A 57,168-nucleotide genomic window follows, 5' to 3' on the forward strand; every position below is an offset into this window, starting at 1 on the left:
GCTGCGGAGGGTTGGGCCCTCCACGGGCCATCCCCCCCCGGTTTCCCGCTTTTCCGACCTCTCTTTGGGACGGGGAGGCGGGGGGGGCCGCCCCCCCCCCCCCCCCCCCCCCCGCCCCCCCACCTCCATCTCTGCTCCGAAGAAGGCGGGCGATGACTTCCTCCCGGCACGACGGTGACTCCTGGGACCTGGCGTCCAGCGTGGGAGCGACGGCCACGATGGCCGCGGCGGCCCGGGCGATCGCGACCCGCGTGGACCGGTCGCTGCTCGCCGACCCGTTCGCCGAGTCGCTCGTCCGCGCGGTCGGCATCGACCTCCTCACCCGGCTCGCGACCGGCGAAGAGGCGCCCGGCGACCTGGTCGGGACGGCGTTCGTGGACGTGGCCCAGATCCGCGGCAAGTTCTACGACGACTTCTTCCTCGAGGCGGCGGGCGCGGGCATCACCCAGGCCGTGATCCTGGCTTCGGGGCTGGACTCCCGCGCGTACCGGCTGCCCTGGCCGGCCGGGACGGTGGTGTACGAGCTCGACCAGCCACCGGTGGTCGAGTTCAAGACCCGCGCGCTGGCCGAGCTCGGCGCCGAGCCCACGGCCGACCGGCGGGTGGCCCCGGCCGACCTGCGCGAAGACTGGCCCGCCGCGCTGCGCACCGCCGGGTTCGACCCGGCCCGCCCGACCGCCTGGAGCGCCGAGGGCCTGCTGGGGTACCTGCCGCCCGAGGCGCAGGACCGGCTGCTGGAGACGATCACCGAGCTCAGCGCGCCGGGCAGCCGGGTGGCCACCGAAAGCCGGCCCAACCCGGAACCGGGCGACGAGGAGAAGACGAAGGAACGCCTGGACCGCATCTCCGCACGCTTCCGCGGCCACAGCTTCGACTCCGACATGACCAAGCTGCGCTACTTCGGCAAGCGCAACGAAGCGGCGCCGTACCTGGCCGGCCTCGGCTGGACGCTGGGCGGATCCACGGTCGCCGAGCTCCTGGCGGCGAACGGCCTGCCACCGCTGACGGAAGACGACCTGCGCATGGGCGACCTGCGGTACGTCAGCGGGGTTCTGGCCGAGAAGTAGCGTCCGTAGGTCCTTTCGCGAGGCCGGCCTCGATGCCGTCGAGCAGGAAGCCGAGGCCGGCGCGGAAGGTCTCGTCGGCGTCGAGGTGGGCGCCGTCGCGGACGTAGGTCTCCAGCGCCGGGAAGCGGCCCGTCGCGAACGTGCGCTCCAGGTACGGCCCGAACGTCGACTGCCACTGCTTCTTGTCCATCCCGGACATCCGCTCGGCACGTCGCTCGGCGACCTCCCGGCGCACCGCGCCGATCACGTAAGCGTCGACCGCGGAGACCACCGGGGCGATCGCCACCACGTCGAGGTCGTGCAACGCGGTCAGCACCGCCTCGCGCCTGGCCAGCGTGTGCGGCCCCAGCTGGGGCCGGCCGCCGATCAGGTCGGCGAGCCATTCGTGCCGGTGGACGGTCCGCCGGGTGGCCTCGGCGAGCGAGCGCAGCACCTCCCGCCAGCCGTCGCCGGCCGGGCGGATCTCGGCCTGGACCGCGTCGAGCATCAGGTCGAACAGCTCCTCCTTGGTCGCGAGGTAGCCGTAGAGCCGCATCGGCCCGGCGTCCAGCTCGGCGGCGACCTTGCGCAGCGACACCGCCTCCAGCCCACCCGCGTCGGCCAGCCGGATCGCCGCCGCGACGATCCGCTCGCGGCTCAGCGGGGCCAGTGTCGGCCGCTCCGGCGGCTCCGGCCGTTCCCAAACCACCATGCAGCGACGATACTGCGCCTGGTGCGATACGCTGTATTTGCCAATACAGCGTATCGAGGGGGAAGCCATGACCATCACGATCGTCGGAGCCGGCATGGGCGGCCTGGCCCTGGCCCGGGTGCTGCACGTGCACGGCATCGAGTCCGTCGTCTACGAACGGGAGTCGTCGCGCGAAGCCCGTGGCCAGGGCGGCATGCTCGACATCCACTCCGGCCAGCGGGCGCTGCGCGAGGCCGGCCTGATCGAGCAGTTCCACACCATCGCCCGGGGTGAAGGCCAGGACATGCGGCTGCTCGAGCCGGACGGCACCCTGCTGCTGCAGGAGGACACGCCCGACGACGCCCCGCTCGTCCGCCCCGAGGTCGACCGCGCCGACCTGCGCGCCCTGCTGCTGGACTCCCTTCCCGAGGGCACGGTCCGGTGGGGGCACGCCTTCGAGTCCGCGCAGAACGGCGTGGTGCACTTCGCCGGCGGGCGCAGCACGACGTACGACCTGCTGGTCGGCGCGGACGGCGCGCAGTCCCGGGTCCGCAAGCTGCTCACCGACGCGCGGCCGGCGCACCTCGGCCAGAACACCGTCGAGCTCGGCATTCCCGACGTCGACCGCACCCACCCCGACCTCGCGGCCATGGTGGGGCGCGGCAACTACTGGGTGTTCGGCGACGGGAAGTCCCTGGCGGCGCAGCGCAACGGCGACGGCCGCGTCCGCATCGGCCTCAACTTCTACAACACCGGCGAGGACTGGCTCACCACGAGCGGGATCCCGTTCGACGACCCGGCCGCGACCCGAGCCTGGGTGATCGGGCAGCTCGCCGGCTGGGACGCGCGGTTCCTCGCCCTGATCGCCGCCTGCGACGACGAGGTCATGCCGCGGGCGCTCACCAGTCTCCCGATCGGTCTGACCTGGCCTTCGGCGCCGGACGCCACGCTGGTCGGCGACGCCGCGCACTTGATGCCGGCGGTCGGGGAAGGCGCGAACATGGCCCTGCTCGACGGCGCCCTGCTCGGCCTCGCGCTGGCCGCGCACCCGGACGACCACCCGGCCGCCGTCCGGGAGTACGAGGCGGAGATGTTCGACCGCACCGGCGCCGCCGCACGGATGTCGGCGGACATGCACGAGCTGCTGATGTCCCCGGACGCCGCCCGCCGGCTGCTCGCCTTCTTCCAGCCCGGCTGACGGAGTGTCGAACCGGTCGAACGGCTGCCGGACCGCGTCAACCCCATCCACGAGAACACGGCACTGCGGGCTCGGTAAGAACTGGCGGCCATTCAGCAAACATCGCAACTCCGCAACGACGGCAGCTCGAACCTTCGGCCTCCATCGGGTGAGAGCCAGATGAATCTCTGGTGAAGCTGTTTCAGCGCGACGAAACGGGCACACGCGGTGACCTCGGACTTCGGCGGCGATCCGGCCGGTCGGCGCAATGTGCGCGTACCACCGGGGGTATGCGCGTGCGGACGGAAGCTCCTACGGTTTCCCGGTCCTGGGGGCCTCGACCGCAGGGAGCCGTCATGCCCACCCTCACCACCGTGTCCACGTGGACCGTCATCGCGTCCGGCGACACCGCCCGCTTCACCCACGCCTACGCCGGCGACTTCTGGGCGCCGCGTGTCTGGAGCGGCCACGGGCTCGCCGTCGCCGAAACCGATCTCGCCGGCCTCGACGAGACGCTCAAGGAAATGATGAAGCTGCCGATCTACTGGCTGGCCCGGGGGCGCCACCAGGATTCCCGGGCCGGCGACGCCGCCGTGTGGTCGGAGCCGTGGTTCGACTCGGACGACGAGTTCGTGTACATCGGGGGCCCCTGCCGGACCGACGAGCCGACGGTGGGCTACCGGCCCGCCCTGGACTTCGCCGTCGACCTGGTCCACCTCCGCGGCCTGCGCATCAGGGTCGCCAAGTACCGGACGGCCCCGCTGCGCGGCTCGGGAGTGCCGGTCCCCACGGCGGCCCGGGTCCGGCCGCGGGTGGCGGCGGGGCGGTTGCCTCGCTGAATGCCGGTTTTGCGCTGCTGTCGCCTGGGGGTCGGGCGGCAGCAGCGTCGCGTGAGGGGTGGTTCGCGGCACGCGTTTGGCAACTGAACATTCATTAGGGATAGTGGGGCCATGCGCACACGGGATCCCGAGGCCAAACGGCGGCAGCTCCTGGACGGCGCGCTCGCGGAGTTCGCCGAGCACGGCATCGGGGGTGCCCGGGTCGACCGCATCGCCACGCGGGCCGGGGTCAGCGCCGGGCTCGTCTACTCCTTCTACGACGGCAAGGAAGGCCTCTTCGAAGCGGTCTACGACGCCGTCGTCGAGCAGGTCGTAGCCGGGATCCCCCTCGATGCCGACGACCTTCCCGGGTACGCCGGGCTGCTCTACGACGCCGGAGTCGAGAACCCGGCCGTCATGCGGTTCGTCACCTGGTACCAGCTCGAACGCGGGCACGCCCGGACCGGCGTCCGGCCGATCGTCGCCCAGTCGATGGCCGATAAGACCGCCGCCGTCGCGGACGCCCAGCGGCGCGGGGTCGTGACGGACCGGCGGAGCGCCGGTGAGCTGCTCGCCCTGGTCCTGTCCCTCGCGAACATGTGGCAGAACCAGGGTGAGGACGTCCGCGGGCTCGTCCCCGAAGCCGACCGCCGGCGCGTTGTCGTCGAGGCCGTCCGGGAGCTGGTCACCCCGCCCCGGTGACGTATGTCCGAGGTGGACGTCACGCGCCCACCTCGGGGAGGTCCTGGCGCAGCGGCACTTCGGGGAGGGCGCGCTGGGGCCGGAGCGTGAACCGGCGCGGGAACGGGATCACCGTCGCCCGCTGGAACACCGCGATGTGCCCGCTGACCATCTGGCCGAGCAGGATCACCAGGACCAGCAGCAGCGGTGTCCACCAGCCGCCGGTGTGGGTGTGCAGCCAGCCGCACGCCAGCACGCCGAACCCGGCGATCACGTAGCCCACACCTTGGACCACCGCGGACAGCGAGAGTGAACTGTCCTTGCTGCGCAACGAGATCGTCGTCAGGACGAACGCCAGCGAGCCCATGCCCAGGCCGGTCGCCGCAGCCCACACCCAGGGCGCGGCCGCCGGGGCGAGGAGCAGCCCGGTCACGCCGACGACGTTGGGCAGGGCCAGCAGGACCACGAGCACCGTCTGGTTCCGCCACCGGCGCGTCCAGCCCGGGACCAGCCACATCATCGGCAGCCCCATGGCCATCGACACCGCGAGGCACGCGCCCGCGGTCGCCGGTGAGACGCCCGCGTCGCGCAGGATCCCGGGGAGCCAGCCCATGACGAGGAAGGTCACCGTCGAGATGAGTCCGAAGTGGAGGGTCAGGGCGGTGGCCCGCACCGGCCCGGAAGTCCGCTGTGGCGCCACGAACTCGCCGGGGGTGCGCAGCCACAGCCGATGGGCCAGCAGGGCCGAGAACGCCCACAGCCCCAGGCCGATCCGCCACGACGACGACAGCACCGCCGCCGGGGTGATCAGTGCCCCGGCCGTGCTGCCCAGCCCGAGCCCGAGCGGGTAGGCGGCGGATCCCTGGGCCAGCAACGGAAGCATGGTGCCGAGCACGGCGATGGACAGGCACGCGAGCGCCGTCCCGACCAGCAGCGGCACCGGTCCACCGAGGACCCGCCCGGCCAGTGACGCCGCCAGGCCGATGAGGGACACGGTGACCGTCCGGCGGGTGCCGACGCGGTCGCTCAGCCACGGGGTCGCCCAGCCGCCGAGGCCGATCGCCCACAGGGGCAGCGCGACGAGGACGGCGGCGACCAGGGAGCCGGCCACGGAGATGTCGGGAAGGGCCGCGCCCAGGCTGGTCACGGCCGGCCGCAGGTTGAGGGCCAGTACGAAGATCACGGCGGTGGAAACGGTGGTGGCACGGGACATCGCCCCTCCTCGGCCTCGCGGTCCGGAGCGGCAAGCTCCGTCGACCCATGCTTCACGGCACGAGGAAGTCAGACATCCGTCACCTGACGTATGAATGAAGTTCTCCTGCCGTTCAACTCGCGTTAGCGTCGCGGTTCCCTCGCGAATGACCGTGCATCGGCACGGCCGAATGGCTCGGCCGGACCGCGGTCTTCTCCGTCAGGGCCCGGAAAACCAGGGGCCGACCATTCCCCGATGCTTGCTTTCCGGCCGGCGCCCGGACCGGCCGGAGGGTCGATTCGAGGAGGCGGGAATTCCGCCTTGACAACAGGAGTGGTGGTTTTCGGAACGATTAATCGAAAAATCGTCCGAGACGTTTTCGCCCGGTCCGCACGCGTTCTGGACGGGTCGGACGACAACGCGGCGTTTTCGCCACGCGAAACAATAATCATAGAACTGGTCGCCGATGGTTAGAACACCACCGTAGGTTCCTCCGGAAACAATTTAACCGGAGCGGGCCACCCAGGACCAGAGCCAGAGCGTGTCGCGTAGGTTGCGATTGAGTAACCGCTCTCGCCCGATCGCGTACGGAGGGTGAACAGCACCTGTTCGACGTGGGCGATCGTTACCTCGAAAGGACTTGACCGACGGCTTCGCGGTTACCGGAACCGGCGCTTCGGGCCCACTACTCCCGTTCGTCGTCACCATCGGGCTGCTCCGGATTCCGTGTCCACACTGTTCGCCGACGGAGCCCGGAAACGGACGGCACCTTTGTGGACATCGGATTCCGGCGCCGGGCGCCCGTTCCACCGTGGACCGTCCCCGGCGGATCCGCCACGGTCACCGGCGGCCATCGACGAATTCGATTCGCGGGACGGCGGAATCCGGCGAACGACCCGAACCGCCCTACGGCACCGGCCCGTCTTCGAGCTCGACGCGGATCCGCCACCCGCGCAGGCCGCGGATCGGCTCGTCGGTCTCGGTCGCCGGGCCCGCGCGCTCCGCGGCGAACCGGGCGTCGTCCGGCCGCCCGGTGGCGACGCAGAGGCGTTCCACTTCCCGCCACGCCCGGACTTCGGCTCGCCGGTCACCGATCTTCGCGGAGGTCATGGCGGCCGCGGCAAACGCTTTCACGGTGTCGGCGAACCAGCCCGCCTCGCGGTACACCACTCCGAGGTTGCGCCAGGTCCGCGCCGCACTGCGGAGGTCGCCGACCTCCTCGAAGATGGCGGCGGCGGCCCGGAAGAGGTGGATCGCGTCACCTCGCTGACCAAGCCGGTGAAAGACGATGGCCACGTTGCCTGCCGCCATCGCCTCGGCGGGCCGGTCACCGAGATCGCGGAAGATCGTCATCGCGGCCGTGTGCGCGTCGAAAGCCCCCGGCTGATCCCCCAGGTGCGCCAGCGCGGTGCCCGTGTTGCTCCGGGCCGAGGCTTCGCTGCGCCGGTCGCCGAGCTCCTGGAAGAGGTCGGCCGCGTAGTGGTGGTAGCCCGCCGCCCGCACGGAGTCACCCAGGCCCTGCAACGCCAGGCCCGTGTCGTCCCACATCCGCCCGTCGAGCGCCAGGTCGTCGAAGAGGATCCGGCCGGCCAGCATGGCGGTATTCAGGATGTCGAGAGCCTCTTCGAACTCGCCAGCCTCGATCAGGGCGGCCGCCAGGTTGTCCATGGCCCGCAGCGCCGCGACGGGGTCCCGCAACCGGCGGGCCGACCGGTCGGCGATCCGCGCGACGGCGACCCAGTCGGTCACCTGACGCCGCCAGGACAGGAACCCCGTCAGGCCGGAGACCAGCTCCACGACCTGCTGGTGCCGCTCGGTTTCCCCGGCCGCGGCCACCGCGGCGACCAGGCACGCCTGCTCGGCGTCCAGCCAGGCCAGCGCGGTGTCCCAGCCGGTGAACGGCCCGTCCGGCGGACCCGCGGCGCGGGACCGCACCGTCGCCCGCCAGACGAGCGCGGCCCGCGTCGCAACGACGTAGTGGTCGAGCACGCGGCCGGTCGCGGCGGCCAGCTGCGCCTCGGTGAGGCCCAGATCGGCGACGGCGTGCCCGGTGACGTCGAGGCGCAGCAGGTCGTGGAACCGCCAGCGCCGCGGGCCGCCCAGCAGCAGGTGGGTGCGGGTCAGCACCCGCAGCCGCGTGCGCGCGACCGCCTCGGCCGTCCCCAGCACCGCCGCGGCGGCCGGCAGCCCGACGTCGGGACCGGGCGCGACGGTCAGCAGGCAGAGCAGCCGGGCGGCCTCCGGGTCCCGGCCGCGCAACCGCTGCCAGGACGCCACGAACGCGGCGTGCACCCCGCCCGCGCCGTCGTCCAGCACGGCCAGCCGGGTCCGCGTGTCGGCCAGGTCGGCCGCGACCTCGCCGACGGTGAGCTCCGGCTCCTCGGCCAGCACACCCGCGGCGATCACCACGGCCTGGGGCAGCCGGCCGCACCACCGCAGCACTTCCGCCACCGCGTCGGCCTCGGCGGCGGCCCGGGGATCGGCTGCGAGGCCACGGCTCCGGGCCCGCTCGTCCAGCACGGCGCGCAGCAGCTGCGTGGCCTCATCCGGCGGCAGCACGTCCAGCGCCACGCGGTCGGCGCCGGGCAGCGGCAGGGTGTCGCGCGAAGTGACCAGCACCCGGTGGGTGCGCGCGGCCGAGGGCGTGGGCAGCAGATCGCGGACCTGGCCGGGGTCCGCGGCGTCGTCCAGCACCAGCAGCACCGGCCGGCCCCGCGCGGCCAGGAGGTCGAGGTGGCGGTGGTAGGCGGTCGGCTGCTGCGCGGCGTCGGCCGGGATCCCGGCGGCCGGCACACCCAGCGCCCGCAACACCGACGCGAACACCCGGCCCGGCGGGATCCGGTTCTCCGCGACGGGGTCGTACCCGCGCAGGGTCACGAAGACCGCGCCGCCGGGGAACCAGCCCCGGGCCACCGCGGCCGCCGCGGCCCGCCGGACCAGCGCGGTCTTGCCGATCCCGCCCATGCCCTGCACCACGCCGGTGGCGCCGGACGCGGCCGGGGCCAGGACCGCCGCCAGCCGCTCGAGGTCCGGCGCCCGGCCGACGAAGACCTCGGCGCCGTGGTCGGCGTGGATCGTGGTCACGGCCGCGCCGCTGCCGTCGGCCGGGAGGTGGATGTGCTGCGTGTTGTGGTCCCCGACCTGCACGCCCTGCCCGTACCGCGCGTCGACCGGCGGCGGGCCCGGCTCGGTCACCGCGGCGGTCGCGGGCCGAGGTTCAGCGTCATCGAGTTGTGGTCGCCGATCTGCACACCCTGCGACTCACGGACGTCGACGGTGTACTTGCCCCCGGCCCGGTCGAGCAGCGTGCGGGCGGCGGTGACCAGCTCGTCCTCGGGCGCGAACGCCGTCCCGTCGAGCGCGCGGGCCAGCTCGGCGCGGATCCGCTGTTCGCGGTCCGGCGTGGAGTCGTCCTTCGCCGCCTCTTCGAGCTCTTCGGCCACCTTCGCCCCGAACCGCCGGCGCAGCCCGCCGAGCAGGCCCGCGTAGGCGTCCTTCACCGCCAGCGACGCGGTGTCCTTCGCCCCGGCCGCCGCTCCCGCGGCCAGGCCGGCGGCCACCACGTCCAGCAACTCCCCCACCATCACGCCTCCCTGCGCTCGGACGAAGCCGGAGCACCAGTGTGCCCGAGCGGGCCGGCCGGCGGCTCGGCCACCGCGTTTTCGACACACTGACCGGCTGGCTCGTCGGCACCCGATCCCGCCGCGCTCACGACGAAACCCGACCCCGGGGCCCGGTTCAGCGTGGCTCCGTTCCGGGGAGGGCGATCCCGGCGGCGCGGAGCTTCTTCTCGACGAGCGAGGCCAAGCGGGCCGCGGCGGTGTCCGGGCCTTCGCCGTGGTGGGCGACCATCCGGTAGCGGGTCACGGTTTCGGTGCGGGCCTGCAGGCCGGTGACGATCCGCAGCTGCGCGGGGTGGGCGAGGTAGTGCTCGGCCATGTCCGCGGCCAGTGCGGCGACGCGGGGATCGTCCGGCTCCCAGCCGATGACCTCGGCGCTGCGCGTGGCCAGCTCGACGAAGCGGGGGTCGTGCAACGCCTGCTCGATGTCGCTGAGGTAGTCGTCGAAGCCGTCCGGGACCAGGGCTTTGGCCAGCACGAAGGACTCCCGGGCCGTCTGCACGTCGTGGGCCGAGAAGCCGAGGGTCGGCATGCCCTCCAGCATCGCCACGGCCCGGTCGGGCAACAGGGTCCGGTCGCCGGAGGTGAGCCGGTGGAGCATGTCGCGCTGCGCGGTCAGCTCGGTGATGCGGTCGGTGAGGCGCCGCCCGACGTCGACGAGCGTGGCCGCGAAGGCCATGCTGTCGGCGTCGAGCAGGGAGGCGATGTCGGCCAGCGGCACCCCGGCCGCGGCCAGCGTCTTGACCCGCACCAGCCGCAGCAGCTCGGCCGACCGGTAACGGCGGTAGCCCGAGCTGTCGCGCTCGGGCTCGTCGACGAGGCCGAGCTTGTGGTAGTGCCGCACGGTTTTGATCGTGACGCCGGCGAAGGCGGCCGCCTGGCCGATGGTCACCCCGTCGGTCATCGGCTCGGCGTTCCCCCGGCGGTCTCCCGCACGGCCGCGGCGACGGCCCGGAAGTCCTTGCGCAGGATCTGCGTGTGGTTGCTCCCGACCTTCGCGCTGACCCGCAGGTTCGGGTTCCGGCGGAGCACCGGGTCGAGGGACGCGCGCATCTGCTCCATCTCTTCGGCGCCACCACCGAGGTTCGCGCCCGTGGCGAAGACAAAACGCACCGGGCAGGACAGCCGGTCCAGCAGCGGTTCGAGCGCGGCGCAGATCTCGTTGATCTCGATGCCGATCTCGGCGTGCTGGGCGGCGCTCATCGAGGCGGCCAGGCCGAACGGCCGCGCGAGCGGCAGGAACATCCGCATCCTGCCGAAGATACGCCGGATCTTCTCCCGGTCCTCTTCCCCGGTGTACCCCCACGGGACAGCCCCGTCGACCGAGACCACCCCGGCGACCCGCTCCGGGTGCCGGTCGGCCCAGTGCACGGCGAGCGCGGCCCCGTAGGACCAGCCGACCAGCAACGGCCGGTCGACACCGGTCGCCTCGAGCACGGCGTCGAGGTCACGGACACAAGCCTCGAAGGAGTAGTCGGCCGAGCGCTTCGACCGGCCGCGAGCCCGTTCGTCATAGGTGACGTGCCGCCACCCGGGCCCGAGCGCGGCGATCACCCGCCGCCAGGATCGTTGGCCGGCGTAGGAGCCGTTGAGGTAGACGAGGGGCCGGCCGGCACCGCGTGTGTCGGTGACCGCGAGGGCCGTGTCGTCGACCGGCACCAGGCCGGTCCAGGGGGTGGTGGTCATGAGGGCAGCGTCCACCTTGACCTCGGGTCAAGGTCAACGCGCTGTACTTCGACGCCGACGTCGGCGAGGATCGCGCTGTCATGGATCGATTCGAAACCGCGAGCCTGGCGCTCATGCCGGGCCGGCGGGTCCGCGCCACGGTGCCTCCCGCGTGGGTCCGCCTGAGCATCCGGCCCGAGGACCTGGCGTCGTTCCACCGGCCGTGCGGCTTCTGCGGCGTTCACACGGTCCTGACCACGGGCGGCGACGGCCCCGGCAGCCACACGGTGATCGTCCACCGCACCTGGCTGGCGGACCGCATCGAGCAGGGAAACTCCGGCGAACGGGCGCGAGCCCTCACGATCGGGACCCGCAGCCGGCGGTGAGAGGCCTTCATCCGCAGCTTCCGTCGACCAGACGGTATGCGAGACGCCCCGGCCGGTCAGCTCAGGTTCCGCACGATCGTGTCCATCTCCCGGCGTGCCGGACCGCGGACCGGGACCCTCGTCCACCACCAGCCCGCACCCGGCTCGACCGCGTCGTCGATGTGCGCGAGCAGCCTTTTGCCGTCCGGCTCGGTGAACGACCTGAACTCCTCGTCGACCACATCGACCACGTCCTGCCCGGACATCTCCGCGCCGACAACGCCAAGCCCGTCGGCGACCGCGTCACGCGCGAACAAGGCGGCGAGGTAGTCGTGCGCACCCTCGACCGTCCGGTCACCGTCCGGACGGTCGAGATCCCCGCGCAGCTTCGCGACGTGCCGCTGCCAGGACACGATCAAGCTGTCCAGGAGGGTGTGGCCCCCGTTCTCATCCAGCCGACACCTCATCAGCCACCCCGCGGAGGTGGAACGCCAGCCGCCCGGATCCAGGTCCGGCTCCCGGCGACCGGCCGCAGTACCGCCGCCCACTGCAGAGTCTCGTCGTCCTCCCGAAAGGCCTCGACCAGCCAGCTCACGACAGCCGGACCACCTTCCGCAGGTCGCCCAGCGCCGAACCGGTCACCGAGCCTCGACGACCACGTCGAACTCCTCCAGCACGGCCGTGAGGGCGTTGAGGAACTCCGTCCCCAACGCCTCTTCGGACGAGGAGAAGTCGTTCCACAGAAGCCGGGCCGGCCGCTTGCCGACCGGACCGGAGCGGAGGCAGTCGGCGAGCGCGTCGAGGTTCGACCCGAAGTAGCCGCCCGGGCCGTTGGCCGCTTCACCCAGCGCACAGTAGAAGCCGGCCTTCGTCACGGTCGAGGCGCCGTTCAGGGTCATCACCTCCGTGTCTCCGTACCGAGCAGCACTGTGCCCGGTGGCGAACCACGAGTTCTGCACGACGTGCAGCCAGGCCCGGTGGTCACCGGCCGGAAGACGAAGCCACTCATCGGTTGGCAGCGGCGGCTCCGAGGCCCAACGCCGCCAGATCCCGGCTGCCTCGGGATGTTCACACCGCTCCCCGAAGAAACGGAACGCAACCCGCTTCGCAGCGGAGTCACCGAAGACCACCCGTCCGACGAGGTACTCGCCGATCTTGTCCCGCCGCGCGTTCACCACTTCGAGAACCGCGTCCTCCACCTGCCGCGGACGCTCGACAGTCCAGCTCGCCCCGAGGAAGACGACTTCCGATGCATCTTCACCCGGCGGGACGAAGAACCCCGCCAGCTCTTCGGCCTCGACGAGCAGGTTCCTTTGGTTCCCGTCGACCAGACGGTACAGCGCGTCTCCTCCACCGGTCAGCGTGCCGGACCGCCGGCCGGGCCCCTCAGGCCGGACGTTTCCCGTAGTACGGCCGGACCACCTTCCCCAGCTTCCGCTGGATCCCCCGCAACAGCCCGATCGTCACCCCGTCGTCGAAGCCGGTTGTCGTGCGCCACTCGAAGCCGGTGCCCGCCAGGTCGCTGACGAACACGATCTCCGTCGCGATCAGCACCCGCGCCCAGTCGACCGGGGCCAGCGGGGTCCCCTCCCGCAACGCCCCGCGCAGCCGTTCGCACTGGGTGAGCAGGTCGGCGAAACCCGCGAACCCCATGCCGACCGCCAGCTCGTCGCTGCACCGGGCCGGGCCGCCCCACTCCAGCAGCGCCCGGTCCAGCAACGCGATCTCCTCCGGGGCGAGCAGGTCGCCCGCAGCCGAACCGGTCACCGGGTCTCGACGGCAGGCACCTCGTCCGCCACCTCGCTGAGGTAGAACGCCAGCCGGCGCGGGTCCAGGGCCGGCGCCGGGTCGGGCGATGTGACCGCGAAACCCAGCGCGACCGTGACCTGCTCGGCACTCAAGGGGTACGACGCCGGGACCGACAAGTCCGGCAGGCTCAGCGCCCGCTCCAACTCCTCGCGAGCGACCGGCCGCAGCTCGACCTCCCACTCCAGAGTCTCGTCGTCCTCGCGAAAGGCCTCGACCAACCAGCTCACGGCTCCACCGTCCTTCCCGGCACCGGGCCCTTGCCGGGGATGGGATCGCCGGTGGCCGGATCGACCGGGCCGAGGTGCCGTCCGCGTTTGTCGTAGGTTTCCAGCTCAGCGTGCTGGGAGTCCCACTCGTAGATGTTGCCCTTGCTGTCCTTCCACCGCTTGCGGAGTCCGCCGCCACCCTGGACGCCCGTCTTCGGCTTGGCCGGCTGCAGGCCCTTGACCCCCGGGATCGACTTGGGCGCCGGCGTGTACCCGCAGTTGTCGCCGCCGCCCCCCTTCGGCGCATTGTGCACCAGGACATCCGCGTCGCCCGCCGTCACGTAGTAGACGTGGTCCTCGTCCACGGTCAGGTTGTGCACCCGGGCCGGCCGGGTCAGCTCGTGGACCGCCGAAACCGTCACCGTGGCGCCGTTCGCCGCCAGCAGGGTGTCGCGAGGGTGGAGGTCCTCCGCGTCCACCCAGCTGCGCTGTGCGGGGACCCAGAACGGGTGGCCGGCCGTCGCCACGATCGGGGCCTGGCCGGTCACCGTGATCTCGACCAGGCGCTTCCACCCCTGCCCGATGATCGTGGCGACCACCTCGCGAGACGTGCTCCGGCCGGTCTCGACGTCCGTGGCCACCACCCGGTCGCCCAGCCGGACCTGGTCGATCGGACGACGGCTGCCGTCGGCCATCAGCACCAGCGTGCCCGGCGCGAAGCTGTTGCACCCCGTCACCTTCGACAGGCGTTCCTCCGCCTCCTCCACCCGCCGCAGGTCCGACGCCGCCTTGTCGCGGCGCTTCATCCACGTCAGCGTGTCCTTGAACGCCGACACGATCTTGTCGACGATCTTGCCGCCCTTGAGGACCTTGCCCCACGGCAGCGACGTCAGGATCTCCCAGGCGCAGCCGGCCAGGTTGAAGTCCTTGATGCAGTTGTCGACGACGCCCTTCACGCCGATGATCTCCTGCAGGATGTCGCCGCCGACCTGGATCGCGACGTCGATCCAGCTGCGCTTGTCCGCCGCGGCCTTCTTGGCTTCCTCGTACTCCGCCTGGCTGAGGCCCGCGTCCTTGAGCGCCTGCTGCTTCGTGTCACCCGCGCCCGCGCCGCCGCCACCGCCGGTCCATGGCGGGTCGATCCAGATCCGGTAGTAGAAGACCTGGACGACCCAGTAGGTCACGGCCACGAACATCACGATCGGCATGAACAGCCCGACGTAGTAGAGCGTCCAGAGGACCGTCGTCACGGCGGTCCGCTGGGCCACCGAGACGGTCTTCCAGTACAGGCCGTTCGGGTCCGAGTTCGTCACCGGCGAGTTGTTGCCGTAGGCGTACCCGTTGAGCTGTTGCGGGTCGTCGACGTCCAGCACCGGGTCGGCCGAGGCGAACCGCCCGGTGACCGGGTCGTACTCGCGGGCGCCGAGGTGGGTCAGGCCGCTGCCGTCCTTCGTGCCGCCGACGAACCCCTTGTCGTCGGCCCAGGACGCCGGCTGCTTGCCCCGCGGGTTGCCGAACGGGTCGGCCTGCCGCGACTTCGCGTCCAAAGTGGACGCGTTGATCGTCATCGACGCGGTGCCCTGGTGGTCGCCCAGCAGCCACGACAGGCCACCGCCCGGGCCGGACGTCCGCACCGCGACGGCGGAGCCGCCGTGGTCGTAGTAGCGCCGCGCGGTCAGGTCCTTGGTCGTGTTCTGCAGGACCAGTTCCATGCCGTCGAGGTAGAGCGTCGTGATGCCGGACTCGCGCTTGATCAGGCGCTCGCCGTCGGCGTCGTAGACGAACGACGACTCGCGCCCGTCGTGCTCCTTGAGCTTCGCCAAGCGGCCGCTGGCGTCCCACTCCAGGGTCTGCGAAGACCCCGACACCTTGCGGCCGGTCGTGTTGCCCGTCGCGTCGTAGCCGAACTCGTCCTTCGCCGTGCCCGTCGGGCCGGTCTGGGTGACGGTCCGGAGCGTGTGCGGCTGGGCGCCGTCCGGGCCGCCGTAGGCGTAGGTCCGCGTGGTGTCCCCCGCCGCCGTGTGCTCGACGTCGGAGGTGCGGTTGCCGCCCTTGTCGTAGGCGTAGTCGTGCCAGTACGGCGCGGTCCCGCCCAGCCCGGCCACCGACGGCCGCTCGCCGCAGTTCCCGCTCTTCGGCGTGAACGCGCTGGTCATCCGCTTGAGGTGGTCGTACCCGAAGCACTGGACGTCGCCGGGCGAGCCCGGCGAGGTGTCGGCCAGCTTCGTGATGTTGCCCGCCGGGTCGTAGCCGTAGCTGCGCTTGGCCAGGTACGCGCCGCTCTCGAGGTTGCGCTGGACGTCGACGCCGGAAAGGCGCCGGGTGCCCTCCTCGTAGAACATCGAGGTGTAGACCTTCTTGCCGCCCGTGCCCAGCGTCAGCCGCAGCGTCTCGCCGTACTTGGAGTACAGGTGCTCCGGGACGTAGGTGTCGGCGCCCTGGGTCTCGGTGGGCAGCCCGAGGTCGTTGTAGTAGTAGCTGATCAGCTCCGGGTCCAGGCCGCCCGCGCCCGGCTGGGTGCGGGACGTCACCTGCCCGGTGTTCGTGTCGTAGGAGGTCTTGAACGAGTAGCTGCCGGTCAGCTTGCCCTCACCGTCGGGGATGACGACCTTGGTCTCGGTCGGCCGGTTCGCCGCGTCGTAGGAGACGACCTGCTTGGTGTAGGCCTTGCCGCCGGCGTTCCGGGTCGACGTGTCGACCGTGCCGCGCTTGACCTTGTCGTAGGACCAGGTCGCCACCGTCGCCTCGGGCGCGTCCGCGGCCGGCCGCTCGAACTGCGCGGCCGGGCGGCCGAGCTTGTCGTACTCGGTCCGGACGCGGACCCCGCGGGCGTCGGTCGTGGTGTCGAGCTGGTCGAGCGCGGTGTAGGTGTAGCGCCGGTCCCCGGTGTCCGGGTCGTGGTCGGCGACCTTGCGGCCGAGCTGGTCGTACTCGGAGGTCCACTTCGCGTTGTCCGGCCCGACGAGCGCGGTCATCAGGCCCCGCACGTCGAACTGGTACTTGGTCGAGTCGTAGTCCCCGGTCGCCTCACGGCCGTGGTACTGCCGCTTCTCGACGGCGTTGCCGTGGACGTCGCGGATGACCGTCGTCGTGGTCCCACCGAGCGGCGGCACGGTGGTCACGCGGTCGGCCGCGTAGCTGGAGCTCGTCCGCCACTGCTCGACGTCGAGCTTGCGGAAGATCACCGCGGTCTCGCGCTGCTGGGTGTCGAACTCCGTCACCGTCTGGTTCGGCACGGCGTTGTCCAGCACGCCGAGCAGCGCGTCCCCGGCGGGCTGGTCGTTGTAGTACGAGCCGTTGACCTTGGCCTGGAGACCGCGGGAGTCGTAGAACCAGTCGTTGACGATCCGGCCGCCCGCGACGGCGGGCAGCTGCGTCTGGCGTTCGCGCAGCAGGCCGTCGTAGAGCGTGTACGACGTCGTGTAGCCGCCGTTCTCCCGCAGGGAGCTCGTGGTGACGATGGTCGGCGCGTCGGTCCGGTACCGGTAGCCGAACGTGCTGGTCGGGTCCTTCTTGTCCGCTTTGGACTGCCCGGGCGCCCAGGCGCGGACGAGCCGGCCGAGCGCGTCGTACTCCATGTCGGCGCGGCGGCCGCTGATGTCCTCGTCGGACGTCGTGAGCCCGTGCGCCGGGTCCATCGTCGTCACGGCGGTGTAGCCGAGCGGGTCGGTCTTGGTGACCTTGCGGACGCCGAACTCCGGGCCCGGCTCGTAGGCCGACTTGACCTCGTCACCCGCGGAGTTGACCACCTTGACCGGACGGCCGAGGTCGTCGTAGGTCGTGCCCTGGGTCAGCTGCCACTCGGTGCCGGTCCAGCGCTCGGTCGCGGTCAGGTTGCCCTTGGTGGGCGCGGCGCCGGAGGCGAGGCTGTCGTAGCTCTGCCGGACCTTGCCGATCAGCTTGCCGGGCGTGTTCTCGTCGGCCGAGCACGGCAGCGCGACCGTGCGCACGCTCGCCGGGCGGTCCTGGATCCACGCGGTGTCGTTCGCGGTGTACTCGGTGCGGGCGCAGGTTTCGTCGCCGGTGACCGCGAGGTCGCCCGCGTCGTCGACGCCGACGACGTTGCCGTGGGCGTCGAAGGAGTTCTTGACCTCCGTGCGGCGCCAGGTGCCGTCGCCGAGCAGCGTCCGGCCGCGGGTGGTCTCGACGTTCGTCATGTAGGCCTTGTCGTCCCCGGCGGTCGCCGTTGGGCCGTGCAGCCACGGGACCTTGACCGACGAGGAGACCAGCTTGCCGCCGTCGTAGGACTGGGATTCGAGGGTGAACCCGGCCAGGACGTCCGCGTCGGTGACCTTGCCGCCCTCGGAGTCCTCGACCGCGACCTGCCGCGTCCCGCCGGGCCGCCGGTCGCCGTCCATGCCGCGCAGGAACCGCTCGACCGTCACCGTCTGCGGGGTGCCGGGTTCGCCGGTGGTCGTGCGGACCTCGCCGAACCCGCGCCACTGCGACCAGGTCCGGTGCTCCGGCTCGCCGAAGTCGGCGTCGTCGAAGTGCCACGCGGCGTCGCCGAGGTAGTCGTAGGCCGTCTTCTTCAACGTCGAGCCGCCGGTCCGGTCGTCCTCGGTGACCGCCTTGACGACGTACTTGTGGAACCAGCCCAGCACCGCGTCGTAGCCGTGCTCGGGCAGCCACCAGCTCGGGAAGCACAGCTTGCCGTTGGTTTCGGGGTTGGCGGGCATCGCCGAGCCCCAGACGCATTCGCGGTCCGAGTACTTGACCTCGGTGATCCCGCCGGCCTCGTTCTGCACGCGCTCGACGCGGTAGCGGGTGATCGGCGGCAGGCCGTCGCCGGCCGCGACGCGGTTCGGCATCGAGAGGCCGTGGAACTTCATCTCGGGCAGGGAGTCGGTGCCACCGGCCAGGCCGGTGTGGGTGATCCCGGCCAGCCACAGCGCCGGGGAGAGCCCGTCGCCGGTGTCCGGGAACTCGTGCCGCAGCGTCCACGCGTCGACGTCGCGCCACTGCGCGGCGCCGGTGACGTCGTCCCGGCGGATCTGGGTGAGCACCTTGACCAGCCGCTTGCGGCTGAAGAACGCCGGTGACGTCCGGTTCTCGCACTTCTCGCCGGCCGCGCAGATCCGGTCGAACGGCACGTCCGGCCAGTTCTTCGCGGTGTCCTTGGTCAGCTGGCCGGCGTTGCAGGCGAAGGTGCTCGTCGGCAGGCACCGCTCGGCGGTGTCGAACCAGACGCGCGAGGGCGCCGGCGCGAACAGCGCGTCCGAGCGCAGGCCGTACTCGACCCGGCGGAGGCTGTTCGCCGCGACGTAGGAGGTCTGCTTGTCCGCGGCCATGTCCCGGCCGTAGAAGTTCGTCTCGGGCTCGTAGTAGTACGTCGTCGCGTTGCCGTTCGGGTCGACGACGTAGTCGAGGTTCCAGCGGTAGCCCTGCTGGCACCAGGAATCCGCGAACGCGGTCTTGGCACATGGCTCACCGTTGTTGTTGCCGAACACCGGCACGGTCGAGGTCGAGCGGGTCTCCGGCTTGCCCTCGCTCCAGCCGGGAAGCCGGTTGAGGCCGAGGAAGTACTGCGTGCCGTTGCTGCTGGTGATCTTCCAGTGCTCACCGTTGTCGTCGCCGTTGGTGGCGCCGGTGAGGTGCTCGATCCGCGAGCCGTCGTCGTGCTTCGGCACCCACAGGCCGGCCTTGGCGTCCTTGAGGACCAGCTCCGCCGAGACGCCGTTCAGGCTCAGGACGGCGTTGTCGGTGGCCCAGCAGAGGTCACCGGTCTTGCGCTGGGCCTGGCTGCCGCCGAGGTCGTCGGCGCAGGCCTTGTACCGGCGCTCGATGAACCCGCCCGCGGACAGCTCCCAGCCGTCGCCGGGGGCCGCGGCCTGGTTGTTCGTCGCGCTGGTGCGGCCGTCGACCGTGCCGGAGGAATACCCGAGGCCCAGCTTCGGGGCGACCCCGGCGTTGGGCGGCGGCACCCGCAGCGGCACCGAATAGGTGAAGTCACCGCTCGACCCGCCGCCCGACCAGGAACCGGCCGGGGACAGCCCGGTGGCCTCGAACGAGCCGCCCGCGCCGGAAGGCGCCGCCGCGGCGGCCAGCATGACCCGCGAGGCCGAACGCTGCTGCTGAGCGGGCAAGGCCACCTTCGCGGTGACGGTCCGGGAAGCCGTGTCGTTCACCGTCTCCACCGGGGTCGCCGTGCGGCACTCCGGGCGTTCCGGGGTCCGCGCGGCGCAGTCCGGCAGCTGGACGAGCTTCAACCGCGAGCCGTAGTCCCCGCCGAAGGCCGATTCGAAGCCGCGGTAGTCGACCCGCACCGACAGCGACCGGCCGGCCGCGCCCCCGGCGTCCTCGACCGCCAGGACCAGACCGGTGACGCCGGCCTTCTCGGCGGGCCCCTGGTCCAGCGTCTCGACCCGGACCTTCGCCTCGCCGACGGGCGCGGCCGAGCGCGCCTGCGCCTTCGGGGCGTCGACGGCCACCGCGACCGGCAGCGAGCCGGCCTGCCGGAAGCCGGGCGCGGCCGAGCGCGCCTGCGCCTTCGGGGCCGTCGTCTCGGCGCTCGCCGCTCCCGGCCACTTCGCCTCCGGACGCGGCCGGGCGAGCGCCTCGTCGACGGCGTTGACCGGCAACGGCCGGACCGGCACCGGACCGCCGGGCACGGATTTTTCCTGCTGCAGCTCGGGCAGGTGGACGAAGCTGGGCTCGTCCGCCGCGGCGGGCAGGGCCTGCACCGTCGTCACGGCCATCACCGCGGCCAGGACGAGGGCGAGCTGGGGCGCAAAACGTCTTCCGGACATGCCGAACTCCAGATTCGGGTCGCGAAGGGGAAGAGGGAGCGGTCAGTCCTGCACGGGCAGTTGCCGGATCTGGTTGTCGGTCAGGGTTCCGGAGTAGACCCGGACCCCGCGGACGGCGCCGGTGAACGGGTCGACGTCCCGGCCGACCCAGCGGCTGCCGCCGAACATCAGGTCACCCGTGCCGTTCCAGCCCGCGACCCCGCCGAGGCGGCCGGCGAACCGGCCGTTGACGTAGATCCGGGCCTCCTTCGCGGCCAGGTCGTAGACGCCGGTGAGGTGCACCCACCGCTGCGTCACGACGTCGGCTTCGGCGGGCACCCACCAGCCGCCCTCCTGGTTCGCGCCGAGCGACATCAGGAAGCACCACTTCTTGACCTCGGGCCGGTACTGCAGCATGAACGGCGAGAACTTGTCGTCACGCAGGCTCACCGCGGTGCGCGGCGCCTCGTCGGCGGTGTCCATCCGGACGAAGGCCGACACGGTGTACGAGCGGTCGGTGCGCAGCTCGGGCCGCGGCCCTTCGACCGAGCCGTACCCGGCGTCGGGCGCGCCGGTGAACTTCGCCGCCGGGTAGCCATCGGCCTGCGTCCACGCCGCGGTGCCCCGGAACGTCGCGTCCCGGCCGCTCACCTCGTCCTTGGTCGTCGCCCCGGCGCCTTCGGCCAGCTTGTACTGCGCCCGCAGGACCGGCTGGTTGGCCAGGGCCGCGGCTTCGCTGCCGACGAGCACCCGCTGGTAGAGGCGGACGTCGTCGACCGCGCCGGGGAAGTAGTCGAGCCGGGTGCCGCCCCACAGCGCCGCGCCGATCTGGACGTCACCGGACGCCGTCCACGTGCTGGTGTGCGCGACCTCGGCGGCGAGCGCGCCGTTGACGTAGAGGCGCAGCTTGCCCACGGCCTGGTCGTAGACGCCGGTCAGCTGCGTCCACACGCCGGGCTGCACGGACCCGGCCGAGATGGCGCGCGAATGCACCGGGCCGCCACCGTCCACATCGGACGCGAACATGGCCAGGGACCACTTGCCGTCCGGCGAGGCCTGCAGCTGGAACCCGCTGGTGCGCTTGCCGTCCAGGGAAACCGCGGCCGGCCAGGCCCCGATCTGGTCCAGCCGCACCCAGGCCGACACGGAGAAGCTCTTCGCCGTGTCGACGGCCGGGCCCGTCGCCGAAAGCCGCTTGCCCGTCCCGAGTGCGACGGCGTTGCCGAGGTAGCCGGGCGCCGTGGCGTCCGCGCCGCCGGTCGCGGTCAGGGACCGGCCCTCACCGGAGGCGTCGGCGAGGTCGCCGTCGAGCTTCCAGTGCGCCTTCAGGTTGCCGGTCAGCGGATCGCCGGCCCGGACGAGGATCGGGTACGTGACGATCGGCGACAGGTTGCCCGCCCGGTCGACGGCGCGGACGAAGATCGTCTGCGGCCCGTCGGTGACCGGCGTCCAGCGGAACACACCGCTGCCGCCGAGGCGTTCGGCGTTCACCCGGTTCTTCGGGTCGTCGTTCTGCTGGTCGGTCACCGACCACAGGAAGTGCTGGACGTCCGGGTTCGCCGCCGTCACCGTGAAGGCGCCGGTCTGGCCGATGCCGCCGGCCGCGACGTCCCCGCCGACGGGGTAGTCCGTCGAAGTGACGGTGGGTGAGCCGGGCGGGGTCTTGTCCACTTCGAACTCGCAGTTGCCCACCCAGACCGAGTTGCTGCCGCCGTCACTGGCGTACATCGACCAGTTGTAGACACCTTCGCCGGTCACGATCCCGGACGGCACGGTCACTTCGGCGAACGAACCGGAGGGGACGTTCGACGTCGTCGTCCACCACACCTCGCTGCTCGCGCCGAGCTTTCCCTTGTGCAGGGAGAACCGGGCGGTGAGCATGCCGCCGTCCGGATCGGACAGCCGGCCGCGCAGCCGCGGGGTCGGCGTGAAGACGAACGGCCGGGCGTCCCCGGAGGCGCACGGGATCTGGCCGCCTTCCATGCCCAGGTCGGCGGGCAGGCCGGGCACGGAGTTGTAGACGTACTCGAGCACCGGGTCGAGCGCGAAGCGCCGCCAGTCGTTCTGCTGGCCCTCGTTGGCCGCCTTGAGCATGAACGTCAGGGTCGTCCAGCCGCCGTTCGCGGCCTGGCGCGCGGTGTCGTCGACCCGCACCTCGGCCGCGCCGTCGGTCGGGCAGTACTTGGCGTTGTTGGACTTGCCGATCCCGCCGAGGTTGACCTCCCAGCCGGGCTGGGCGTTCCAGGTGGTGCCCCAGCCGATGCCGCCGGTGCGCCACAGCTCGGTCGGCCCGCCGTTGCAGGAGTAGGAGTGCACGACCCGGGGCCGCATCGTCGCCCGGTGGACGACCTTCCCGCGCATCGCCGAGACATCGACGCTGAAGTACGACCGTGACCGGTAACCGCCCTGGTACCCGGCCTTCAGGTCGCCGAGGTCGCCGTCGGTCTTGTTGAAGTTGTGCTCCTCCGGCCACGGCTCCTGGACCACGACGTGGTTCTGCTTGGCGCCGGGCCACCAGTACTCGGGGTCGATGACCACGGGGAAGACCCGCGCCGGATCGGTGAGGAACGCCGCGTCGGGCTTGACCACGGTCGCCGCCGGCGTGACGACGACGTCCATTTCGGCCTTCTTGGGCGGCTGCACCGGCTCGGGCGCGGTCGCGGACCTCGCGGAGACGCCCGGCGCGGTTCCGCCGGAGGAGTCCCACATCTTCGAGGCGTCCCCGCGGAACACGACCTCGCCCTCGGCGTCGACCGCTTCGATGGTGCCGGTGCCGGCCTTGCGCGGGGTCACGCCGCGCACGTGGTTGGCGAACTTGATCTCGCGCAGCTTCGGGTCGCGCGCCGCTTCCGGCGTCTTCACCACGAGGTGCTCGCTGAACCCCGTGGTGGTGACGGTGACCGTGAAGTCCACGCCCGGCAGGACGTCGGGGTAGGTGGCGACCGGGCCGGTCAGCTTCGGCGCGGGCAGCGTCCCGGGCCAGCCGAGGCCGATCTCGTGGGCGTCCTTCGTGGCGGCGGCGAGGATCTCCCCGGTGCCGCCGTCGGACAGCCGCACCTCGATCGGCGCGGCCTTCGGGCCCACGGTGCCGTCGGGCCGCGCGGCGAGCGTGAGGTCGACCGGGACCCAGGCGCCCGCGCGCCGGATCCGCTGCGGCTCCAGGCTTTCCCGCCGGGTCAGGGTCCCGTCCGGGTTGGCGAAGACCTCGGCGTAGGCGGTGGTCTCCTCCGGAACACCGACCGCGGCGCCGGAGCGCTTCGCGGCCGCGAGCGCCGACGTCACCGCCGGCGACTCACCGGAGGGCACCGCGGCGGCCGCCACCGGCGGAACCGAAGCCGCGAAAAGACCGCCCACCACCACAGGCAGCACGGCACGACGAAGCAGACGCACGAAGACTCCCCCACCTTCGACCGGCCACGGCGGCCGGATCCGATCTTGATCCCGGGAAATCTTGTAGCAGTACCCCAAGGATTCACCAAGACGGGTTTGCCCGCACGGCGGTTAGTTACCAACATCCGGCGCGGCGGCGACCGCTGCCCAATGGGCGCTGACCTGGGAAAACAGGGGTGTTCGGGGGCTCGAATCGAGGGGGCGGAAAACGTTAGCAACCCGGGCTGTGATCAACCCGACTCGGTCGGCGACAGCTTTCACCCTGGCCGCGGACTAAACCGTTCGGCCGTTCGGGCGTTACCGCACCAGTGCACACGGCTCGGAAGGGAACGGATGAAAAGCGTGGTTTGGTGGTCGATCGGCCTGCTGTTCGGGCTGGGGTTGATGGCGCTGGGCCTGTTCGGCACCGGCAGCTCGAGCGACCTGGTGCTGTGCGGCAGCGAAGAGATGCGGCCGGGGCAGACCTGCGAGACGACCCACTACGGCCAGACGTCCAGCGAGACCTACGAAGAGAAGCGGCAGGAGGACATCGAGGCCCAGAAGACCTTCGACGGCGGCGGCCGGTGGGTGACGTTCGGGATCGGCACGGCGATCGCGGCCGCGTGCGGCTGGCGGCTGGTCGTGGCGATCCGGCGCCGGACCGGTCGGGGATCCGGGCCAGGCGGCGCGGCGATCCCCGTGGGCGGACCGCAGCAGGGCTTCGCCCCGGGAGCCGGTCCGGGCGTCCCCGGGACCGGACCGCAGCACGGCTTCGCTCCGGGAGCCGGCGCGGCCATCCCCGGGGCCGGACCGCAGCACAGCTTCGCTCCGGGATCCAGCCCGGCCGCCCCCGCAGGCGGACCGCAGCACAGCTTCGCTCCGGGATCCAGCCCGGCCGCCCCCGCGGGCGGACCGCAGCACGGCTTCGCGCCGCAGCCGGGTTTCGCGCCGCAGCCCGGCTTCGCGCAGCCGGGGTTCGAGCCGCAGGGAGTTCCGGTGCAGCAGGACGTCGCGCAGCAACCCGACCACTCCCAGCACCAGGGGTCCTCGCAGCAGCAGGGATTCCCACCGCCCCCGCCGGGGTTCCAGCAGCCTCCGCCGCCGGGACACCAGCCGCCGCGCGGGCCGTACCAGCGGTAGCGGCCGGAAACCGCGCGGCGCGGCACCGGCGTGGGCTCGAAAGTCGATCGAAACTCTTTGTCCGGCGCCGAAGCCGCGTGTTCTGCTGCAAGCAGCAGATGAGCGTCCAGGTCGCCGGCGACGTGCTCCTCCTGGGCGTGTGCCCGGAAGGAGTTCAAGAATGGCCAGAGTTTTGTCGAGCCCGCGTGGCAAGGGGTGGTGGCGGTCCCCCGCCGGTCGGGTCGTCGCGGCCGCGGCGACCGTCGCCGCGACGGCCGCGGTCCTGGTGACCGCTCCCGGCGCCGATGCCGCCGCGAGCACGCTGGGCGCCGCGGCCGCCCAGTCCGGCCGGTACTTCGGCACGGCGATCGCCGCGGGGAAGCTCGGCAACTCCGCCTACACCACGATCGCCGCGCGCGAGTTCAACATGGTCACGGCCGAGAACGAGATGAAGCCGGACGCGACCGAGCCGAACCAGAACCAGTTCACCTTCTCCTCGGGCGACCAGATCTACAACTGGGCGGTCAGCCACGGCGCCAAGGTCCGCGGCCACACGCTGGCCTGGCACTCCCAGCAGCCGGGCTGGATGCAGAGCATGAGCGGCAGCACGCTGCGCAACGCGATGATCAACCACATCCAGAAGGTGATGGCCCACTACCAGGGCAAGCTCGCGTACTGGGACGTCGTCAACGAGGCCTTCAACGAAGACGGCAGCCGCCGGTCGTCGAACCTGCAGGGCACCGGCAACGACTGGATCGAGGTCGCGTTCAAGACCGCCCGCGCCGCCGACTCCTCGACCAAGCTCTGTTACAACGACTACAACATCGACAACTGGAACTACGCCAAGACCCAGGGTGTGTACAACATGGTGCGGGACTTCAAGTCCCGTGGCGTCCCGATCGACTGCGTCGGCCTGCAGGCCCACTTCACCGGCGGCAGCTCGGTCCCGAGCAGCCTCCAGACGACGATCTCCAGCTTCGCGGCGCTCGGTGTCGACGTCGCGCTGACCGAGGTCGACGTCACGAACGCGGCCACCTCGCAGTACTCCGCGCTGACCCAGGCGTGCATGAACGTCGCGCGCTGCGTCGGCATCACCGTGTGGGGAGTGCGCGACAGCGACTCGTGGCGCTCCGGCGAGAGCCCGCTTCTCTTCGACGGCAACGGGAACAAGAAGTCGGCGTACAACTCGGTCCTGAACGTCCTCAACTCCGGCGGAGGCACGACCACCACCCCGACCGGCACGACAACACCCACAACACCGACCACCACACCGGGCGGCGGCAGCTGTACGGCATCGCTTTCGGCGGGACAGTCCTGGAACGACCGGTACAACCTCAACGTCTCGGTCAGCGGCTCCAGCAGCTGGACGGTCACCATGACCGTGCCGAGCCCGGCCCGGATCAGCGCCACCTGGAACATCAACGCCACCTGGCCGAGCAGCCAGGTGCTCGTCGCGACGCCCAACGGGAACGGCGACAACTGGGGCGTCACCATCATGCACAACGGAAACCGGAACTGGCCCAGCGTCAGCTGCAGCAGTTCCTGAGCCCGTGTCCCCCGGGCGAGCTACCGGATCTGCTCGCTCCGGGGTGACGTCTTCCCCGTCCTCCGCTCGTTAGCTTCGTCGCCGTCACCGCGGACGGCGGGCCACCAACGGCCCGCCGCCGTGGCAACGGAGGGGCGAGCACCATGAGGAAAACCCGGTTGGCCGCGGCCTTGGCGGTCACCACGCTGACCGTTTTCGGCGTGGCCGCATGTGACGGCGCGGACGACGAAGACACCCCGGCGGCCGCATCGCTGACGTGGGGTGCGTGCCCGGCGGCGGCGCCGGGCACCACCCGGGACCCACGGCTCACCTGCGCAAAACTGAAGGTCCCGCTGGACTACGGCCGCCCGGACGGCACCTCCGTCGAGGTCGTGATCTCCCGGCTGGCCGCCGCCGATCCCGCGAAGCGGCACGGCGTCCTGCTGCTGAACCCCGGCGGTCCCGCGCTGCCCGGCCTCGACACACCCGGCGCGATGGCGCCGACCCTGCCGAAGGCCGTCCTGGACGGCTACGACCTGATCGGCTTCGACCCGCGCGGTGTCGGCACCAGCACCCCGCAGACCTGCGGCCTCGAAAACCCGAGCGTCGCGGCCCTCTTCCCCTACCCCGCGGCCGACGGCTCGATCGACTCGAACGTCCAGGCCGCCCGCGCGACGGCCGCGAAGTGCGCCGCCAAGGCCGGGGACACCCTGCGGTACTTCACCACGGTCAACACCGCCCGCGACCTCGACCGGGTCCGGGAAGCGCTCGGTGAAGCCAAGATCTCGTACTGGGGCCAGTCCTACGGCACCTATCTCGGGACCGTCTACAGCTCGCTGTTCCCGGACCACACCGACCGCGTGGTCCTGGAGGGCAACGTCGACCCCGCCCACGTCTGGGCCGGGGAAGCCCGGAGCTGGGGCAAGGGCATGGCCGAGCGGTTCCCCGACGCGGCCGCCGTCGCCGCCGGGCAGAACGCCGTCCTCGGGCTCGGCGCCACCGCCGAGGAAGTCACCCGGACCTACCTCGCGCTCGCCGACCGGCTCGACCGCCGACCGGCGCAGGTCCCGGGCACGCCGCAGGTGTTGAGCGGGGCGATGCTGCGCGGCCTCACCTACGCGCTGCTGATCCACAACAACACGGTGCCGGTGCTCGCTCAGGTGTGGAAGGCCGCCGCGGACCTCGCCGACGGCCACCTCACCGAGGCCGACGGCAAGGTCGTCCAGCAGGTGTTCGCCGACACCCCGCCGACGCCGGGGGTTCCCGCGGACAACCAGGCGACCATGTTCCTGGCCCTCACCTGCGGTGACGCCGAATGGTCCCACGACGTCGGCAGTTACGCCCGGGCCACCGCGGCCGACCGCGAGACCTGGCCGCTGACCGCGGGCATGCCGGCGAACATCTGGCCCTGCGCGTTCTGGCCGCAGCCGGTCGAGAAGCCGGTGACGGTGACGGTGACGGACCAGGGTGCGCGGAACACGCTGATCCTGCAGAACCGCCGTGACCACGCCACGCCGTGGGACTCGGCCGTCGGGCTGCGCCGCGCGCTGGGGAACCGGGCCGTCCTGGTCGGGGTCGACAACGGCGGGCACTACGTCTACCACGAGGGTTCTTCCTGTGCCGACCAGGCGACCGTCGAATTCCTCGACAGCGGCCGGCTGCCGGAGAAAGACCTCGACTGCACCGACGTCACCCGGCAGTAGCCACCCCGGGGAGCGCCCGGCGTCGCTAGGCTGCCCGCCATGCCGACGCTGGGACGTCTCCGGAACCGCTGGGCGCGCGTGACTCCGAGGGTCCGGGACGGCGCGCTCGCCGCGGCCTGCACCGCGGCCGCGTTCGTGCCGGGCCTGGCGATGCTCGGCGCCCAGTTCGGCGACCTGCCGCGGCACGACGGCGGTTTCCCGGCGGTCCTGCTGGTGCTCGGGCAGACGCTCCCGCTGGCGGTGCGCAGCCGGTGGCCCGCGGCGACCTTGGCGATCATCGCGACGTCGTTCGCGGCGCACGAAGTGCTGGCCTACTCCCCCACGATCGCCAGCCTCGCGTTGTACTTCGCGCTCTACTCGGCCGGGGCGCGCGAAGAGCGGTTCCGCCGCGTGTTGCCCGCGGCGGTGTCGGCCGGATACGCGGTCTTCGCGGTCCTGGTCGTCTTGCGGGGATCACCGTCGGACTTGCTGACCTTCCTCGTCTACTACGCGGTGCTGGTCCTGTTCTGGTCGCTGGGCGCCCTGGTGCGGCAACGCCGGCGGCAGGAGGCCGAACGGCGGCGGCTCACCGCCCGGGCCGCGGCGGCCGACGAGCGGGCGCGGCTCGCCCGCGAGCTGCACGACGTCGTCACGCACCACGTCACGGCCATGGTCGTCCAGGCCGACGCCGCGCGGTACCTCCCGCCCGAACGCTTCCCCGAGGTGTTCACGACGATCACCGGCTCCGGCCGCGACGCGCTCACCGAACTGCGGTTCCTGCTCGGCGTCCTCGAAGCGACCGGCGCGCGCACGCCGGGCCTGGGCGCGCTGCGCGGGCTCGTCGAGCAGCCGGGCCGGGTCGTCGAGCTGGTCGAATCCGGTGAGCGCACGGCGTTGCCGGCGGAGACCGAGCTCACGGCGTACCGGATCGTGCAGGAAGCACTGACCAACGCGGCCAAGTACGCGGCCGGGCGGCCCGCGAAAGTGAGCGTCGGCTACGGCACGGACCTCCTCGAAATCGAGGTCGTCACCCAAGGTCCGGCGACCGAGGCCGGCGTGCTCGGCTCCGGCGGGCGCGGGCTGACCGGGCTGCGCGACCGCGTCGACGCGCTGGGCGGCCGGTTCACCGCCGGGCCGTCGGCGGGCGGGTTCCGCGTGCACGCCGAGTTCCCGACGACGCTCCTGGAGAGCGTCCGATGACCGGCCCCCGGACCCGCGTGCTGATCTGCGAGGACCAGGAGCTCATCCGCGCCGGGTACGTGGCGGTGCTCGGCGCGCAGCCGGACTTCGAGGTGGTGGGCCAGGCCGCGAACGGCCGCGAAGCCCTCGCCCAGGTCGAACGGCTCCGCCCGGACGTCGTGGTGATGGACATCCAGATGCCGTTCCTCGACGGGATCGAAGTGACCCGCCGGGTCGCCGGCCCCGACGCGGTGACCCCGGCGAAGGTCCTGGTCGTCACGACGTTCAACGTCGGCCAGTACGTGTACGACGCGCTGCGGGCCGGGGCGAGCGGGTTCCTGCTCAAGGACACGCCGCTGGACGAGCTGGCGCAAGGGGTGCGCACGGTCGCGCGCGGCGAGTCGCTGCTCTCCCCCGCGGTGACCCGGACGCTGATCGGCCGGTACGCCGACCGGATCCAGCCACCCGCGCCCGCGGAAGGTCCGCTGGACCGGCTCGCTCCCCGGGAGCTGGAGGTGCTGCGGCTGATCGCGGGCGGCCTGTCGAACGCCGAGATCGCGGCCGAGCTGGTGCTGAGCGTCGAGACGGTGAAGACGTACGTCTCGCGGATCCTCACCAAGCTCGACCTGCGGGACCGGGTCCAGGCCGTGGTGCTGGCGTACCGGAGCGGGCTGGTCAGCGCCGCGGGCTGACGCCGCTACTGCCGCGCGAGCGCCCAGGGCATCAGCTTCGTGGCGAGCGCCCGGCTGTACGGGCGGACCAGGGTCTGCAGTTCGGCGCAGGCGGACTCGCCGATGTGGGCGTAGGGAGTCACGCTGTTCTCGTCGGTCGCCTTCTCGAGCTCCGCTCGCCGGGCCTCGCCGGCCGGCGTGAACGTCGGGGCAGCGTCGTCGGTGAGCCAGTCCCGCTCGCGGAGGCCGGCCACGGCCCGGTTCCAGTCGTCCTCGGACCACGACCGGGAGGTCCGCAGGGTCTCGGCGGGGACGGCGCCGGACGCGGCGTGGGTGACGAGGGCTTCGATGCCCCGCAGGCCTGCCGTCAGCAGCGCCGCGACGTGGGCGTCGCCGCGGTACTCCCGAAGCAGCGTCTGCGCGTGCCACAGGACCAGGTGCGGCTCGGTGGGCCACGGCAGGGCCGCGTGGGCGGCGAAAAGCGGCCGTCCGACAACGTCATCGGCGACCGACTCGGCGGCCTCCCGCAGGAGCGCGGCGGCCCGGCCCATCTCGGGCGAGGTGATCGCCTCGCCGAGGATGCCGCGCAGGGCCTGGTCGGCCGCGGCGTGCCGCGCGGCGAGGACGGCGGCCGGGTCGGTGACCGACCAGGCGGTGGTGATCGACTCCCGGACGAGAACGGGGTTGAAGTTGAAGAAGGTCGCGACCACGACCGGCGCCGGGACCGCTCCGAGCGCGGCCGACCTCGACGCGAAGTACCCGGCGCGGCCGGTGAGACCGAGCGACTCGTACGCGGCCGCCGCTTCCCGGGCGAAGTAGATCATCCCGTGGTAGGGCTCGAGGAATCGCCAGGTCCGGCGCGCCGTTTCGATCACGCGGGCAACATACCATCCGGTCGGTACGGCGAGCGGGTCTCAGTTTCGCCGGGCAGCGGATTCTCGCGGCGAGGCGGCAGCTGATCGAGCAGCGGGTTGCTCCGCGATCGGGACGGCCGAGATCTGCTGGACGACCGGGGCGCCGAAAGGGAGCTTCTGCTATTCCGTCGAGTCCAAAGAGGCCCCGGTGACGATCACAACCTTCGGACCCCGTGCTCCCAGCCAGAGGTTTTGCCTACCAGGCGCTCAGCGTCCGGCGGGCCGCGGCGCGTGCGGGTCGGTGGACGGCAGCCACGCGCCCCCGTCGGGCGAAGGCAGCTCGACGCCGGTGGTCAGGGCCTCGACGATCGCCCGCACCGACGCGCGGTCGTCGTCGCGGCGGGTGACCAGCGACCAGGTCCAGTAGGGCGCCGGATCGACGATCGGGCGCTGCACCAGGCCGGCGGGCAGCGGCGTGGTCTGCCCCTTCGGCGAGTTCACCACCGGCCGCCCGAGCCGGCGCACGTGCTCGAAGAAGGCCGGGCCCGTTATCCCGGAGTCGTCGGTCCGCACGACGGTCGCGCCGGTGTCCCGGCTGAACTGGCCGGCGTAGAGGTTCCACGACGACCAGCTGACGGTGTCGGAGTCGACGAGGACCAGCGTCTCGCTCGCGGCGACCGGTGAAGTGTCGGAGCCGGCGGACACCGCGTAGAGCCGGTCCGCGCCGACCAGGCGCGCGTCGAGGTTCTGCGCGGCCAGGTCCGGCTGCTGAACCCAGCAGACGGCGATGTCGATGCTGCCGTCGGCCACTCGCCCGGCCTGGGCGTGCGAAGGCAGCACCCAGGCGTCGACCTGCAGGCTCGCGATCCCGGAGCTGCGCTCGACGAGCCCGGCGGGCAGCCAGTTGACGTACCCCAGCCGCACGACCTCGGTGCGCCTGAGCCGCACCGCGTGCTGACGCAGGTCGTCGGCCCGGTCCAGCAGCTCGCGGGCGCCCGGCAGGAGCGCCTCCCCCGCCGCGGTGATCGCCATGAGCCGCCGGTCGCGGTCGAACAGCCGCACGCCGAGGTCCCGTTCCAGCGCCTTGATCTGCTGGGACAACGACGGCCCGGCGATGTGCAGCCGCTCGGCGGCGCGGCCGAAGTTCATTTCTTCGGCGACGGTGACGAAGTACCGAAGCTGGCGCAGTTCCACGACGTCATCCTAAATCGCGCACGCCCGGGGAAATGCGGTGAGCCACGCCGCGGGAGTGTGGTCGAATACCGTCGTGATCAGGAACTGGGTTCGGCGGCATCGAGAGAACAAGACGGCAGGGGCTCCCCTCCGGGCCCGTCGTCACGCGACACTCGAAGCGCCGCAACCGGGCGACGTGCGGGTGTCCGCGTCGGTCGGCCCTTCCGGCGAAGTCGTCGCGCTGTGGTCCGCGGCCGACGACCACTCGGCGTTGGCGGCACGAGTCACCACGCACACCCCGAAAATGGCCGTCACCGCACGGATTCCATCGCTACCCGCGGCCTACTCCTCCGTACAGCCCCTGCCCGACGGCCGGGTGCTCGTCGTCGGCTCCCGGTGCACGTGGCGGCCCGAAGGACCGGACCGCAACGCGATCGTGTTCGACGCCGACGGCGAGATGCTGCTGGAGCAGACCCTCGGTGACGGCATCGCCCACGTGCAGACGACACGCCGAGGCGAGACCTGGGTGGGTTACTTCGACGAAGGAATCCTCGGCAACCTGGGCTGGGGAGAAACGGCGGGCCCGCCGCCGTTGGGCGCCACGGGGCTGAACCGGTTCTCCCCGGAGCTGACCCCTGCCTGGCGATACCCCGCCTGGGACGAGGACACCTGGGGCGGGATCAGCGACTGCTACGCGCTCAACGTCGCCGAAGACACCGTGTGGACCTGCTACTACACCGACTTCCCCGTCGTCCGGATCCACCAGGGCGCCGTGACGGGCTGGCACAACGAGGTCCGCGGCGCCAAGGCGCTCACCGTCGGCGGATCCCGCGTCGTGTTGTACGGCGGCTACGCGCCCGATCGGCACCGGCTCGTCGTCGGCACCCTGGCCGGCGACCGGCTCGAGGTGACGGGCGAGCACCAGCTCGTCCAGCCCGACGGCCGGCCGCTGCCGCCCGCGACGCAGGTCGTCGGCAGAGACGCCGACCTGCACATCCTCACCGGCAACGCCTGGTTGCGGCTCTCCGTCGACGACCTCCCCGGCGAACCGGCGCCCTGACCCCGTTCACGGTCCGCAGAACTTTCGCTCGGCTTCGAAGGGGTCCGGGGGAACGACCACCTGGGTCCGGTGCCAGGCGCCGGTCAGGTTCTCCCGGAAACGCTTGAGCGTCAACGGTTCCCGGGTCGACCGCCGGATCTCCGCGAGGTCGCCGCAGCCGAGCGCGTGCCGCGCGGCGGCCACCTGGTCCGGGGTGACAGCGCCGGGCACGGCGAAGTTTCCCGACGGGTGCAGCGGTGCCTCGGGAGCGGCGTAGTCGGCGAGCAGCCAGGCGTTGCCGAGCGGTTTCGAGTGGCCCGGTTTCCCCGTGGGGAACGCGAACCGGGCGCCGATCGGGTTGGCCAGGCCCCAGAAGTCGACGATCCCGACGTCGACAGGCGCGAGCATCCCGGCCGTGCCGAGGTAAACGCCGACGACCATGACGCCGGCCGTCACTCCGGTGCGCAGGGGCGTGACGATGACTTCGCGGCCCGGGCCGAGCCCGTGGTAGACCAGGGACCGCCGACCCGACGCGGCTTCGGCCGTCACGACGTCCTTGAGCGCCTGGAGCTTCCGGACGTAAGTCGCCGAGCCGGTGGGATTCGCATTCCCGGTCCACGTGACGTAGTACGCGCGCTCGTCGTCGATTCCGCTCGCGGAGCCGCCGGAATACCGGAGCAAACCCGCGCTGCAGGACGCCCACACCGCCACGACCAGCACGGCCGCACCGGTGGTTTTCGACCGCGGCACCACAAGAACCGGCAGCAAAACGAGGAACAGGGCCGGTAGGACCATGCGCGCGTGCATGTAGTCGCCGCCGACTTTCACCACGTACGCCAAGTGCAACACGCCCGCCACCACCGGTACGAACACCACCACCGGATCGGCTCGCGTGCCGAACCGGTACAACAGCACGGCAACCACGATCAACGGCAGCCACAAGAAGCAGGGACCGGCGAAATCCGCGACGTAGGCGAACCCGCGGGTCCACATCGACTCGCCCGCGTTCTTCGTGAGCGCGGGCATCGGCACGAGAATGCCGTAGAAACCCATCCGGAAGATCTCGTAGGCGACCGGCAAGGCGGCCGCGGCTCCGGCGGCGCCCAGTGTCAAGCGCCGGCCGGGCCGGACGGTCACCCACACCGCGGCGAGGAACACCGCGGACACGAGGGCCTGGTCCGGCCGCACCAGCGGGCCGAGCCCGATCGTGAAGGCCGCGAACAGGACCGCTTTCGCCGGCGCCTTCGTGCGCAGGCGGACGAGAAGCCACCAGCACGCCGCCAGCCAGAACGTGGTGAGCCCGGTCTCCAGGCCGGACGTCGCGTACTCCCAGACCGGCCGCAGACCCAGCAGCACCAGGACGCCGCAGGGCAACACCACCGCGGCGCGGCCTCGGCTGTGCAGCCGGGAGGTGGCATCGACCGCGAGGCCGAACCCGGCCGTGGTGAGCACCAGGCCGAGGACCCACGAGAGCGTCGAGGTGTCCGGCTGTCCGAAGAGGAACCCGGCCAGCACGAGCAGCCACTGCCACAGCGCGCTGGTCGATGTCTCCGCGCGCTCGCCGAGGGAGTAGACCGGCCCGTTTCCCGCGAGGATCTGCTCCACCGCGCGGGTGAAGATCAGCGCGTCGTCGCAGATCCAGCGGGTCGAATACCCCAGCACCGCGATGAGCGACGCCGCGGCCACCACGTTCCAGCGGGTTCTCCTCCCCTTCACGTCGGGGGTGGTGTCGAATCGGTCGAGCAGGATGGTCATTCGCCGGGCCCTCCAAGGAATCTCTCGGAGCCCAAGCTAGGAACGGATCATGCGCGCAGGCCCGTCCTTCTGTCACAAGACCGCACGACTCCGCGACAGGTCCGCACGGATCCGCCGGGCACCCGCCCCCGCGGCCTTAGGATCGGGCGGGACTTGATCTCTGGAGGGGCCCATGCCACGACTCCTGCTCGTCGAGGACGACCGGGCGTTGGCCGAAGCGCTCACGCTGGCGCTCGAGGCGCTGGGGCACGACGTCGTCGTCGCGCCGACCGGCGAACGAGCACTGGAAGCGGTGTTCACCGACCGGCTCGACCTCGACTTCGTCCTGCTCGACGTCATGCTGCCCGGCATGGACGGCTTCGACGTCTGCCGCCGGATCCGCGCCAAGAGCCGGCTCCCGCTGATCCTGCTCACCGCGCGGGGCGACCCGATCGACGTCGTGGCCGGGCTGGAGTGCGGCGCCGACGACTACGTGGTCAAACCCGTCGAGCCCCGGGTGATCGACGCGCGGATCAAGGCCGTCGGCCGCCGCGCCGTCACCGCTCCCGGGTCCCCGGCGGGCCTGCTGCGCGTGGGGAAGCTGGAGATCGACGCCGGGGCGATGAGCGTGACCCGCGAGGGCGCCGAACTGGCGCTCACCGCCACCGAGATCCGGCTGCTCGTCGAGTTCGCCGGGCACCCGAACCAGGTACTGAGCCGCCAGGCGCTGTTGAAACGCGTGTGGGACTACGGGTACGTCGGCGACTCGCGCATCGTCGACGCTGCGGTCGCGCGGCTGCGGGCCAAGATCGAGGACGACCCGGCGAACCCGGTGCTGCTGCGGACCGTGCGCGGGCTCGGCTACCGGCTGGTGAACCCGTGAAGCGGCCGGCTTTCGGGCTCCGGGCGAGGGTGACGGCGGCGGTTGTGCTGGTGACGACGCTGGCGACCGCGTCAATGGCCTTCGCGGCGACGCAGCTGCAGAAGGACGACGCGGTCGGCGGATTCACCTTCGCCGCGGAGTCCTCGTTCGGCGCGATGTTCGAGCAGACGTGGCGTGGGCTCGAACAGGCGATGGCGGGCAACGGCACGGTCGACGACTTCGCCCGGCTGATGGACGGCAGGACGACGGACTGGACGCTCTTCACCAAGCGGCCCGAAGGCACGGCCGAAATGGTGACCTACGGCTCGCACGATCTCGTGTGGGCCGCAAAACCGCTGCCCTTCCGCGTTGCCGACCGGGAAGCGGTCGTGGCGTCGGTCGCCGACCGGGTCCTGGTGCGCACGGCCAAGACGGCGGACCTGCTGACCGCGACCACGGTCGACCCGGTCAGCGGCCGGAAGCTCCTGGTGGTCAGCGGGAACTTCGTCGAGTACTGGGTGGTGCAGGTCTTCGACCTCTCCCCGCTCGAGGTGAGCCTGGCCGACCAGGCGCGGAAGCTGGTGTCCATCGCGCTCGGCGTGGCCGCGCTCGGGGTCGTCGCCGCGGTCTTCTCCGCCTGGCACATCCAGCGTCCGGTCCGCCGGGTCGCCTCCGCCGCCCGCGAACTGGGCGACGGCACCCTCGACGTGCGCGTCCCGGTCCGGGGCCGGGACGAGCTCGCCGACCTCGCCGCGTCGTTCAACACCATGGCCCGGCGCGTCAGCGAGTCGATCGGCGCACTGCGGGCCAAGGACCGGCAGCAACAGCGGTTCGTCGCCGACGTCGCCCACGACCTGCGGACCCCGGTCGCCGCGCTGGTCGCCACCGCCGACACCCTCGACCACACGAACCCCGGGACCCGGACGCGGGCGGCGCGGCTGCTGCGCACCCAAGCCCTGCGGCTGGCCAACCTCGTCGAGGACCTGATGGAGATCTCCCGCTTCGACGCCGGCTCCACGGACTTCCGTCCCGAGCTGCTCGACCTGCGGCCGCTCGTCGAGGACGCGATCGAGGTGAGCGTGCCGGACGCGGCGGTCGAGGTCACGAGCCGGGGCGAGACGACCGTGGAAGCCGACCCGCGCCGCGTCCACACCATCGTGCGCAACCTGCTGGTGAACGCCGTCCGTCACGGGCGGACCCCGGTCGCCGTGGTCATCGACGGCACGGCAGACGACGTCACGATCACGGTGTCCGACTCCGGCCCGGGCATCCCTTCGGACCTGCTCCCGATCGTGTTCGACCGGTTCGTCCGCGGCGACCGCGCCCGCCAGGAGACCGAAGGCAGCGGGCTGGGGCTGTCCATCGCCCGGGAGAACGCCCTCGTCCACGGCGGCGACCTGACCGGCCACAACGAGGGCGGCGCCGTCTTCACCCTGACCCTCCCCCGGCGCGGCGCGGTCAGTGCGGGCGGGACAGGTCCCCGGGCTTGAACGCCTTCACCGTGTCGGTGACGGGCCGGTCGAGCTCCGCCTTGTGCTCGGCCGGGTAGACCCAGCGGAGCCCGGCCGTCGAGCCGGCGCCGATGGACTCGGTCTCGTAGAAGATCTTGCCGTCACCTTGGTAGCCGGAGACGGTGTACCCGCCGCTGGTGGCGGTCCGGAAGGTCACCCGGCCGCCGTCGCCTTCCACGGACGCGACCAGCTGGGCCAGCTCGTCCGCGGGGCTGCGGCCGCCCGAGTTGGTGCCCCACACCGTCAGCGTCGCGCCGAGGTCGGCCTGGGTGAACCGCATCCCCTCGCCGTTCTCCGGGACCCACGACGACGCCGTGTAGCCCGGCGGCACCTGGGTGGTGAACCCGAAGCGGGCGTTCGTGTACGTCGTCCCGGCACCGGGCTGCGCCGAGGTCGACGGCGCCGTCGAGGAAGCGGCCGGGGTCGTCCGGCCCAGCATCGTCAGGAACTTCGGCTGCAGCAGGTCGTCCAGTTCGCCGTAGGGCAACGCCACCGGTTCGTTCCCGGCCGCCGTGGCGCAGCCGAGGTCGTACCAGAGGATCTCGAACTCGGCGCCGGTCGCGGTGAACCCGAACGTCGCGCCCGGCACGTGGTCACCGCCGCCGGGCCGCTCGGCGGCGTCCATGCCGACCTGCCGTTCCGCATCGCCGGCCACCGTGGGCACGGTGCAGAACCCGTTCTTCGTGTGCGGCGCCAGCCGCTGGGTCAGCGTCCGCATCCCGGCGGCCGTCAGGATCTCCGGCCGGAACACGTCCTGCGGGACCAGCACCTTCCCCGTGGTGAGGTCGACGGAGATCGCTTCGGGGAACCGCCAGGTGGTGTGCCCCAGCACGCCCGAGTCGAGATCGTGGTCGTACCGCACGGAAAGCAGGCCCGGCGTCTGCAGCAGCACCCGCGCGGACGAGCGCAGCCCGGCCGTTTCGCCCTCCTCCCGGAACCGCTCCAGCGTGCTCGGGACGGCGACCGCGTCCCGCACCGACTTCAGCCGCTGGTCGACCGGCGCTCGCAACGCGTCGTTGATCCGCTGCCGGAGCGCGGCGTCCGAGCCGCCGGACACCTGCGGGTACTGGAGCTCGTGGCTGACCGGCAGTGCCGGGTCGCGCCCGGACAGGGTCTGCATGGCGACCGTCAGCGCGGCCGGCGGCGGGGTGGGCGGGTCGTCCCCGCGCGGGAAGATCACCAGCCCGCCGGCGACCAGCCCGCCGAGGATCGCGACGGCGATCGCGATCTTGCCGGCCACCGCCGCGGTCACCCCCGTGCCGGTGCCCGCCGTCACGCCGGCCCCGGCGCCGGCCGCCGCGACCGGCGCGGCGGCCGTGCCGGCTCCGGTGAGGAGCGCCAGCGGGGTGAGCGCCGTCAGCGCCGCGGCCGAGCCGGCCAGCCGCTTCCAGCCGCGTTTCTCCCAGTTCTTCCCGTAGGCCTTGCGGGCCACGGTTTCCAGCTCGGTGACGAAGGCGGCCGCCGTCGCCGGCCGCCACGCCGGGTCCTTCGCCATGCCCCGCGCGATCAGCGGGCGCAGCGCCTCGGGCACCGCGTCCAGCGGCACCGGCGCTCCGCCGTGCAGGGCGCGCAGCTGCTCGCTCGTGTCCGCTTCGAACGGCTTGTGCCCGGTGACGCACTGGTAGAACACACACGTGGCCGCGTAGACGTCGGTGGCGGGCAGGCCGGCCCGGCCGGCCCACTGCTCCGGCGCCATGTAGGCCGGGGACCCGGCGGTCAGTCCGTTGTGTCCGTCCAAAGTGGCCAGTCCGAAGTCGACCAGCTTCGACTCGCCCTCCCGCGACACCAGGACGTTGCCCGGCTTGTAGTCCCGGTGGACGACGCCGACCGCGTGCGCGTCGGCCAGGCCGAGCAGTGAGCCCTTGAGGATCGCCAAAGCCGCCTCGGGCGCCAGGACGTTCTCCGCCACCAGCAAGGCGCGCAGCGACACGCCGGGCACCGCTTCCATGATCAGCGCGGCGCCCTGCGGGGTCTCGGCGAAGTCGAAGAGCCGGACCACGTGGGGACTCCGCACGCCGGACAGCAGCCACGCCTCCCGCCGGAACCCGTCCGCGATCCGCGGGTCGGCGAGGAACTCCGCGCGCAGGTACTTGATCGCCACCATCTTCCCGGACGCCTCGTGCTTGGCCAGCACGACCCGCCCGAACCCGCCGGTGCCGAGCACGTCCACCTCGGCGTACCCGGGCACCTGCCACGTGTCGGTCATGCCTGCCGCTCCCCCACCCCTCGAACGAAGCCCAGCAGGACGGTAGCGGACCACGTCCGGACCGCGTGGCAATTCACGCAAAGGTGTCACTCTTGGCTGGTCACCGGCGAGTGCCGGCACCCTCAGTTCGGACGGCTGCGGGGCGCGGCCGAGCGAGGCGGCGTCGAGCGCATGTGGTCCCGCACCGGCGCCAGCAGCCCGGCGAGGGTGACGACGTCGTGATGGGACAGCGGCTCGAAGAGCAGGCCGCCGACCACCTCGACGTGCCCGGGCAGCACCTCGGCGAGCCGCTCGCGGCCGGCGTCGGTGATCGTGACCGTGGTGCTCCGCTCGTCGTCCGGCGACGGCGCGCGCACCACCAAGCCCGCCTTCTCGAGCAGGCCCGCCTGGTAGGTGAGACCACTGCGGCTGTAGACCACGCCGTCGGCCAGGTCGGTCATGCGGTGGCTGCCCGTCGGCGAGTCGCCGAGCCGGGCCAGCAGCTGGAACTGCACGTAGCTGAGCTCGCCTGCCTCACGCAGCTGCTGCTCGACCGCGTGCCGGAGCAGGCTGGTCACCTCGATCAGGTCGAAGTAGGCGCCGAGCTGCACGGGGTCGAGCGAGGGTCGGGCGTCGGACATGACCGCAGCCTACTGCTTTGAATTCGAAGGGGTTCCTGCTGCAGACTGGCGCCATGTCGTTGTCCGACGTGGGCGCCGCGGTCCGCTGGTTGCGCGAACACGCCGAGCCCACCGCCGGCGGGCCGCGGCGGCGGACCCGGGGACTGCGCCGGGAAGAGCTCGCCGAGCTGGCCGGAGTGTCCGCGGACTACATCCGACGCCTGGAGCAGGGACGGCGTCACCCGTCGGCCGGTGTGGTGTCCGCGATCGCCCGCGCGTTGCGGATCGGGCGGGCGGACTACGAGCGGCTCTGCGCGCTCGCCGGTTACGCCGCGGTCGACGGGCAGGTGCCGCGCGAAGCCGGGGCGGCGGCGGTCCGGCTGTTGGAGCGGTTCGACGGCACCCCGGCGTTCCTGACCGACGCGGCGTGGAACGTCATCGCCGTGAACCGCGCATGGCTGGCGCTGGGCGGCGGAGCGGCGGCCGGGTCCGCCCGGGACTGGAACGTCGCGTGGCGCACGTTCCGCAACGCCCGCGGGGAGATCGAGCGCAGCGCGGAGGACCAGGCCGGGTTCCAGGCCGTGCTCGCCGCCCGGCTCCGCGACACGCACCTGCGTCACCCGGCCGACGCGGCGCTCGGCGAGCTCGTCGACGAGCTGCGGACCACCAGCAACCGGTTCGACACCCTGTGGCGCACGCCGAAAACGGTCTCCGCGTACGAGAACCGGGCGGTGTTCCGGCATCCCGACGGTGGTGCCATCACGCTCGACGGCGCGCTGCTCGACGTGCCCGGCGACAACCTGATGGCCGTGGTCCTCACCCCGGCGCCGCACTCGGCCGACGCGGCCCGGCTCGGCGACGTCGTCCGCGCCGCCGTCGGCCCGGCCGTGGTCAAGGTGGGCCAAACCGGCCCAGGCTGAACCGGCCCGCGGCCACGATCCTGAGGTCCGTGTGGATCAAGGGATCTTCGTGACCGACCTCACTTGCTTCGAATTCGAAGCAGCAGTACCGTGACCCCAGTTGCTTCGAATTCGAAGCAAACCAGCTCGAGCAGAGATGAGAACTCCGATGAAGGCAGTGCGTTTCCACGACTACGGCGCCCCCGACGTCCTGCGCTACGAGGACGTCGAGCAGCCGGTTCCCGGAGCCGGGCAGGTCCGGATCCGCGTCGCCGCGACGTCGTTCAACTCCGTCGACGGCAACATCCGCGGCGGCTTCATGCGTGAACCCATCCCGGTGGCGCTGCCCCACACCCCCGGCATCGACGTCGCAGGCACGGTCGACGCGCTGGGCGAAGGGGTCGACGGCCTCCAGGTCGGCGACGCGGTCATCGGCTTCCTGCCGATGGACGGCACCGGCGCGGCGGCCGAGTACGTGCTGGCGCCGGCCGAGGTCCTGACGCCCGCACCCGGGAGCGTCCCGCTGGCCGACGCGGCCGCGCTGCCGGTGGTCGGGCTGACGGCGCGGCAGGCGCTGTTCGACCACGGCAACCTTCGGCCCGGGCAGCGGGTGCTGGTCAACGGCGCCGGTGGCGCGGTCGGCGGGTACGCCGTGCAGCTGGCCAAGGGCGCCGGGGCCTACGTGATCGCCACGGCGAGCCCGCGCAGCGGGGACGCGGTCAAGTCGGCCGGCGCCGACGAAGTGGTCGACCACACGACCACCGGTGTCACCGCGGCGGTGACCGAGCCGGTCGACCTCGTGCTCAACCTGGCGCCGGTCGACCCGGCGGAGCTGGCCGCGCTGGCCACGCTGGTCCGCCCGGGCGGCGCCGTGGTGAACACGACGGTCTGGATGCCCGCTCCCGCCGACGAGGCACGCGACGTGCGCGGCATCAACCTGTTCGTCCGCAGCGACGCCGGGCAGCTGGCCGAGCTGGTGGCCATGGTCGACCGCGGCGAGCTGCGTGTCGACGTCGCCGAGCGGGTGCCGCTGGCCGAGCTGCCGGCACTGCACGCACGAGCGGCCGAGGGCGCGGTGCACGGCAAGATCGTCGTCGTTCCGGCCTGACCATCCCGCGAGCCGGAAGAACCCGGCTTAGAATGCACCATGGCTATCGCGAAACCACCCATCGTGTCGGCAGCGGAATGGGCCGAGGCGCAAAGTTCGCTGGCAAAGCAGGAGAAGGCCGCCTCGGCCGCGCTGCAGAGCGTGATCGCAGCCCGCAAACGCATGCCCATGGTCCGCGTCGAACAGGACTATTCGTTCGAAGGGCCCGACGGAGAGGTTTCCCTGGCCGACCTCTTCGAGGGTCGCAAACAGCTGATCCTGTACCGGTTCTTCTTCGAAGAAGGCGTGGCCGGCTGGCCCGAAGCAGGGTGCTCCGGCTGCTCCTCCTGGGTCGACGGGGTCGCCGACCTGCACCTCCTGCACGCCCGGGACATCACCTTCGCGATGGCGTCACCGGCGCCGCGGAGCAACTTGCGGACCTACGCCGAACGCATGGGCTGGACGGACATTCCCTGGTACACGATTCGCACCGAGTCCTTCACCGAAGATTTCGGTTCGACGGAGTGGTTCGCCCTGAACATGTTCCTGCGCGAGGGCGACGACATCTACCGCACCTATTACCTGAACCACGGGCCGACAGTCAGCCAAATCGGCAGTATCGCCGCGCTGTATTCGTTGACGCCCTACGGCGGCCAGGTGGAGGGCGAAGACGTCCCCGACGGCTGGCCGCAGGAGGACTTCGCCTACTGGCTCCGCCCCCATGACGAGTTCCACGAGCCCGCGCCGGTGGCCCGGGAGAAGTAGCGCGGAGGGGCCGCCGATCCGATGCGGACCGCATCGGATCGGCGGCGGTCACCGGCTCACCGCGGCCTGGTCGGCGGGGTGGTGCCGGTCCGTTCGTCGCCGTAGCCGAGCCAGGTTCCGATCGGGGCGCGCTGCCCGACGCCCGGGCGGCCGTAGTCGCACACGCCGTCGGGGAACGTCGCCCGCAGCCGCTTCCAGTCCGCCGTGCTGAACGGGACCGGGTAGTCGCGGGGGTTCAGCGGCTTCAGCCGGCACTTCAGCACGTCGAGCGCCAAGCTCTCCCCCGCGACCATCCGGGTGTTGGCCGCCACCGGGTACTGCGCGCCGCACTGGCCGCTCGCCGGGTACGTCAGCTTCTCGGTGATCCGCGACGCGGGCGAGAGGTAACAGCCGTCGCCGAGGTCGCCCGGCCGGTTCGCCAGCACCTTCTGCTGCCGGCTCCGGTGCGAACCGTCGGCGTCGATCGCGGTCAGCCAGCGGTCCATCGCGTTGAGCTCGTAGACACTCGCGGCTGCCGCTTCGGCCGCGGTGGCGTGGTTTTCGATGATGACCTGGTTGCCCGCGGTGCCGTTGGCGCGCAGCAGCCGTTGCCGCATCACGTAGGACCACTCGGTGGTGTGGATGTCGTTGCCGAACCCGGCGAGGTCGAGGTCGGTCCGCTGGTCGATGATCGGCGTCTCCCGCAGACCCTGCGACGCCGAGTTCACGATGTCGTCGGCGTACACCGTGTTGAGCGCCTTCGGATCGGCCGCGATCCGCTGCGGCACGGGCTTTCCGGTGTAGTCGAGGCCGCCGATGCCCGCGTTGAGGTCGACGAACTGCGCCGCGGTGATCGTCCCGGCCTTCAGCGCGGCCAAGCCGTACTGCACCCCGGTGCTGTCCAGCGGGCTGCGCACGAACCCGGTCCTCGGATCCCGGCCGATCTGGTTGACCAGCTGCTCGGCGGAGCTGCACTTCACGCCGCGCGGGTTGGTGACCGGGTCCCACCGCACCGCGACCGGGATGGCCGCGTTGCAGCTGCCGGTCGCGGTGGCGCGGCTGGCGAAGGTCTGGGTCCAGGAGACGCAGGTGTCGTAGCTGGCGAAGCCCGCGACGGCCTGCTTCTGCGCCGCGGTGAACGACGCGCCGGGCCCGGCGAAGTACTGCTCCAGCAGCCGGCAGTCCGACACCGGGCCCGCCGTGCTCAGCGGGTCCGGGAACGAGACGCCGGGGATGATGCCGTCGACGATGCCGGGGTAGTTCTCCGCGATGTCGTACTGCTGGATCGCCCCGCCCGAGCCGCCCCAGCCGATGGTGTGGGCGACCGGGCCGTAGGTCTCGACGAAGTGCTCCTTGACCATCATCGCCGCTTCGGCCGAGATGATCGGGCTGCAGTTGTTGTCGAGCACGTTCAGGGTCGACGACGCGACCGCGTACCCCTGGGCCAGGAAGAGGTCGTTGACCACGCCGCCGGTCGAGGTGCCCTGGTGGTACCCCGCGTTGCAGCCGCCGCCGAAGGTGTAGACCAGCTTCCCGTTCCAGGCGGCGTCCGGCGCAACGGGCGACGGCGTGCCGTCGTAGAGCGCCGCCATCTCGTAGACGGCGCGGTCGATCGTGCCGCGCTCGACGCGGACCACGTACGGCACCGCGTGCCCGCCGACCGTGGCCGTCGCGAGGTCCGCGGGCCGGCTCGCCGGGTCGGCCAGCGGCGCGAACACACCGGCGGTGGTCTTGTACTGGTAGCTCACCTGGGTCGGCGCGCTGCACAACGGCTGCGTCGCCGCGGGCAGGCCGAACGCCTGGGTCTCGCAGTAGAACGGGTGCTGCTGGGCGCCGGAGAAGACCGGCCCGGTGCTCGGGTGGTTGGTGACCCGCAGGTTCGCCCGCTGGTCCCGGCCGGGCCCGCTGGTCCTGGCGCTCACGTCGTTGACGCCGTTGCGCAGGCCGGTCACCAGCCCGAGCAGGCTGCCGTCCGGCTGGGCGCGGAAGCTCGCGGTGACGTCGTGGCCGTTCTCGCTGACGCTGACCCGCGTCCGCTCTGGTGCGACGACCTTGAGCAGGACCTGTCCCCCGCTGACGAGCGCGGGCCGCGGGTTCGACACCGTCTCGATCGTCAGCTGCCGCCCGGGTGGGCTGTCGGCCAGCGCGGGCGCGGTCCCCAGCAGGAGGACGGGCGCGGTCAGGCTGACCACCACGATGGATGAGCGCACAGCACGGTTGGTCACCGGAGACTCCGCTCGCTTCTGGCGTCGCGTCGTCGCGACACCGGGCAGCTGCCGGTATAGCACCTGCGGCCCGGCCGGAACAATCAGCCGAGCCCGCGTCAGGTCGACACCAAGGTCGGTGGAACGCCTTTCACGGGAAGGAGTAGGTGACGTGCGTCAGCTCTTCGGACAGCTCCCACAGCCGCCGTCCGATGGCGGGATCGATGGCGGCGGGCGGCATTTCCGCGACGTGCGGGGCGCCGCGCAGCTCGCCACGGCCGTCCGGCACGACGAAGTCGCCCGGCTTCGTCGCGGGGTTCGTCGCGGCGTCGAGGGACGGACGAGCGGCGTCGGCCGGGCTCTGGCCCACAAATCGCTCGAGCACCATGGACGCCACGACCTGCAGGTACTTCGGCAGGTGCTGCTGGAGTCCCGTGTTGCTCGTGCCGGGGTGCACGGCGACGGCGGTGAGCCCGGTTCCGGCCGCCCGCCGCGCCAGTTCGAGCGTGAACACGACGTTCGCCAGCTTCGACTTCGTGTAGGCGGCCATCCCCGAGTAGGACGCCTTGCTCAGCGGGTCGTCCAGCGTCGCCCCCTTGTTCCGCGCGACCTTCGCGCTGACCGTCACGACCCTCGCGGCGGGCGCGGCCGACAAGGCGGGCAGCAGCCGCCCGGTCAGCGCGAAGTGCCCGAGGTGGTTCGTGCCGAAGGTCAGCTCGAAGCGGTCCGCCGTCTCGCGGCGCTCCGGCACGGCCATCACACCGGCGTTGTTGACCAGCAGGTCCAGCGGCCGTCCGGCGGCGAGCACCGCGGACGCGGCGCTGTCGATCGAGGCCAGCGAGGCGAGGTCGAGGACGAGCCCCTCGACCTTGGCGGTGCCGACAGCCTCGCGAACGGTCTCGACGGCCTGGTCGACCTTGGTCTTCGACCGGCCGGCGACGACCACTTCGGCACCGGCGTCGGCCAGCGCCAGGGCCGTTTCCAGGCCGATTCCGCCGGTGCTGCCGGTGACCAGGGCGCGTTTCCCGGTTTGCGGAGGGAGGACCATGGCGACTCCTTAGTGAACGTTCATTCAATACTGTGCGCTCAGGTAAGCACGCCTTCGCCGAAGTTGTCAAATGAACGTTCACTCAATAAGGCTGGAAGGTAGTCCCGGCGAGCGCCGCTCTCCTGAAGACAGCCCGCGATCGAGGCCGTCACGAAGTCGAACCGGTGAGGATCGACCCGATCGGGCCGGCGGGCGGTCCCGCCCGCTTCGCGGCCGCCAAACTGCCGATGCTCACGATCACCACCGCCCGGCGCGCCACGGTCGTCGAAGCCGGTCGAGCCCAGCCACCTCAATGGTCTAAACATCGGTTCTTTACCGAATTTCACCCGTCTGGTACACCTAACTTGCGGGAAAAATCCGCTATTCGTCATATCTCTGCGGTGATCTTGCGAGACCTTCCCCGCCGCCACGGGCCCACCTCACCTCGGAAGGTGCTCCATGAGGTCGATCAGCCTGCTTCCCGTCGTGGTGCTGCTGGGCGCCGCGCTCACCGTCACCTCCCCGGCGCTCGCCGCCCCGGGGGACGCCGCCTTCTCCCCCGCCGCCGGGCGGCTCGACGTCGACTACGCCGGTTACCTGGCCAAACACGACATCGTCTACAACCGGCCGAACACCAACCCGAACTACGGCCTGACCGTCGGCAACGGCCGCACCGGGGCGATGGCCTGGCAGCAGAACGGCCTGACCATGCAGGTGTCGAACGTCGACGCCTCCCAGCAGACCGCGTTCGGCGCCGGCCTGGTCAACCTCGCCACCACCCCGGCGATGGACTCCGGCTACAGCACCTACCAGCAGCGGCTTTCCCTCTACGACGGGACGCTGACCACGAAGTACGACAGCAACCGCACTGTCACCGTCATGGGCCGGCCCGGCTCCGAGGTCATGGGCATCCACGTCGACGACACCCGAGGCGGGGTGAGCGCGGTGACGCTGGAGCTGTCGCTCTGGGACGTCGCGAACCTCGGCAACATCGGCGACGTCCCGGACATCACTACTTGGCGCCAGGTCTCGAGCTACGCCGACGCGTCGGGCGCCGGGATCAGCCGCGGCCAGACCGACCCGCAGAAGTTCGGCTACACCTTGGCCGCGACCGTCGAAGGCGCGAACTACAGCGCCTCGGTCGTGAACAACAGCCGGGTGCGGCTCACGATCACGCCGACCTCGAGCTACACCGTCTGGTTCACCGCGAGCACCCGGCTCAACGCCGCGGGCAACAACTCGGTCGACGAGGCGAAGAACGCGCTCAACGCGGTCAAGTCGACCGGCTACCAAAGCACCTACAACGCCTACCGGAACTGGTGGCACGGCTTCTGGAGCAAGTCTTTCGTCCAGTACGGCGGGCTCGGCGGCGACGCCGACTACCTCGAGAACGTCTACTACCTCTCGACGTACCTGATCGCCGCGGGCGGGTACGGCAACTACCCGTACCACTTCATCAACGGCGTCTTCCGCGCGACCGGCGACCAGACGAAGTGGAGCAACGCCTACTGGTACTGGAACCAGCGCGACGTCTACAACTCGTTCCTCGCCTCGAACCACGTCGACCTGATGACCACCTTCAACAGCCTCTACAGCCGCAACTACACCGCGCTGAAGTCGTACACGCAGACGCGCTACGGCGTGGACGGGTTGTGGGTGCCGGAAACCATGGGCTGGGACGGCAACGCCCGCGGCACGGTGAACAGCGACTACACGAAGAACATCCTGTCCACGGGGTACGAAGCCGCGTACAACATGTACCTGCAGTACCGGTACACCAACGACGACAACTACCTGCGAAACGTCGCTTACCCGTTCATCCGGGAAACCGCGAAGTTCTACTCCCGCATGCTTTCCGTCGACGGCAACGGCAAGTACCACATGGCGAATTCGAACGCCCACGAGACGTACTGGAACGTCCCGAACGCCATCACCGACCTGGCCGCCGTACGCAGCATCTTCCCCATCGCCATCCAGGTTTCGCAGCAGCTCGGCGCCGACGCGAACCTGCGCCCGGAATGGCAGCGCGTCCTCGACAACCTCGTCGCGTACCCGCAGCAGAACGGCGCCTACCAGCCGCACCAGCCGCCGCTGTCGCAGACGCGCAACGGCGAGAACGTCGCGTCGGAGCTGATCTGGCCGTACAACGTCACCGGCATCGGCGCGCCCGACTACCAGACCGCGCTGACCACCTGGAACGCCCGGCCGTTCCCCTACGGCAACGTCTGGGCGAACGACGCCGTGCAGGCCGCGCGGCTCGGCCTCGGCGACCAGACGTTCACCGGCATGAAACGGATGCTGCAGCAGTACCAGAACTACCCGAACGGGTTCACCAGCAACACCAACGGGGTCTTCGAGTACCACGGCGTCAACCTCTCCGCGATGAACGAAGCCCTGCTGCAGTCCTACAACGACAAGATCCGCGTGTTCCCGGCGGCGCCGGCGAACTCGTCGTTCGTCGGCAAGTTCACTCTGCTGGCGAAGAACGGCTTCCTCGTCAGCTCCGAGCGCGAGGCGAACGAGACGAAGTACGTCGGCCTGCGCAGCCAGTGGGGCGCGACCGCCCACGTCGTCAACCCGTGGAGCGGCCAGCAGGTCCGCGTGCGGCGCGCGCCGGACAGCACGATCGTGCTGACCACCGCGGCTGCGGAGTTCGACGTCCCGACCACCAGCGGCACCACGTACATCGTCGAACGCACCGCGAAGCCGCTGACGTCGTACTCGACGACGCGGCTGACGGGCAGCCCGAACCAGGGCGCGAAGACACTGAGCGGGACGGCGTCCACCCTCGGCCTCAACACGGGCGGCGGCGGCCTGGTCAACGACACGGACGTGAGCTACGACAGCAACTGGTTCCCCACCACGAACCGCGGCTACGGCGACTACAACGACGACACCCACCACTCGACCACGGTCGGCGCCACGGCGACGTACACGTTCACCGGAACAGGGCTCCAGTACCTGTCGGAACGCAACGGCGACATGGGCACGGTCGACGTCTACCTGGACAACACGTTCCAGGCCACGGTCAACCTCCACGCCGACGGCGCCCGGCAGGTGCAGCAGGTCGTGTGGCAGAAGAGCGGGCTGGCGTCCGGGCAGCACACGATCCGGATCGTCAACCGCAGCACGTCGGTCGGCATGATCGACGCCTTCCGCATCACGTGACCGTTCCTATCTCGCCCGAACCAGCGCGGTCACCACTTCCGGATGCACGATCAGGACGGCGCTCACCATGGCGCCGACCAGGACCACGCCGAGAACCACCAACCGCGCGAGGCGATACAAGCGATCACCGGCGATCCGATCGGCCAGCACCAGCGCGATCCGGTCCGGCAGCTGCATGGGCCGGGCAGCGTCGGATGAGCGGTTCGAAACGTCTTGCCCGCGACCATCACGAAAAAGCATGAAACCCCTCCAGATCGACGGAACCAATTCCGACTGCGAGGGAATCGATTCGATGTGCCGACGGTCTCACGGCGCTCGACGCCTGCCAAGCCAAGCGAACAGTGGTTTCGCACACGATTACGAGAACGATTCAGAAACGCTCGACGCCGAACGAGAGCAAGCAGCAGCACACTGTCCAATTAGGATTCGAGCCTCTGGCAAGTCCTCAAAGGACGGACATCCAGACCCCTGAGTCACCGGGCGTGACCACTTCGATTCCGCCCGGTGACCACCCGTACGCCGAACCGGCCATGACTCTTTCGCCATGGCAACTATCCCCGATAGCCTGCTGACACCCACCACCGCGCAAGGGAGCCTCGTGACTTCAGCAGGGCACGCACCGGACCTCCTGTCTCCGGAGTTCGCCGCCGATCCGTACACCGCTTACGACGCCATGCTCGAGCATTCGCCGGTGACCTGGCACGAAAGCATGCAGAGCTACGTCCTCTCGCGCTACGAGGACGTGTCCCGCGCCTTCAAGGACGGGGTCTTCACCACCGAGAACTACGGCTGGCAGCTGGAACCCGTCCACGGCCGGACGATCCTGCAGATGAGCGGCCGCGAGCACTCGACCCGCCGGGCGCTGGTGGCCCCGGCCTTCCGGGGCAGCGAGCTGGAGCACAAGTTCCGCCCGGTGATCGAACGGAACTCGGCGGAGCTCATCAACGCCTTCCGCGGCCGAGGGTCGGCCGACCTCGTCAGCGACTACGCCCGGCACTTCCCGATCAACGTCATCGTCGACATGCTGGGCCTGGATCGCAGCGACCACGCGCGGTTCCAGCGCTGGTACATCGCGATCATCGCCTTCCTCGGCAACCTCAGCCAGGACGAAGACGTCACCGCGGCCGGCCTGCGGACCCACGACGAGCTCGCAGAGTACATGATCCCGGTCATCCGGCACCGCCGCGAAAACCCCGGTGACGACCTGCTTTCGACGCTGTGCGCCACCGAGGTGGACGGCACCACCATGAGCGACGAGGACATCAAGGCGTTCTGCAGCCTGCTGCTCGCCGCCGGGGGCGAGACCACCGACAAGGCGATCGCCGGCCTGTTCCGGAACCTGCTCGCCCACCCTGACCAGCTCGAGGCCGTGCGCGCGGACCGTAGCCTCGTCCCGAAGGCCTTCGCCGAAACCCTGCGGTACACGCCGCCGGTGCACATGATCATGCGGCAGCCGGCCGAAGACATCGAGATCGACGGGCAGCGGATCCCGGCCGGCAGCACGGTGACCTGCCTCATCGGCGCCGCGAACCGTGATCCGCGGCGCTTCGCGAACCCCGGCGCGTTCGACATCTTCCGCACCGACCTGCCGACCGAAACCGCCTTCTCGGCGGCGGCGAGCCACCTGTCCTTCGCACTGGGCCGCCACTTCTGCGTCGGCGCGCTGCTGGCGAAGACCGAGATCGAGGTCGGCGTCAACCAGCTGCTCGACGCGATGCCGGACCTGCGGCTCGCCGACGGCGCGGAGGCGGCCGAGCAAGGCGTGTTCACCCGCGGACCGGCGTCACTGCCGGTCGTCTTCACCCCGGCGTAGCCGTCGACGCGCTCCGGCCCACCGGGATCGGCGGGCCGGAGCCGGTGTCACCAGCCGCCCGATGCGGCGACGTGGACCGGGGTGAACACCACCGGCAGGCGCTCGAGCCCGCGCATCCACACCGAAGGCCGCCACACCAGGTCCTCCGCCGGGATCGCCAGCTCCAGGTCCGGCAGCCGGTCCAGCAGCACCTCGACCGTGGTGCGCGCGATGACCTCCGCCACTTCCGGCGCCGGGTACGGGCAGCCGTGCTCACCGTGGCCGAACGACATGTGCGCGTGGTTGCCCAGCGCTCCCGCCGCCGCGTCGGGCCGCGCGTGCGGGTCGGCGTTGCCCGCCGCCAGACCCAGCACCACCAGGTCGCCCTGCCGGATGCGGACGCCGCTGAGCACCGTGTCCCGCGTCGCGAAGCGGCCGATGAAGTTCTGCGTGGGCGTGTCGTGCCAGAGAACCTCGTTGAGGGCTTGGCCGACGCTGCCCCGGCCACCCGACAGCGTCATCGCGAACCGGCTGTCGGTCAGCATCAGGCGGATGGTGTTGCCGATCCAGTTCGCCGTCGGCTGCTGGGCCGCGGCCGTCACCACGAGCAGGTCCTGGACGACCTCGTCGTCGGTCAGGTTCGCCGGGTCCCGCATCATCGACGTCGGCACGTCCGCGCCCGGCTGCTGGTGCTTCACCGCCACCAGCCGCGCCATCGCCTCCTGCACCCGGACGTACGCGGGCAGCGCCTCGGGGCCGACGTCCAGCGACAGCGCGACGTCGCGCACCAGCGCGGGGGCCTCCGAGTCGGGCATGCCGTACATCTTCGCGACCGCGAGCAGCGGTGCCTGCTGGGCGAACTGCGCGATCAGGTCCGCTTCGCCGCTGCCGGCGAACGCGTCGACGAGCCGGTCCGCGATGCGCTCGCAGTGCGCGCTCAGGTCGAACTGGTCGACCGCCGACAGCGCGTCGCCGATCGCGCCCGCCCGCCGCCGGTGTTCCGCGGCCTCGGTGAACATCACCGACGGATTGTGCATGACGTAGGGCAGCAGCGGCCAGTCTTCGGGGACGTTCTCCCACTGGTTCCACCGGCGGCTGTCGCGGGCGAACAGCTGCGAGTCCTGGCACACCTGGTGGATCTCGCGGTAGCCGGTCAGCAGCCACGCGGGGACGTCGTTGTCGAGCAGGACCGGAACGACGCCGCCGTACTGCCGCCGGATCCGGGCGTACAGCGCGGCGGGATCCTTCTGGAACTCCGGTCCGTACAACCGGACCCGGTCCGCGGCGACCGGCTCCGTCGCCGGGGTGCTGGTCTGGAAACCGGTCACGATGCGCCCTCCCGGACTTTGGACAGGGTGTAGAGGTGGTCGACGAGCGAGATCAGCACCTGCTTGGCCGAGTCCCGGTCGCGGGCGTCGCAGTCGACGAGCGGCACCTCGCCGTCCAGGTCGAGCGCGGCGCGGACGTCGTCGAGGCTGTGCTTGGGCGGGCCGAAGTTGTTGCGGGCCACGATGAACGGCGTCCCGTGGTGTTCGAGCCGGTCGATCGCGTACCACGATTCGGCCAGGCGGCGGGCATCCACCAGGACGACGGCGCCGAGCGTGCCGGCGAAGAGGCTGTCCCAGAGGAACCAGAACCGCTCCTGGCCCGGGGCGCCGAACAGGTAGAGGATCAGCTGCTCGTCGAGGCTGATCCGGCCGAAGTCGAACGCCACCGTGGTGGTCGTCTTGGCCTGCACCCCCCGGATGCTGTCGACGCCGACCCCGGCCTGGGTCATCGTCTCTTCGGTGCTCAGCGGCCGGATCTCGCTGACCGACCGGACCATCGTCGTCTTGCCGACGCCGAAGCCGCCGACGATGACGATCTTCAGTCCGTCGGACGCGGTGTCGGCCAGGGGCAGCCGTTCGTCTGTTTCAGAGATTGCGGAGTCCAACGAGCACCTTCTTGAGGAATTCCGAGTCGGAGGTCCGTCCCGCGGCCGGGGCCGTGGTTCGAGACGACGGATGTCGGGCGGACACCTTGCCCGTGGCCAGCAGGTCCGCGAGCAAGATCTTGACCACGCTCACCGGGAGGGACAGATCGGACGACAGCTCCACGACGGACGTCGGCTTCGCGGCGATCTCGAGGATCCGGACGTGCTCGGACTGCATGCCCGCCGACGGCAGCGACTCCCGGACGATCAGCGTGACGAGGTCGAGGTCGATGTCGTCCGCGCTGCTGCGCCCGCCCGTGACCGTGTAGAGCCGGTCCGGGTCTTCCCCGTCGAGCGCCGAACGGGTCACGAAGCCGGGTGGTCGGCCGCCGTGAAGCGCGGCGGGGCGGTGAAGACCGAGCCGATCTGTTCCACCAGCTCGTCCATGTTGTGGCCGATCAGGCCCACGTCGGCGTCTTCGGTGGCGATCACGGCCAGGTGCGAGCCGACCCCGGCCTCCACGATGAAGAGGATCCCGCCGTGGAACTCGGTCATCGAGTTCCGCACGCCGCCGGTGCCGTCGCCGAACTCGACGGACGCGCCGTGCGCCAGCGCCTGGACCCCGGCCGCGATCGCGGCCAGCTGGTCGGCGCGGTCGACGGTGAGGCCCTGCGTGTGGCAGAGCTTCAGGCCGTCACGCGACAGCACGAGAGCGTGACAGGCGCCGGCGGTGTTGCCGACGAGGTTTTCGAGGAGCCATTCGAGGCTCTTGTCCGAGTCAGTCATCGAATCCGGGGACCGGTCTGACGGGTCCCCTCGCTCCAATCTGGCGGGGTTCGGGGGTGCGGGTCACGCGTCTTCGCCGGTTTCCGCCGGGGAGGCGGTGTGGCGCGACGGCGTGGTCCCGCCGCTGCGCCGCTGCTGGAAGGCCCCGAACCGGGAACCGGTGTCCCGTTCGGCGCGGGCCGTGCTCGGCGTGGGCGACGGCGGCCGGCGTGACGCGGCGGTCAGCGTCTGCCCGCGCGAGCGCTTCGGCAGTTCCGACGGCTCGGTCAGCTCGCCGGTGATCTCGTGGCTCGTGTCGGGGCCGGGCCACGCGACGGCGGCGGCCGGTTCTTCCCGCTCCGGCAGGGCATCCGGGCGCGGCTGCGTGATCAGCTGGGTCGGGATCCGCATGACGACGCCGATCCCGCCGCGCGAGGAGGGCCGGAAGAACACGTGCAGCTGGTGCTTGCGCGCCAGGCAGCCGACCACGGCGAGCCCGAGCCGCGTCCCCGACATCGAGGTCAGGTCGAGCGGCTGGTCGAGGGACACCGCGCGCTCGGCGCGGACGAGAGCCTGCGCCTTCATGCCGAGGCCACCGTCTTCGATGGTGATGACTGCCCCGTTGTGCAGATCTTCGACATAAACGTGCACTTCTTCCGACGGCGCCGAGAACTTCGTGGCGTTGTCCATCAGTTCGGCGAGCGCGTGCATGACGTCTTCCGCGGCATAGCCGACGACGGCCACCCCGCTCGCGGAATGCACGCGGACCCGCTGATAGGCGCCGATCCGGCCGAGCGCGCCGCGCAGGATGCTCTCCATCCGGATCGGTTTTGTCCAGCGGCGGCCCGAGCGCGCGCCGGTGAGCACGGCGATGCTGTCGGCCAGCCGGCCCGCCTGCGCCGTGCTGTGGTCGACTTTGAGGAGATCCCCGAGCATCGCGTCCGACGAGCGGTTTTCCATTTCCCGCAGGTCGCCGAGGGTGCTGGTCGCCAGCGCCTGCAACCGGCCCGCGGCGTTCGCGCAGGCAGCGGTCGCGGCCGCGCGACGGCGTTCCCCGACGGCGACTTCGTCGACCACCAGCCGCAGGACGCGCTGGTGGAGTTCGTCGGCGGGGCGCGGGACTTCGGCGAGCACGCTGTCCGCCGGCGCGCCCCCGCGCAGCCTCGCGACGGCGTCGGGCACCGTCCGGTCGAGCAGCCGGGCCAGCTCACCGTCGCTGAACCGGACAAACTCGCGGGCCTGCCGGGCCTCGTCGAGCGCGGCCTGCGTCCGGCCGGTCTCGTGCGCGACCTGATCGGTGCGGCGCAACGCGAAGAACACCGCGACACAGGCGGCGATCCCGGTGAACGCGCCCGCGACGGCGACGACAATCCCCTGACCACCGGAAATCGACAGGGATATCCACGTCCAGATCGCCGCGGCGACGACCGCGGTGACCACCACCCCGATTACGGCCCGGCCGACCGACTGGCGTTCTTCCCGATGCTGTGCGGGCGGTCGTTCCGACATCGCTCCACTTCCTCGAGTCCGATTGGTGTCCGAACAGTACTCGGTTTGCCGACGGAGATCACGGATCGGTTTCAGCGCGCCCGCAACGGCGGCGACAGTAACGCCGACGTGATCGACAGCACCGCGCGGGTCCGGTAATTGCCCGTGCGGCCGTTCACCGATCGTCGCTTCCGGTAATGCGGCTTTCCCGGAAAACCGCATTTCCGGGCGGCCGAGTCTCGGCCTTGTGCGAGCAGGCGGCCGTCAGGTCCCGGTCGGCGGCGCGCTCATCGCCGCCGCCAGGAACGTGACCGCGAAGCGCCGGGCCGCCGCCGGGGACGACTCGGCCGGGGCGTGCTGGTTGTGGATCTCGACGCGGTCCACGGCCGTGACGGCCAGGATGCCCCGGATCCGGAACCACAGCTCCGCCGGGGACAGCTCGGGCAGGGCCCGGCCGAACGCCGCCAGGTAGCGGTCGCGGACCGCGTCCTCGGCCGGGCCGGTCCACTCGCGCATCTCCCCGGCCGGGTCGCCGATGATCCGCACGATCAGCCGGGACGTCCGGGCGCCGCCCTCGTCACCGGCCGGCATCCCGTCGAACAGCGGCCCCGCGAACGCCTCCACCAAATCCGCGACCGACGGGTCCGGGGTCCGGGCGAGCAGCCGGTCGAGGCCGGCGGCCTGCGCGGCGGTGATGGGTTCGACCACCCGGCGGACGACCGCGGTGAGGAGCTCGGCCTTCGAGCCGAAGTGGTACCCGATGGCGGCCAGGTTCGCTCCGGCGAGATCGGTGACGGCGCGGATCGAGGTACCCCGGAACCCGCGCTCGGCGAAGAGGTGTTCGGCCGCGTCGAGGAGCTGAGTGCGGGTGTCGGGCGACGCCATGTCAGCTACCATACACACGTATGATTCAAACGAACGTATGAATGAGAGCCGTCATGAAACTGCTCGTCTACGGCGCCGGCGTGCTCGGCAGCCAGTTCGCCGTCCGGATGCACGAGGCCGGGCACGACGTCTCGCTCCTCGCCCGGGGCGCGCGCCTGGCCGCCCTGCGCAGGCACGGCGTTCAGCTCGCCGAGGGTGACAGCCCGGCTGTCCGGCAGGTCGCGGTGCCGGTGGTCGAGCACCCGGCCGGCCGGTACGACCTGATCGCCGTCCTCGTCCGCACCCACCAGGTGGACGCGGTGCTGGCGGCACTCGCCGGCGTCGAAGGCGACGTGCTGTTCCTGCTCAACTGGGCGGCCGGCGCGGAGCCACTGGGCGAGGTGATCGGACTCGACCGCGTGCTGCTCGGCTTCTTCACCGCCGGCGGCACGATGGACGGCGACGTCGTCCGCCACCGCGCGACCGGCCTCGTGAACCGCCTGACCCCGATGCCGATCGGCGAGCCCGGCGGGCGCGCCACCCCGCGGCTGGACCGGATCGTCCGGACGTTCCGAGCCGCCGGGATCACCGCGAAGCCCGAGCCGCGGATGGACGCGTGGCTCAAGACGCACGCGGCGTACGCGGTGCCCCTCGAGCAGGCGACCCACGCGGCGGGCGGCCCGGCGGCCCTGGCCGCCGACCCGGCCGCGATCCGCGCCATGATCCGGGTGATGCGAGAGAGCCTGGCCGCCCTGCCGACGCCGGTGGTCCCCCGCGCGTTCGGTGCGCTGCGGATGGTGCCGGAACGATTGCTGGTGCCGGTGTTCAGCCGGTTCTTGCGGAGCCCTACGGCCGCCCACAGCGGCCTCGCCGTCGCCTCGCCGGCTGCGCTGGCCGAACTGGAGCGGATGGCCGAACAGATGCGCGGCTACGAGAAAGCCCGGTGACGCTCAGCTTTCGAGGGCGGCGACCTCGCGGACGGCGCCGGTGACGGCCCGGAAATCCTTGCGCAGGATCGCGCCGTGGTTGCTGGCGACCTTCTCGCTGGTGATGTTCGGGTTCCGGCCGATGACGGCGTCGAGGCTGACGCGGATCCGCTCCTGCTCGTCCCCCTTGCTGCCGAGGGAAGTCCCCGAAGCGACGACGTAGCGGACCGGCACGGTGATGCCGTCCAGCACCGGGCCCAGCTCGCGCTCGCGGGAGAGCTTGCCGAGCTCGATGTTGCTCTCGGCCTGCTGCGCGGCGGTCATCCGCGGGGCCAGGCCGGTCGGGCGCAGCAGCGGCAGGAACCAGCTCATCCGCTTGAAGAGCTTGCGGATCCGCTCCTCCATGGCGTCGTCCAGCCAGTCGTGCGGGTAGGCGCCATCGACCAGGACGGCGCCCAGCGTCCGCTCGGGGTTGCGGTGCGCCCAGTGCGCGCCGACGACGGCGCCGTAGGACCAGCCGACCACGACGGCCCGCTCCACCCCACGGGCGGCGAGCACGGCATCGACGTCCCGGACGGCGGCTTCGAAGGAGTAGTCGGCGGAGCGCCCGGACTTACCGCGGGCCCGCTCGTCGAAGGTGATGCGGCGGAAGCCGTCCCCGAGGTCGGCGAGGACGCGCTTCCAGTAGCCCTGGGTGGCGAACTGGCCGTTGAGGTAGAGGACCGGGACGCCGGGGCCACCGGAGTCGGTGACGGCGAGCGTCGTGTCTTC

The 57,168-nt window shown here is 71.5% G+C and carries 47 protein-coding genes (1 of these 47 only partly in view); 19 read left to right on the forward strand and 28 right to left on the reverse strand.

Features of this window, described 5'->3' with window-relative positions; all coding sequences use genetic code 11:
- The first annotated feature begins 152 nt into the window (after positions 1-152).
- Positions 153-1,067 carry an SAM-dependent methyltransferase gene (locus ACZ61C_RS27720; protein WP_465310761.1) on the forward strand — a complete coding sequence of 305 codons (915 nt, stop codon included), beginning with the start codon at positions 153-155 and terminating at the stop codon, positions 1,065-1,067.
- Here the strand turns inward: ACZ61C_RS27720 and ACZ61C_RS27725 are convergent.
- A complete protein-coding gene (locus ACZ61C_RS27725; protein WP_465310762.1) occupies positions 1,042-1,758 on the reverse strand; it encodes a TetR/AcrR family transcriptional regulator in 717 nt (238 codons plus the stop codon). The genes ACZ61C_RS27720 and ACZ61C_RS27725 overlap by 26 nt on opposite strands.
- 67 nt (positions 1,759-1,825) lie before the next feature.
- Between ACZ61C_RS27725 and ACZ61C_RS27730 the strand changes: the two genes are divergently transcribed.
- From ACZ61C_RS27730 to ACZ61C_RS27740, 3 genes are all read left to right on the forward strand, one after another.
- Entirely contained in the window at positions 1,826-2,935 is a 1,110-nt protein-coding gene (locus tag ACZ61C_RS27730) for an FAD-dependent oxidoreductase (RefSeq protein WP_465310763.1), read from the forward strand.
- 335 nt (positions 2,936-3,270) lie between these two features.
- Positions 3,271-3,753, forward strand: coding sequence for a hypothetical protein (locus tag ACZ61C_RS27735; protein ID WP_465310764.1), 483 nt, complete (start codon positions 3,271-3,273; stop codon positions 3,751-3,753).
- 111 nt (positions 3,754-3,864) lie between these two features.
- A complete protein-coding gene (locus ACZ61C_RS27740; RefSeq protein ID WP_465310765.1) occupies positions 3,865-4,434 on the forward strand; it encodes a TetR/AcrR family transcriptional regulator in 570 nt (189 codons plus the stop codon).
- A 19-nt stretch (positions 4,435-4,453) separates the two neighbouring features.
- Here the strand turns inward: ACZ61C_RS27740 and ACZ61C_RS27745 are convergent, their stop codons facing one another.
- From ACZ61C_RS27745 to ACZ61C_RS27765, 5 genes are all read right to left on the reverse strand, one after another.
- The gene (locus ACZ61C_RS27745) at positions 4,454-5,626 is read right to left on the reverse strand and encodes an MFS transporter (RefSeq protein WP_465310766.1); all 1,173 of its coding nucleotides are present in this window, start codon (positions 5,624-5,626) and stop codon (positions 4,454-4,456) included.
- A gap of 885 nt (positions 5,627-6,511) precedes the next feature.
- Positions 6,512-8,800: a tetratricopeptide repeat protein gene (locus tag ACZ61C_RS27750; protein WP_465310767.1), complete on the reverse strand. Its 2,289-nt coding sequence runs from the start codon at positions 8,798-8,800 to the stop codon at positions 6,512-6,514.
- Positions 8,797-9,189, reverse strand: a complete 393-nt coding sequence (locus ACZ61C_RS27755) for an RIP homotypic interaction motif-containing protein (RefSeq protein WP_465310768.1) — start codon at positions 9,187-9,189, stop codon at positions 8,797-8,799. Before ACZ61C_RS27755 ends, ACZ61C_RS27750 begins: the two co-directional genes overlap by 4 nt.
- Before the next feature lie 154 nt (positions 9,190-9,343).
- The gene (locus ACZ61C_RS27760; RefSeq protein ID WP_465310769.1) at positions 9,344-10,129 is read right to left on the reverse strand and encodes a MerR family transcriptional regulator; all 786 of its coding nucleotides are present in this window, start codon (positions 10,127-10,129) and stop codon (positions 9,344-9,346) included.
- Positions 10,126-10,911 (reverse strand): alpha/beta fold hydrolase, encoded by a 786-nt coding sequence (locus ACZ61C_RS27765; protein WP_465310770.1) that lies wholly within the window; start codon positions 10,909-10,911, stop codon positions 10,126-10,128. The genes ACZ61C_RS27760 and ACZ61C_RS27765 overlap by 4 nt, the downstream gene beginning before the upstream one ends.
- Before the next feature lie 80 nt (positions 10,912-10,991).
- Here ACZ61C_RS27765 and ACZ61C_RS27770 point away from each other — a divergent pair, with 80 nt between their 5' ends.
- The gene (locus tag ACZ61C_RS27770; RefSeq protein WP_465310771.1) at positions 10,992-11,276 is read left to right on the forward strand and encodes a hypothetical protein; all 285 of its coding nucleotides are present in this window, start codon (positions 10,992-10,994) and stop codon (positions 11,274-11,276) included.
- 56 nt (positions 11,277-11,332) lie between these two features.
- Here ACZ61C_RS27770 and ACZ61C_RS27775 read toward each other — a convergent pair whose 3' ends face one another.
- The 6 genes from ACZ61C_RS27775 to ACZ61C_RS27800 all read right to left on the reverse strand — a co-directional run bounded on the left by ACZ61C_RS27775 (position 11,333) and on the right by ACZ61C_RS27800 (position 23,388).
- Positions 11,333-11,722, reverse strand: coding sequence for a hypothetical protein (locus tag ACZ61C_RS27775; protein ID WP_465310772.1), 390 nt, complete (start codon positions 11,720-11,722; stop codon positions 11,333-11,335).
- A gap of 171 nt (positions 11,723-11,893) precedes the next feature.
- Positions 11,894-12,154, reverse strand: a complete 261-nt coding sequence (locus ACZ61C_RS27780; RefSeq protein ID WP_465310773.1) for a barstar family protein — start codon at positions 12,152-12,154, stop codon at positions 11,894-11,896.
- A gap of 487 nt (positions 12,155-12,641) precedes the next feature.
- Positions 12,642-13,022 (reverse strand): hypothetical protein, encoded by a 381-nt coding sequence (locus tag ACZ61C_RS27785; protein WP_465310774.1) that lies wholly within the window; start codon positions 13,020-13,022, stop codon positions 12,642-12,644.
- Positions 13,019-13,291, reverse strand: coding sequence for a hypothetical protein (locus tag ACZ61C_RS27790; RefSeq protein WP_465310775.1), 273 nt, complete (start codon positions 13,289-13,291; stop codon positions 13,019-13,021). The genes ACZ61C_RS27785 and ACZ61C_RS27790 overlap by 4 nt, the downstream gene beginning before the upstream one ends.
- Positions 13,288-20,019 carry a colicin E3/pyocin S6 family cytotoxin gene (locus tag ACZ61C_RS27795; protein ID WP_465310776.1) on the reverse strand — a complete coding sequence of 2,244 codons (6,732 nt, stop codon included), beginning with the start codon at positions 20,017-20,019 and terminating at the stop codon, positions 13,288-13,290. Before ACZ61C_RS27795 ends, ACZ61C_RS27790 begins: the two co-directional genes overlap by 4 nt.
- Before the next feature lie 42 nt (positions 20,020-20,061).
- Complete coding sequence (locus ACZ61C_RS27800; RefSeq protein ID WP_465310777.1) at positions 20,062-23,388, reverse strand: LamG-like jellyroll fold domain-containing protein; 3,327 nt, start codon at positions 23,386-23,388, stop codon at positions 20,062-20,064.
- Positions 23,389-23,721: 333 nt separating this feature from the next.
- Between ACZ61C_RS27800 and ACZ61C_RS27805 the strand changes: the two genes are divergently transcribed.
- From ACZ61C_RS27805 to ACZ61C_RS27825, 5 genes are all read left to right on the forward strand, one after another.
- Positions 23,722-24,507, forward strand: coding sequence for a hypothetical protein (locus ACZ61C_RS27805; protein ID WP_465310778.1), 786 nt, complete (start codon positions 23,722-23,724; stop codon positions 24,505-24,507).
- 160 nt (positions 24,508-24,667) lie between these two features.
- Complete coding sequence (locus tag ACZ61C_RS27810) at positions 24,668-26,032, forward strand: glycoside hydrolase family 10 protein (protein WP_465310779.1); 1,365 nt, start codon at positions 24,668-24,670, stop codon at positions 26,030-26,032.
- A gap of 143 nt (positions 26,033-26,175) precedes the next feature.
- A complete protein-coding gene (locus tag ACZ61C_RS27815) occupies positions 26,176-27,714 on the forward strand; it encodes an alpha/beta hydrolase (RefSeq protein WP_465310780.1) in 1,539 nt (512 codons plus the stop codon).
- A 39-nt stretch (positions 27,715-27,753) separates the two neighbouring features.
- Complete coding sequence (locus ACZ61C_RS27820) at positions 27,754-28,893, forward strand: sensor histidine kinase (RefSeq protein WP_465310781.1); 1,140 nt, start codon at positions 27,754-27,756, stop codon at positions 28,891-28,893.
- Positions 28,890-29,564, forward strand: coding sequence for a response regulator (locus ACZ61C_RS27825; protein ID WP_465310782.1), 675 nt, complete (start codon positions 28,890-28,892; stop codon positions 29,562-29,564). Before ACZ61C_RS27820 ends, ACZ61C_RS27825 begins: the two co-directional genes overlap by 4 nt.
- Before the next feature lie 5 nt (positions 29,565-29,569).
- On the opposite strand, the gene ACZ61C_RS27830 is transcribed toward ACZ61C_RS27825, so the two are convergent.
- Entirely contained in the window at positions 29,570-30,418 is an 849-nt protein-coding gene (locus ACZ61C_RS27830) for an SCO6745 family protein (RefSeq protein WP_465310783.1), read from the reverse strand.
- Between the two features lie 246 nt (positions 30,419-30,664).
- A complete protein-coding gene (locus ACZ61C_RS27835) occupies positions 30,665-31,591 on the reverse strand; it encodes a LysR family transcriptional regulator (protein WP_465310784.1) in 927 nt (308 codons plus the stop codon).
- Between the two features lie 181 nt (positions 31,592-31,772).
- Between ACZ61C_RS27835 and ACZ61C_RS27840 the strand changes: the two genes are divergently transcribed.
- The gene (locus tag ACZ61C_RS27840) at positions 31,773-32,630 is read left to right on the forward strand and encodes a hypothetical protein (RefSeq protein WP_465310785.1); all 858 of its coding nucleotides are present in this window, start codon (positions 31,773-31,775) and stop codon (positions 32,628-32,630) included.
- 6 nt (positions 32,631-32,636) lie between these two features.
- Here ACZ61C_RS27840 and ACZ61C_RS27845 read toward each other — a convergent pair whose 3' ends face one another.
- Positions 32,637-34,364 (reverse strand): arabinofuranosyltransferase AftB family protein, encoded by a 1,728-nt coding sequence (locus ACZ61C_RS27845; protein WP_465310786.1) that lies wholly within the window; start codon positions 34,362-34,364, stop codon positions 32,637-32,639.
- 172 nt (positions 34,365-34,536) lie between these two features.
- On the opposite strand from ACZ61C_RS27845, the gene ACZ61C_RS27850 reads away from it, so the two are divergent.
- Both ACZ61C_RS27850 and ACZ61C_RS27855 read left to right on the forward strand, forming a co-directional pair.
- A complete protein-coding gene (locus ACZ61C_RS27850; RefSeq protein WP_465310787.1) occupies positions 34,537-35,226 on the forward strand; it encodes a response regulator in 690 nt (229 codons plus the stop codon).
- A complete protein-coding gene (locus ACZ61C_RS27855) occupies positions 35,223-36,695 on the forward strand; it encodes a sensor histidine kinase (RefSeq protein WP_465310788.1) in 1,473 nt (490 codons plus the stop codon). Before ACZ61C_RS27850 ends, ACZ61C_RS27855 begins: the two co-directional genes overlap by 4 nt.
- Here ACZ61C_RS27855 and ACZ61C_RS27860 read toward each other — a convergent pair.
- Both ACZ61C_RS27860 and ACZ61C_RS27865 read right to left on the reverse strand, forming a co-directional pair.
- Entirely contained in the window at positions 36,664-38,922 is a 2,259-nt protein-coding gene (locus ACZ61C_RS27860; RefSeq protein WP_465310789.1) for a protein kinase domain-containing protein, read from the reverse strand. The two genes, ACZ61C_RS27855 and ACZ61C_RS27860, sit on opposite strands and share 32 nt — an antisense overlap.
- A gap of 122 nt (positions 38,923-39,044) precedes the next feature.
- Complete coding sequence (locus ACZ61C_RS27865; protein WP_465310790.1) at positions 39,045-39,542, reverse strand: MarR family winged helix-turn-helix transcriptional regulator; 498 nt, start codon at positions 39,540-39,542, stop codon at positions 39,045-39,047.
- Between the two features lie 53 nt (positions 39,543-39,595).
- Between ACZ61C_RS27865 and ACZ61C_RS27870 the strand changes: the two genes are divergently transcribed.
- The 3 genes from ACZ61C_RS27870 to ACZ61C_RS27880 all read left to right on the forward strand — a co-directional run bounded on the left by ACZ61C_RS27870 (position 39,596) and on the right by ACZ61C_RS27880 (position 42,272).
- The gene (locus ACZ61C_RS27870) at positions 39,596-40,441 is read left to right on the forward strand and encodes a helix-turn-helix domain-containing protein (RefSeq protein WP_465310791.1); all 846 of its coding nucleotides are present in this window, start codon (positions 39,596-39,598) and stop codon (positions 40,439-40,441) included.
- Positions 40,442-40,589: 148 nt separating this feature from the next.
- Positions 40,590-41,528 carry an NADP-dependent oxidoreductase gene (locus ACZ61C_RS27875; RefSeq protein ID WP_465310792.1) on the forward strand — a complete coding sequence of 313 codons (939 nt, stop codon included), beginning with the start codon at positions 40,590-40,592 and terminating at the stop codon, positions 41,526-41,528.
- Positions 41,529-41,567: 39 nt separating this feature from the next.
- On the forward strand, positions 41,568-42,272 hold the full coding sequence (locus ACZ61C_RS27880; RefSeq protein WP_465310793.1) for a DUF899 family protein: 705 nt from the start codon (positions 41,568-41,570) through the stop codon (positions 42,270-42,272).
- Between the two features lie 56 nt (positions 42,273-42,328).
- On the opposite strand, the gene ACZ61C_RS27885 is transcribed toward ACZ61C_RS27880, so the two are convergent.
- The 3 genes from ACZ61C_RS27885 to ACZ61C_RS27895 form a co-directional block, all read right to left on the reverse strand.
- Positions 42,329-44,476: a DUF6351 family protein gene (locus ACZ61C_RS27885; RefSeq protein WP_465310794.1), complete on the reverse strand. Its 2,148-nt coding sequence runs from the start codon at positions 44,474-44,476 to the stop codon at positions 42,329-42,331.
- Positions 44,477-44,606: 130 nt separating this feature from the next.
- Positions 44,607-45,503: an oxidoreductase gene (locus tag ACZ61C_RS27890; protein WP_465310795.1), complete on the reverse strand. Its 897-nt coding sequence runs from the start codon at positions 45,501-45,503 to the stop codon at positions 44,607-44,609.
- Positions 45,504-45,541: 38 nt separating this feature from the next.
- On the reverse strand, positions 45,542-45,829 hold the full coding sequence (locus tag ACZ61C_RS27895) for a hypothetical protein (protein ID WP_465310796.1): 288 nt from the start codon (positions 45,827-45,829) through the stop codon (positions 45,542-45,544).
- A gap of 112 nt (positions 45,830-45,941) precedes the next feature.
- Here ACZ61C_RS27895 and ACZ61C_RS27900 point away from each other — a divergent pair, with 112 nt between their 5' ends.
- Positions 45,942-48,650 (forward strand): glycosyl hydrolase family 95 catalytic domain-containing protein, encoded by a 2,709-nt coding sequence (locus tag ACZ61C_RS27900; RefSeq protein WP_465310797.1) that lies wholly within the window; start codon positions 45,942-45,944, stop codon positions 48,648-48,650.
- A 6-nt stretch (positions 48,651-48,656) separates the two neighbouring features.
- Here ACZ61C_RS27900 and ACZ61C_RS27905 read toward each other — a convergent pair whose 3' ends face one another.
- Positions 48,657-48,827, reverse strand: coding sequence for a hypothetical protein (locus ACZ61C_RS27905; RefSeq protein ID WP_465310798.1), 171 nt, complete (start codon positions 48,825-48,827; stop codon positions 48,657-48,659).
- 421 nt (positions 48,828-49,248) lie between these two features.
- Here ACZ61C_RS27905 and ACZ61C_RS27910 point away from each other — a divergent pair, with 421 nt between their 5' ends.
- Complete coding sequence (locus tag ACZ61C_RS27910; RefSeq protein WP_465310799.1) at positions 49,249-50,463, forward strand: cytochrome P450; 1,215 nt, start codon at positions 49,249-49,251, stop codon at positions 50,461-50,463.
- A 47-nt stretch (positions 50,464-50,510) separates the two neighbouring features.
- Here ACZ61C_RS27910 and ACZ61C_RS27915 read toward each other — a convergent pair whose 3' ends face one another.
- The 6 genes from ACZ61C_RS27915 to ACZ61C_RS27940 form a co-directional block, all read right to left on the reverse strand.
- Complete coding sequence (locus ACZ61C_RS27915) at positions 50,511-51,770, reverse strand: cytochrome P450 (protein WP_465310800.1); 1,260 nt, start codon at positions 51,768-51,770, stop codon at positions 50,511-50,513.
- Positions 51,767-52,375 carry a GTP-binding protein gene (locus tag ACZ61C_RS27920; RefSeq protein ID WP_465310801.1) on the reverse strand — a complete coding sequence of 203 codons (609 nt, stop codon included), beginning with the start codon at positions 52,373-52,375 and terminating at the stop codon, positions 51,767-51,769. The genes ACZ61C_RS27915 and ACZ61C_RS27920 overlap by 4 nt, the downstream gene beginning before the upstream one ends.
- Positions 52,356-52,724: a DUF742 domain-containing protein gene (locus tag ACZ61C_RS27925; protein WP_465310802.1), complete on the reverse strand. Its 369-nt coding sequence runs from the start codon at positions 52,722-52,724 to the stop codon at positions 52,356-52,358. The genes ACZ61C_RS27920 and ACZ61C_RS27925 overlap by 20 nt, the downstream gene beginning before the upstream one ends.
- The gene (locus tag ACZ61C_RS27930) at positions 52,721-53,140 is read right to left on the reverse strand and encodes a roadblock/LC7 domain-containing protein (RefSeq protein ID WP_247049526.1); all 420 of its coding nucleotides are present in this window, start codon (positions 53,138-53,140) and stop codon (positions 52,721-52,723) included. Before ACZ61C_RS27930 ends, ACZ61C_RS27925 begins: the two co-directional genes overlap by 4 nt.
- A 63-nt stretch (positions 53,141-53,203) precedes the next feature.
- Entirely contained in the window at positions 53,204-54,628 is a 1,425-nt protein-coding gene (locus ACZ61C_RS27935) for a sensor histidine kinase (protein WP_465310803.1), read from the reverse strand.
- A 243-nt stretch (positions 54,629-54,871) separates the two neighbouring features.
- Positions 54,872-55,492, reverse strand: a complete 621-nt coding sequence (locus tag ACZ61C_RS27940; protein ID WP_465310804.1) for a TetR/AcrR family transcriptional regulator — start codon at positions 55,490-55,492, stop codon at positions 54,872-54,874.
- Between the two features lie 53 nt (positions 55,493-55,545).
- On the opposite strand from ACZ61C_RS27940, the gene ACZ61C_RS27945 reads away from it, so the two are divergent.
- The gene (locus ACZ61C_RS27945; RefSeq protein WP_465310805.1) at positions 55,546-56,418 is read left to right on the forward strand and encodes a ketopantoate reductase family protein; all 873 of its coding nucleotides are present in this window, start codon (positions 55,546-55,548) and stop codon (positions 56,416-56,418) included.
- A 3-nt stretch (positions 56,419-56,421) separates the two neighbouring features.
- On the opposite strand, the gene ACZ61C_RS27950 is transcribed toward ACZ61C_RS27945, so the two are convergent.
- Positions 56,422-57,168, reverse strand: the 3' portion of a protein-coding gene (locus ACZ61C_RS27950; protein ID WP_465311146.1) for an alpha/beta fold hydrolase. Its footprint extends 57 nt past the window's final position; only the last 747 of its 804 coding nucleotides appear in the window; its start codon lies beyond the right edge, outside the window; its stop codon occupies positions 56,422-56,424.

The sequence above is a fragment of the Amycolatopsis sp. NPDC104587 genome (assembly GCF_055583645.1).

Coding starts and splice junctions, on each gene's coding strand:
- ACZ61C_RS27720 (WP_465310761.1), top strand. CDS start 153: ATGACTTCCTCCCGGCACGACGGTGACTCCTGGGACCTGGCGTCCAGC.
- ACZ61C_RS27725 (WP_465310762.1), bottom strand. CDS start 1,758: ATGGTGGTTTGGGAACGGCCGGAGCCGCCGGAGCGGCCGACACTGGCC.
- ACZ61C_RS27730 (WP_465310763.1), top strand. CDS start 1,826: ATGACCATCACGATCGTCGGAGCCGGCATGGGCGGCCTGGCCCTGGCC.
- ACZ61C_RS27735 (WP_465310764.1), top strand. CDS start 3,271: ATGCCCACCCTCACCACCGTGTCCACGTGGACCGTCATCGCGTCCGGC.
- ACZ61C_RS27740 (WP_465310765.1), top strand. CDS start 3,865: ATGCGCACACGGGATCCCGAGGCCAAACGGCGGCAGCTCCTGGACGGC.
- ACZ61C_RS27745 (WP_465310766.1), bottom strand. CDS start 5,626: ATGTCCCGTGCCACCACCGTTTCCACCGCCGTGATCTTCGTACTGGCC.
- ACZ61C_RS27755 (WP_465310768.1), bottom strand. CDS start 9,189: ATGGTGGGGGAGTTGCTGGACGTGGTGGCCGCCGGCCTGGCCGCGGGA.
- ACZ61C_RS27760 (WP_465310769.1), bottom strand. CDS start 10,129: ATGACCGACGGGGTGACCATCGGCCAGGCGGCCGCCTTCGCCGGCGTC.
- ACZ61C_RS27765 (WP_465310770.1), bottom strand. CDS start 10,911: ATGACCACCACCCCCTGGACCGGCCTGGTGCCGGTCGACGACACGGCC.
- ACZ61C_RS27770 (WP_465310771.1), top strand. CDS start 10,992: ATGGATCGATTCGAAACCGCGAGCCTGGCGCTCATGCCGGGCCGGCGG.
- ACZ61C_RS27775 (WP_465310772.1), bottom strand. CDS start 11,722: ATGAGGTGTCGGCTGGATGAGAACGGGGGCCACACCCTCCTGGACAGC.
- ACZ61C_RS27780 (WP_465310773.1), bottom strand. CDS start 12,154: ATGACCCTGAACGGCGCCTCGACCGTGACGAAGGCCGGCTTCTACTGT.
- ACZ61C_RS27795 (WP_465310776.1), bottom strand. CDS start 20,019: ATGTCCGGAAGACGTTTTGCGCCCCAGCTCGCCCTCGTCCTGGCCGCG.
- ACZ61C_RS27805 (WP_465310778.1), top strand. CDS start 23,722: ATGAAAAGCGTGGTTTGGTGGTCGATCGGCCTGCTGTTCGGGCTGGGG.
- ACZ61C_RS27810 (WP_465310779.1), top strand. CDS start 24,668: ATGGCCAGAGTTTTGTCGAGCCCGCGTGGCAAGGGGTGGTGGCGGTCC.
- ACZ61C_RS27815 (WP_465310780.1), top strand. CDS start 26,176: ATGAGGAAAACCCGGTTGGCCGCGGCCTTGGCGGTCACCACGCTGACC.
- ACZ61C_RS27820 (WP_465310781.1), top strand. CDS start 27,754: ATGCCGACGCTGGGACGTCTCCGGAACCGCTGGGCGCGCGTGACTCCG.
- ACZ61C_RS27825 (WP_465310782.1), top strand. CDS start 28,890: ATGACCGGCCCCCGGACCCGCGTGCTGATCTGCGAGGACCAGGAGCTC.
- ACZ61C_RS27845 (WP_465310786.1), bottom strand. CDS start 34,364: ATGACCATCCTGCTCGACCGATTCGACACCACCCCCGACGTGAAGGGG.
- ACZ61C_RS27850 (WP_465310787.1), top strand. CDS start 34,537: ATGCCACGACTCCTGCTCGTCGAGGACGACCGGGCGTTGGCCGAAGCG.
- ACZ61C_RS27860 (WP_465310789.1), bottom strand. CDS start 38,922: ATGACCGACACGTGGCAGGTGCCCGGGTACGCCGAGGTGGACGTGCTC.
- ACZ61C_RS27865 (WP_465310790.1), bottom strand. CDS start 39,542: ATGTCCGACGCCCGACCCTCGCTCGACCCCGTGCAGCTCGGCGCCTAC.
- ACZ61C_RS27870 (WP_465310791.1), top strand. CDS start 39,596: ATGTCGTTGTCCGACGTGGGCGCCGCGGTCCGCTGGTTGCGCGAACAC.
- ACZ61C_RS27875 (WP_465310792.1), top strand. CDS start 40,590: ATGAAGGCAGTGCGTTTCCACGACTACGGCGCCCCCGACGTCCTGCGC.
- ACZ61C_RS27880 (WP_465310793.1), top strand. CDS start 41,568: ATGGCTATCGCGAAACCACCCATCGTGTCGGCAGCGGAATGGGCCGAG.
- ACZ61C_RS27890 (WP_465310795.1), bottom strand. CDS start 45,503: ATGGTCCTCCCTCCGCAAACCGGGAAACGCGCCCTGGTCACCGGCAGC.
- ACZ61C_RS27900 (WP_465310797.1), top strand. CDS start 45,942: ATGAGGTCGATCAGCCTGCTTCCCGTCGTGGTGCTGCTGGGCGCCGCG.
- ACZ61C_RS27905 (WP_465310798.1), bottom strand. CDS start 48,827: ATGCAGCTGCCGGACCGGATCGCGCTGGTGCTGGCCGATCGGATCGCC.
- ACZ61C_RS27930 (WP_247049526.1), bottom strand. CDS start 53,140: ATGACTGACTCGGACAAGAGCCTCGAATGGCTCCTCGAAAACCTCGTC.
- ACZ61C_RS27935 (WP_465310803.1), bottom strand. CDS start 54,628: ATGTCGGAACGACCGCCCGCACAGCATCGGGAAGAACGCCAGTCGGTC.
- ACZ61C_RS27940 (WP_465310804.1), bottom strand. CDS start 55,492: ATGGCGTCGCCCGACACCCGCACTCAGCTCCTCGACGCGGCCGAACAC.
- ACZ61C_RS27945 (WP_465310805.1), top strand. CDS start 55,546: ATGAAACTGCTCGTCTACGGCGCCGGCGTGCTCGGCAGCCAGTTCGCC.